General features: G+C 67.4%; 57 protein-coding genes (2 of these 57 cut by a window edge). 30 read left to right on the plus strand and 27 right to left on the minus strand.

The genetic code is table 11. From position 1 onward, the window contains the following. The 6 genes from ABD231_RS26890 to ABD231_RS26915 all read right to left on the minus strand — a co-directional run. Nucleotides 1–182: the 5' portion of a DUF2505 domain-containing protein gene (locus ABD231_RS26890; protein ID WP_344157751.1), read on the minus strand. Its footprint begins 307 nt before the window's first position; the window shows 182 of its 489 coding nt (coding positions 1–182); it begins with the start codon at nt 180–182; its stop codon lies off the left edge, out of view. Between the two features lie 48 nt (nt 183–230). Then, complete coding sequence (locus ABD231_RS26895) at nt 231–3,743, minus strand: DUF8189 domain-containing protein (RefSeq protein ID WP_344157754.1); 3,513 nt, start codon at nt 3,741–3,743, stop codon at nt 231–233. A gap of 71 nt (nt 3,744–3,814) precedes the next feature. Continuing rightward, a complete protein-coding gene (locus tag ABD231_RS26900) occupies nt 3,815–4,975 on the minus strand; it encodes an ROK family protein (RefSeq protein WP_344157758.1) in 1,161 nt (386 codons plus the stop codon). A gap of 31 nt (nt 4,976–5,006) precedes the next feature. Beyond that, the gene (locus tag ABD231_RS26905; RefSeq protein ID WP_344157761.1) at nt 5,007–5,420 is read right to left on the minus strand and encodes a hypothetical protein; all 414 of its coding nucleotides are present in this window, start codon (nt 5,418–5,420) and stop codon (nt 5,007–5,009) included. 13 nt (nt 5,421–5,433) lie between these two features. Further along, nucleotides 5,434–6,891, minus strand: coding sequence for a glycoside hydrolase family 76 protein (locus ABD231_RS26910; protein ID WP_344157764.1), 1,458 nt, complete (start codon nt 6,889–6,891; stop codon nt 5,434–5,436). Between the two features lie 65 nt (nt 6,892–6,956). Further along, the gene (locus ABD231_RS26915; protein ID WP_344157767.1) at nt 6,957–7,421 is read right to left on the minus strand and encodes a hypothetical protein; all 465 of its coding nucleotides are present in this window, start codon (nt 7,419–7,421) and stop codon (nt 6,957–6,959) included. A gap of 81 nt (nt 7,422–7,502) precedes the next feature. Here ABD231_RS26915 and ABD231_RS26920 point away from each other — a divergent pair, with 81 nt between their 5' ends. The 4 genes from ABD231_RS26920 (at nt 7,503) to ABD231_RS26935 (ending at nt 11,451) form a co-directional block, all read left to right on the plus strand. Beyond that, nucleotides 7,503–8,321, plus strand: a complete 819-nt coding sequence (locus ABD231_RS26920; RefSeq protein ID WP_344157770.1) for a tryptophan 2,3-dioxygenase — start codon at nt 7,503–7,505, stop codon at nt 8,319–8,321. A 10-nt stretch (nt 8,322–8,331) separates the two neighbouring features. Then, a complete protein-coding gene (locus tag ABD231_RS26925) occupies nt 8,332–8,940 on the plus strand; it encodes a hypothetical protein (protein WP_344157773.1) in 609 nt (202 codons plus the stop codon). Nucleotides 8,941–9,475: 535 nt separating this feature from the next. After that, nucleotides 9,476–10,159, plus strand: a complete 684-nt coding sequence (locus tag ABD231_RS26930) for a response regulator transcription factor (RefSeq protein ID WP_344157776.1) — start codon at nt 9,476–9,478, stop codon at nt 10,157–10,159. Further along, nucleotides 10,159–11,451 carry a sensor histidine kinase gene (locus ABD231_RS26935; protein WP_344157779.1) on the plus strand — a complete coding sequence of 431 codons (1,293 nt, stop codon included), beginning with the start codon at nt 10,159–10,161 and terminating at the stop codon, nt 11,449–11,451. Before ABD231_RS26930 ends, ABD231_RS26935 begins: the two co-directional genes overlap by 1 nt. Before the next feature lie 28 nt (nt 11,452–11,479). Here ABD231_RS26935 and ABD231_RS26940 read toward each other — a convergent pair whose 3' ends face one another. From ABD231_RS26940 to ABD231_RS26955, 4 genes are all read right to left on the minus strand, one after another. Beyond that, nucleotides 11,480–12,199, minus strand: a complete 720-nt coding sequence (locus tag ABD231_RS26940) for an anti-sigma factor (RefSeq protein ID WP_344157782.1) — start codon at nt 12,197–12,199, stop codon at nt 11,480–11,482. After that, the gene (locus ABD231_RS26945) at nt 12,196–12,801 is read right to left on the minus strand and encodes a sigma-70 family RNA polymerase sigma factor (protein ID WP_344157785.1); all 606 of its coding nucleotides are present in this window, start codon (nt 12,799–12,801) and stop codon (nt 12,196–12,198) included. The genes ABD231_RS26940 and ABD231_RS26945 overlap by 4 nt, the downstream gene beginning before the upstream one ends. A 36-nt stretch (nt 12,802–12,837) precedes the next feature. After that, nucleotides 12,838–13,500 carry a fasciclin domain-containing protein gene (locus ABD231_RS26950; protein WP_344157789.1) on the minus strand — a complete coding sequence of 221 codons (663 nt, stop codon included), beginning with the start codon at nt 13,498–13,500 and terminating at the stop codon, nt 12,838–12,840. 80 nt (nt 13,501–13,580) lie between these two features. Continuing rightward, a complete protein-coding gene (locus tag ABD231_RS26955; RefSeq protein ID WP_344157792.1) occupies nt 13,581–14,915 on the minus strand; it encodes an aminotransferase-like domain-containing protein in 1,335 nt (444 codons plus the stop codon). 62 nt (nt 14,916–14,977) lie between these two features. Here ABD231_RS26955 and ABD231_RS26960 point away from each other — a divergent pair, with 62 nt between their 5' ends. Then, on the plus strand, nt 14,978–15,574 hold the full coding sequence (locus ABD231_RS26960; RefSeq protein WP_344157795.1) for a DJ-1/PfpI family protein: 597 nt from the start codon (nt 14,978–14,980) through the stop codon (nt 15,572–15,574). A gap of 104 nt (nt 15,575–15,678) precedes the next feature. Then, nucleotides 15,679–18,156 (plus strand): X2-like carbohydrate binding domain-containing protein, encoded by a 2,478-nt coding sequence (locus tag ABD231_RS26965; RefSeq protein WP_344157798.1) that lies wholly within the window; start codon nt 15,679–15,681, stop codon nt 18,154–18,156. 1 nt (nt 18,157) lies between these two features. Here ABD231_RS26965 and ABD231_RS26970 read toward each other — a convergent pair whose 3' ends face one another. Genes ABD231_RS26970 through ABD231_RS26980 form a run of 3 tightly spaced genes read right to left on the minus strand, consistent with a single transcriptional unit; the run spans nt 18,158 to nt 22,020 of the window. Further along, a complete protein-coding gene (locus ABD231_RS26970) occupies nt 18,158–19,483 on the minus strand; it encodes an outer membrane protein assembly factor BamB family protein (protein WP_344157801.1) in 1,326 nt (441 codons plus the stop codon). Nucleotides 19,484–19,513: 30 nt separating this feature from the next. Then, nucleotides 19,514–20,152 (minus strand): response regulator transcription factor, encoded by a 639-nt coding sequence (locus tag ABD231_RS26975; protein WP_344157804.1) that lies wholly within the window; start codon nt 20,150–20,152, stop codon nt 19,514–19,516. Beyond that, nucleotides 20,140–22,020, minus strand: coding sequence for a sensor histidine kinase (locus ABD231_RS26980; protein ID WP_344157807.1), 1,881 nt, complete (start codon nt 22,018–22,020; stop codon nt 20,140–20,142). Before ABD231_RS26980 ends, ABD231_RS26975 begins: the two co-directional genes overlap by 13 nt. Before the next feature lie 137 nt (nt 22,021–22,157). Here ABD231_RS26980 and ABD231_RS26985 point away from each other — a divergent pair, with 137 nt between their 5' ends. Beyond that, nucleotides 22,158–22,475 (plus strand): hypothetical protein, encoded by a 318-nt coding sequence (locus tag ABD231_RS26985; protein ID WP_344157810.1) that lies wholly within the window; start codon nt 22,158–22,160, stop codon nt 22,473–22,475. Between the two features lie 4 nt (nt 22,476–22,479). Here the strand turns inward: ABD231_RS26985 and ABD231_RS26990 are convergent, their stop codons facing one another. Next, nucleotides 22,480–22,785 (minus strand): DUF6506 family protein, encoded by a 306-nt coding sequence (locus tag ABD231_RS26990; protein WP_344157813.1) that lies wholly within the window; start codon nt 22,783–22,785, stop codon nt 22,480–22,482. A gap of 70 nt (nt 22,786–22,855) precedes the next feature. On the opposite strand from ABD231_RS26990, the gene ABD231_RS26995 reads away from it, so the two are divergent. The 7 genes from ABD231_RS26995 (at nt 22,856) to ABD231_RS27025 (ending at nt 27,361) form a co-directional block, all read left to right on the plus strand. Further along, entirely contained in the window at nt 22,856–23,353 is a 498-nt protein-coding gene (locus ABD231_RS26995; RefSeq protein ID WP_344157816.1) for a MarR family winged helix-turn-helix transcriptional regulator, read from the plus strand. Between the two features lie 41 nt (nt 23,354–23,394). Next, entirely contained in the window at nt 23,395–23,910 is a 516-nt protein-coding gene (locus tag ABD231_RS27000; RefSeq protein WP_344157819.1) for an RNA polymerase sigma factor, read from the plus strand. Beyond that, nucleotides 23,907–24,488 carry a hypothetical protein gene (locus ABD231_RS27005; RefSeq protein WP_344157822.1) on the plus strand — a complete coding sequence of 194 codons (582 nt, stop codon included), beginning with the start codon at nt 23,907–23,909 and terminating at the stop codon, nt 24,486–24,488. The genes ABD231_RS27000 and ABD231_RS27005 overlap by 4 nt, the downstream gene beginning before the upstream one ends. Before the next feature lie 58 nt (nt 24,489–24,546). After that, nucleotides 24,547–25,260, plus strand: a complete 714-nt coding sequence (locus tag ABD231_RS27010) for a VOC family protein (RefSeq protein WP_344157825.1) — start codon at nt 24,547–24,549, stop codon at nt 25,258–25,260. A gap of 109 nt (nt 25,261–25,369) precedes the next feature. Further along, the gene (locus tag ABD231_RS27015) at nt 25,370–26,191 is read left to right on the plus strand and encodes an endonuclease/exonuclease/phosphatase family protein (RefSeq protein ID WP_344157828.1); all 822 of its coding nucleotides are present in this window, start codon (nt 25,370–25,372) and stop codon (nt 26,189–26,191) included. Continuing rightward, entirely contained in the window at nt 26,188–26,763 is a 576-nt protein-coding gene (locus tag ABD231_RS27020) for an alcohol dehydrogenase catalytic domain-containing protein (RefSeq protein ID WP_344157830.1), read from the plus strand. Before ABD231_RS27015 ends, ABD231_RS27020 begins: the two co-directional genes overlap by 4 nt. Continuing rightward, nucleotides 26,675–27,361 (plus strand): zinc-binding dehydrogenase, encoded by a 687-nt coding sequence (locus ABD231_RS27025; RefSeq protein WP_344157833.1) that lies wholly within the window; start codon nt 26,675–26,677, stop codon nt 27,359–27,361. The genes ABD231_RS27020 and ABD231_RS27025 overlap by 89 nt, the downstream gene beginning before the upstream one ends. Nucleotide 27,362: 1 nt before the next feature. On the opposite strand, the gene ABD231_RS27030 is transcribed toward ABD231_RS27025, so the two are convergent. From ABD231_RS27030 to ABD231_RS27040, 3 genes are all read right to left on the minus strand, one after another. Beyond that, nucleotides 27,363–28,058: a GAF and ANTAR domain-containing protein gene (locus ABD231_RS27030; RefSeq protein WP_344157836.1), complete on the minus strand. Its 696-nt coding sequence runs from the start codon at nt 28,056–28,058 to the stop codon at nt 27,363–27,365. A 70-nt stretch (nt 28,059–28,128) separates the two neighbouring features. Beyond that, entirely contained in the window at nt 28,129–29,682 is a 1,554-nt protein-coding gene (locus tag ABD231_RS27035; protein ID WP_344157840.1) for a phytoene desaturase family protein, read from the minus strand. Continuing rightward, nucleotides 29,679–31,160 (minus strand): FAD-dependent oxidoreductase, encoded by a 1,482-nt coding sequence (locus ABD231_RS27040; RefSeq protein WP_344157843.1) that lies wholly within the window; start codon nt 31,158–31,160, stop codon nt 29,679–29,681. Before ABD231_RS27040 ends, ABD231_RS27035 begins: the two co-directional genes overlap by 4 nt. Nucleotides 31,161–31,251: 91 nt before the next feature. On the opposite strand from ABD231_RS27040, the gene ABD231_RS27045 reads away from it, so the two are divergent. After that, entirely contained in the window at nt 31,252–31,704 is a 453-nt protein-coding gene (locus tag ABD231_RS27045) for an SRPBCC family protein (RefSeq protein ID WP_344157846.1), read from the plus strand. Nucleotides 31,705–31,761: 57 nt separating this feature from the next. Here ABD231_RS27045 and ABD231_RS27050 read toward each other — a convergent pair whose 3' ends face one another. Next, on the minus strand, nt 31,762–32,319 hold the full coding sequence (locus ABD231_RS27050; RefSeq protein WP_344157849.1) for a hemerythrin domain-containing protein: 558 nt from the start codon (nt 32,317–32,319) through the stop codon (nt 31,762–31,764). 157 nt (nt 32,320–32,476) lie between these two features. On the opposite strand from ABD231_RS27050, the gene ABD231_RS27055 reads away from it, so the two are divergent. The 3 genes from ABD231_RS27055 to ABD231_RS27065 are packed head-to-tail and all read left to right on the plus strand — an operon-like array spanning nt 32,477 to nt 34,966. Then, on the plus strand, nt 32,477–33,304 hold the full coding sequence (locus ABD231_RS27055) for a SigB/SigF/SigG family RNA polymerase sigma factor (protein ID WP_344157852.1): 828 nt from the start codon (nt 32,477–32,479) through the stop codon (nt 33,302–33,304). Nucleotides 33,305–33,324: 20 nt separating this feature from the next. Next, a complete protein-coding gene (locus ABD231_RS27060) occupies nt 33,325–34,095 on the plus strand; it encodes an endonuclease/exonuclease/phosphatase family protein (protein ID WP_344157856.1) in 771 nt (256 codons plus the stop codon). A gap of 10 nt (nt 34,096–34,105) precedes the next feature. Further along, nucleotides 34,106–34,966, plus strand: a complete 861-nt coding sequence (locus ABD231_RS27065) for an alpha/beta fold hydrolase (RefSeq protein WP_344157859.1) — start codon at nt 34,106–34,108, stop codon at nt 34,964–34,966. 21 nt (nt 34,967–34,987) lie between these two features. Here the strand turns inward: ABD231_RS27065 and ABD231_RS27070 are convergent, their stop codons facing one another. Further along, complete coding sequence (locus ABD231_RS27070) at nt 34,988–35,215, minus strand: hypothetical protein (protein WP_344157861.1); 228 nt, start codon at nt 35,213–35,215, stop codon at nt 34,988–34,990. 127 nt (nt 35,216–35,342) lie between these two features. Here ABD231_RS27070 and ABD231_RS27075 point away from each other — a divergent pair, with 127 nt between their 5' ends. The 3 genes from ABD231_RS27075 to ABD231_RS27085 all read left to right on the plus strand — a co-directional run bounded on the left by ABD231_RS27075 (nt 35,343) and on the right by ABD231_RS27085 (nt 37,494). Beyond that, nucleotides 35,343–35,654, plus strand: a complete 312-nt coding sequence (locus ABD231_RS27075) for an ArsR/SmtB family transcription factor (protein WP_344157864.1) — start codon at nt 35,343–35,345, stop codon at nt 35,652–35,654. Nucleotides 35,655–35,656: 2 nt separating this feature from the next. Then, complete coding sequence (locus ABD231_RS27080) at nt 35,657–36,388, plus strand: SRPBCC family protein (protein WP_344157867.1); 732 nt, start codon at nt 35,657–35,659, stop codon at nt 36,386–36,388. A 122-nt stretch (nt 36,389–36,510) separates the two neighbouring features. After that, nucleotides 36,511–37,494 carry a helix-turn-helix transcriptional regulator gene (locus ABD231_RS27085; protein WP_344157870.1) on the plus strand — a complete coding sequence of 328 codons (984 nt, stop codon included), beginning with the start codon at nt 36,511–36,513 and terminating at the stop codon, nt 37,492–37,494. Nucleotides 37,495–37,542: 48 nt separating this feature from the next. On the opposite strand, the gene ABD231_RS27090 is transcribed toward ABD231_RS27085, so the two are convergent. Further along, entirely contained in the window at nt 37,543–39,750 is a 2,208-nt protein-coding gene (locus tag ABD231_RS27090; protein WP_344157873.1) for a M4 family metallopeptidase, read from the minus strand. A gap of 304 nt (nt 39,751–40,054) precedes the next feature. Between ABD231_RS27090 and ABD231_RS27095 the strand changes: the two genes are divergently transcribed. Beyond that, the gene (locus ABD231_RS27095) at nt 40,055–40,801 is read left to right on the plus strand and encodes an SDR family NAD(P)-dependent oxidoreductase (RefSeq protein WP_344157876.1); all 747 of its coding nucleotides are present in this window, start codon (nt 40,055–40,057) and stop codon (nt 40,799–40,801) included. A 1-nt stretch (nt 40,802) separates the two neighbouring features. Here ABD231_RS27095 and ABD231_RS27100 read toward each other — a convergent pair whose 3' ends face one another. The 5 genes from ABD231_RS27100 to ABD231_RS27120 all read right to left on the minus strand — a co-directional run bounded on the left by ABD231_RS27100 (nt 40,803) and on the right by ABD231_RS27120 (nt 46,194). After that, on the minus strand, nt 40,803–41,720 hold the full coding sequence (locus ABD231_RS27100; RefSeq protein WP_344157879.1) for an NADP-dependent oxidoreductase: 918 nt from the start codon (nt 41,718–41,720) through the stop codon (nt 40,803–40,805). A gap of 91 nt (nt 41,721–41,811) precedes the next feature. Then, nucleotides 41,812–42,225: a cupin domain-containing protein gene (locus ABD231_RS27105; RefSeq protein WP_344157882.1), complete on the minus strand. Its 414-nt coding sequence runs from the start codon at nt 42,223–42,225 to the stop codon at nt 41,812–41,814. After that, complete coding sequence (locus ABD231_RS27110) at nt 42,222–42,434, minus strand: hypothetical protein (RefSeq protein ID WP_344157885.1); 213 nt, start codon at nt 42,432–42,434, stop codon at nt 42,222–42,224. Before ABD231_RS27110 ends, ABD231_RS27105 begins: the two co-directional genes overlap by 4 nt. Nucleotides 42,435–42,528: 94 nt before the next feature. Then, a complete protein-coding gene (pdxR, locus tag ABD231_RS27115; protein WP_344157887.1) occupies nt 42,529–43,920 on the minus strand; it encodes a MocR-like pyridoxine biosynthesis transcription factor PdxR in 1,392 nt (463 codons plus the stop codon). 81 nt (nt 43,921–44,001) lie between these two features. Next, entirely contained in the window at nt 44,002–46,194 is a 2,193-nt protein-coding gene (locus tag ABD231_RS27120; protein WP_344157890.1) for an RICIN domain-containing protein, read from the minus strand. 151 nt (nt 46,195–46,345) lie between these two features. Between ABD231_RS27120 and ABD231_RS27125 the strand changes: the two genes are divergently transcribed. Continuing rightward, on the plus strand, nt 46,346–47,341 hold the full coding sequence (locus tag ABD231_RS27125; RefSeq protein ID WP_344158234.1) for a LacI family DNA-binding transcriptional regulator: 996 nt from the start codon (nt 46,346–46,348) through the stop codon (nt 47,339–47,341). A gap of 4 nt (nt 47,342–47,345) precedes the next feature. Here the strand turns inward: ABD231_RS27125 and ABD231_RS27130 are convergent, their stop codons facing one another. Then, nucleotides 47,346–48,008, minus strand: coding sequence for an alpha/beta fold hydrolase (locus ABD231_RS27130; RefSeq protein WP_344157893.1), 663 nt, complete (start codon nt 48,006–48,008; stop codon nt 47,346–47,348). 79 nt (nt 48,009–48,087) lie between these two features. Then, nucleotides 48,088–49,065 (minus strand): NmrA/HSCARG family protein, encoded by a 978-nt coding sequence (locus ABD231_RS27135; protein WP_344157896.1) that lies wholly within the window; start codon nt 49,063–49,065, stop codon nt 48,088–48,090. A gap of 97 nt (nt 49,066–49,162) precedes the next feature. On the opposite strand from ABD231_RS27135, the gene ABD231_RS27140 reads away from it, so the two are divergent. From ABD231_RS27140 to ABD231_RS27170, 7 genes are all read left to right on the plus strand, one after another. Then, nucleotides 49,163–49,654: a MarR family winged helix-turn-helix transcriptional regulator gene (locus ABD231_RS27140; protein ID WP_344157899.1), complete on the plus strand. Its 492-nt coding sequence runs from the start codon at nt 49,163–49,165 to the stop codon at nt 49,652–49,654. A 98-nt stretch (nt 49,655–49,752) separates the two neighbouring features. Then, on the plus strand, nt 49,753–50,043 hold the full coding sequence (locus ABD231_RS27145; RefSeq protein WP_344157902.1) for a hypothetical protein: 291 nt from the start codon (nt 49,753–49,755) through the stop codon (nt 50,041–50,043). Further along, entirely contained in the window at nt 50,040–50,936 is an 897-nt protein-coding gene (locus ABD231_RS27150) for an FAD:protein FMN transferase (protein ID WP_344157905.1), read from the plus strand. Before ABD231_RS27145 ends, ABD231_RS27150 begins: the two co-directional genes overlap by 4 nt. Continuing rightward, nucleotides 50,936–51,484, plus strand: a complete 549-nt coding sequence (locus ABD231_RS27155; protein ID WP_344157908.1) for a ferric reductase-like transmembrane domain-containing protein — start codon at nt 50,936–50,938, stop codon at nt 51,482–51,484. The genes ABD231_RS27150 and ABD231_RS27155 overlap by 1 nt, the downstream gene beginning before the upstream one ends. Further along, complete coding sequence (locus ABD231_RS27160) at nt 51,481–52,668, plus strand: NADH-ubiquinone oxidoreductase-F iron-sulfur binding region domain-containing protein (protein WP_344157911.1); 1,188 nt, start codon at nt 51,481–51,483, stop codon at nt 52,666–52,668. The genes ABD231_RS27155 and ABD231_RS27160 overlap by 4 nt, the downstream gene beginning before the upstream one ends. After that, on the plus strand, nt 52,661–52,870 hold the full coding sequence (locus ABD231_RS27165; RefSeq protein ID WP_344157914.1) for a ferredoxin: 210 nt from the start codon (nt 52,661–52,663) through the stop codon (nt 52,868–52,870). Before ABD231_RS27160 ends, ABD231_RS27165 begins: the two co-directional genes overlap by 8 nt. A gap of 128 nt (nt 52,871–52,998) precedes the next feature. After that, nucleotides 52,999–55,438, plus strand: partial view of an NAD-glutamate dehydrogenase gene (locus tag ABD231_RS27170; RefSeq protein ID WP_344157916.1) — the 5' portion only. 2,420 nt of this gene lie beyond the right edge of the window; only the first 2,440 of its 4,860 coding nucleotides appear in the window; it begins with the start codon at nt 52,999–53,001; its stop codon lies beyond the right edge, outside the window.

A 55,438-nucleotide genomic window follows, 5' to 3' on the forward strand; every position in this document is an offset into this window, starting at 1 on the left:
TCGTCCGACGGCATCTCCCGGGTCACCTTGACGATCGTGTCACCGCCGGACTCGGTCACCTGCACGTCGTACGACAACGCGTTGGTCTTCTCGCAGGCCTGCTCACGGAACGTCTTGTCCGTGACGACTGCGAACACTTCCTCGGGCGTGGCGTCGTACGACGCGGACAGCTTCAGTTCCATCGGGCCATCATGGCATCACGCATCGGTCACCAACTAGCCGCAGGCATGTCACGCCCCCTGGATGTCAGCGCCGTGCCAGGGACCGATACCGGGAGCGTCCTGCCACCAGTGGCCGAGGCGGCCGGAGGTGAGGCGGGCGAAGTAGTGCAGACGGCCGTCGGCGGACTGCGTCGTGGTGCCGTCTGCTGCGATGCCAGCGGTATCGATCACCGTGCTGTCCCATGGACCGCTGGCCGGGTATCGCTGCCAGCCGTGGAAGGTGCGGTTGTCGGCGGTGCGGGCGAAGTACACCAGCTTGCCGGAGGCATCGAGCGCACTGACCGGATCCCCGGCGATGGTGGCGGTCACCGGCAGACCGTCGTACCGCCACGGGCCGTTGCCTGGTGTGGACTGCCAGCCGTGCAGGATGCCGCCTGATGCCGTCCGCGCGTGGAAGGTGAGCCGTCCGGAGATCTCTTGCGACACTGCGGGGCGTCCCTCGATGAGTGCGACAGCGCCGTTCCCACCCTGCCGGATGACGTCCACGCCCCACTGGTCGTTGCCAGGGGCTTGCTCCCAGCCGTGCAGGAGCTCACCGTTGTGGCCGCGCACGAAGTACGTCAGCTTGCCGGACGGATCCTGCACGCTGGCAGGGTCCCCGCTGACCACGGCCCTGTTGCCGCTCAGGTCCAGGACATAGGCCGACACCCACGTAGTTGCCCCGGGTGCGGTCTGACGGCCGCGGATCAGGTTCCCGGCAGTGGTGCGCGCGAAGTACGTCAGCTTGCCGGCAGCATCCAGTACGACGGCCGGCGTACCGGTCAGCGTTGTTCCGGCGTCCACCAGGGCGTGTGTCCACGAGCCGTCCAATCGACTCCACCGCAGTTGACCAGTCGGCGTCACGCCGAGCAGGTTCATCCGGGCGGCCGTGTCGACCGCACCGGCGACCACACCGGTGACTCCGGCCGCGACACTCGTGACATCCCAGCTGGTGCCGTTCTCCCGCGCGTAAGCGATCGCTCCGTCCGGGCGGACAGTCTGGACTGTCATTCGGCGGTCGGAGTCCTGCCGGGACCACGTACCCGGTGTCGGCAGGCCGGTCTTGCTGCGCAGGAACCGCACGTTGTCCAGGTACACCGTCAACGGCTCGTCCCCTCGACGATCCACGCGCAGATGAATGGAGGTGATGCGCGGGAGGTCGCTGATCAGTCCGGTCAGCGGTACGACGACCCGCTCCTGCTTACGTGGTGCCAGATAGAACGGGTTGCCGCTGTCCAGATTGACGGGGTCATGGAAGTCGCAGTACATGACGACGAGGTTGTCGGAGTCGTTGTAGATGTCGAAGGCAACAGCATCGAGCTGCGACCAGTCGTTGCGGCCGATCGACTGCTCGGGGTGCCCTTCGCGCTGCGTGTACAGGTAGACGCCGGACCACTGCGGATCGGCGGTCCGCGCGTTGAAGACCAGCTTGGCCGAATTGCCGCCGGTGGTCGGGTGCTGGTCGCTGAAGGTCGCGCTCGCCTCCTGAGTGACCAGGCGGGCCACGTCGGCCGGGCTCTCGAACGAGTTGATCACGATCTCGTGCGGAGTCGCCACCGGTGCGACCTGGAACGTGCGCGAGAAGTTGCTTCCAGCAACCGAAAGCTCGATCGTGGCTTCGCCGGCCGGCAGGTCGAGGACGACGCGATGGGTCGCCGACGGTCCCTGGACGGCGACCGGCGTGCTGCTGACGCCGCCGATCCGGACCGCGGCGTCCTTGAGCGTGATCAGCTCGACCACCACGTGACCGGCCGTCGGCTTGTCGACGCGGACCAGGGCGGGCGTCGTACCGAACAGCTGGGCGATCTCGGCCCCGACCTGCGCGCGGATCCTGTGGAACAGCGCCGGATCGTCCCGGTACGGCGTCAGGCCGCCGTGCAGGATGTCGTGGTAGGAACCCAGTCCACGCTGGGGTTTCGGCACACCCCAGCTCGCCGCGAGCGCATCGGCCTTCCGGTCGTACAGGGCGAGGTACTCGAGGTCCTCGAAGCCCTCGCGCAGCCACTCCAGCCGGACGGTCCCGACGGGCCCGTCGATGCCGACCGCGTTGCCCGGGTACATCAGGAAGCCGTCGCCGGGGGCGGTCTCCAACCCGTACGCGTTGGTCCAGCGATCGGCGGGCTCGTAACCCAGGGGGTGGATCCAGTGGCCGAACACCGTGCTCGACCAGTGCAGGTAGCCCTCAACGCCCAGATCGTGCTGGATCCACGGCAGCACCCGGTGCCCGACTCCGCTGTCGGCGATGAAGGTGCCCGGCAGTGGGTAGTGGTGACCGACGGCGTTGTACCACCAGACCAGATCGCCGCGTTCCTTGAGCTGGGCAACGATTCCGGGCAGCTCCGGTTTGGGGACGGTGATCACGAAACACCAGGCGCGGACGAAGTCGAGCAGCTTCTGCTCGGGCAGGTGTTCGAGGGTGAGGATGTGCGTCAGGTCGGGGGCGATCGCGCGGACGGTGTCGAACAGCTTGCGCACATTCGTGTACGCCGTCTCGTTCAGCGGCTCGTCCGCGTAGTAGCCGTAGGCGCGATCGAGGATGCCCTTGGCGCGCAGGCCGTCGACCACCTGCCGGAGTTTGTCCGCGTCGGTGTGGAAGCCGTTGTCGTTGTCGCCGGTCGTGTAGAGCGGGATGCGGTACCGGACGACGCGCGGGTCGTTCAGGTACTTGTCGGCGCCGGCCAGGAACTCGGCGGGCTCCGGGTCCTGCCCCGGGCCGGGCGTCAGCAGGTCAGGTCGGCCCCCGACCTTGGGCTTCATCGGCAGCGGGATGTCGCTGGACAGCAGCCGGTTCTTCAGCTGGAACTCGTAGTACTTGCGCATCAACGGCTCGTGGCGAGCGTCGCCGTACGGGACGTCGTGCGCGCGGGCGACCTGCTGGTACCAGATCGATACTGCGGTCGCGGTGCTCCACTTCTCGGGGAGCTCGAAGTTCCAGACCTCGAGATCGATCGGTACGACGACGGGTGCGGTCCCGCCGGTGATGGTGAGCTCGCCGGTGTAGTGGCCGGCGGGTGCGCCCTTCGGGATGTTCACCGTGAACCAGATGCCCAGGTTGGCGTTTGTGCTCGCCGTGATGAGGCGGGTGCGCGGTAGCGGGACGAGCGCGTCGGGGTAGGTGCCGGGGCCCCATCCGCCCGCGCCTGGTGTGAGTCGGTCGACGGTGATGTAGCGCTGCTCGAAGACCTCGATCCCGGTCAGCTTCGCGCCGCCCGGTCCGGTGAGCTCGCTCGCGCTGACGCTGACGTTGGTGGTGCCGCTGGTGGTCCGGATGATCACCTGGCCCGACTCGTACTCGTTCCGGGCGGCTTGAAGCCGGATGGTGTCCGTCGATGGTCCGAAGGGTCGGTCGCGCTTGATCTTGTCGGCGGGGGAGGGGAGCCAGATCGTGAGTGGTGCCGCGGTGGTGCCCAGGCCGGCCGCGGATGCGGTCTGCGAGAGGGGGAGGCCGGCGACGACTGCGCCTGCTCCCATCCAGCCGAGCAATTGCCGCCGACCAACCAGTTGGTTGGTAGCAGGGGAGCGACGCGGGGCGGTGTCGGACATCGGAGCTCCTTATTTATGACGGACTCCTTAGATATAAGGCCAGTCCGCCCTCCTGGCAACCAGCCTTCGACTCAGGTCGAAACCCTCGGCCGGGTGTGCACCGGGAGCGGGCCCGGTCCTGAGCCGACGAGTGCGTCATCGACAAGCTCAGCCGCCGCGCAGAGAGCGCCGAGCACGGCGCAGTCCGCGCCGAGGGTGGAGGCTTCGAGCCGCGGCATCCGCAGGCACAGCAGTTCGAGCTCCGAGGCGAGCAGCGGTAGTAGTAAGTCGCCGTACGCCGCAAGTGAGCCGCCGAGCACGAGCACCTCAGGATCGAGGATCGACACGACGGCACCCGCAGTGTTCGCGAGCATCCGGATATACCGCCGGACCGCGGCCAGCGCGGCGGGGGACCCCTCGATCGCGGCGTTGAGCGTGTCAGCCACCGGATCCGACGTCGCGCCGGACGCAGGTGCCACCCCGCTCAGCTGGAGGTACTCCATCGCGCCTTCCCACTTCAACGCAGGAAACCGACTGAGATCACCCGCAACCCCACCGAACCCAGCGTGCGGACGCCCATTAACCACCAACCCAAGTCCAGTCCGCCGCCCCGCCTGGAGTAGCATCAAACTCTCCGGCCGCCCCGCGCCGAGCTTTTGTTCGGCTAGGGCGGCTAGGCGGCTGTCGTTGTCTACGGCGACCAGGGCGTGCGGGAGGGATTGGCGGAGGTGGGCGGCTAGGTCTACGCCTGTCCAGTCTGGGATTGCGGCCGACAACAGCACTCGTCCGTTGCCTACTCGGCCGGTGCTGCCGGCTACTACGCCCCAGATGTCGTCGCGGGTGCGGTTGGTGTCGCGGAGGCAGTCGTTGATTGCTGCGTCGAGGAGCTTGAGGCGTTGTCGGGCCGGCACCTCGGGGGTGGTGAAGCGGCGGGAGTGGGCTAGTGGGCGACCGGTCAGGTCGGAGATCGCGACTCGGAGGTTGAAGGCACCGATGTCCGCGCCGATCAGCACACCCGCCCCGGCCCGGTACTCGTACCGAACGGCAGGCCGGCCACGCCCGCGCACCACTGGTGCCGCCTCGCTCAGCCAGCCGCTGGCGACGAGGTCACGCGTCACCTCACCGACCGACGCCCGCGCCAGACCGGTCTCGCGCACCACCTCGGTCAGTGTGTCGGCACCCGCGCGGACAGCGGTCAGGATCGCCAGCTCGTTGATCCGCCGCAGCCCGCCCAGATCCGTCCCACCACTCATGCCGCCGAATTATGCCGGAGACCAGCTCAAATCAATCCGAATTCATCCAGAACCACGTACTCAGCTTCGCCGGCACCCCAGCCGCCTGGAATCCGGCGAGCACCTTGGCCTGGTTGTCCTTCAAGGCCAGTCCGTCACCCAGCACACCCTCAGCGACCAGCGAGGCCAACCCAGCCGCCAGCCGCTCCCGCGCCGGCCCCGCGATCCCTGGTGAGTACGCATCGGCCAGTACGTCGAGTACGGCGTACGGCGCCTGCACGCTGTAGCCGTACTCCCGCCCAGGGTCGCTACCAAGCGGCCCATAGTCGTAGAACTCGGTGAACACGATCCCCTCGGCACCGCGATCCGGATCGACCAGCAGGGTCAGCCGGAAGATGCAGTCGGACTCCCGATGGACTCGCAGCAGCGTCGCGCGCCACTGCGAGCCGTACTCTTCGATCTCCACCGGGCGAATGTTGTCAGACCGGCGCATTGAGCAGGTCCACCGCCGACTGCTGCCGAGCCCCGTCCACCTTGTCGACTGGGCCGTACCAGCGCAGTCCGTACTGATCCATCGGCGTCCGATCCGCGGCGTACGCGCGATCCGCCTGCCGACGCAAGTACGTCGAGTAGGGGTGATCGGACAACGCGGTATTCAAAACAGTCAAAGACCGCGCATAGATCCCCTTGAACGACGGCCCGTCCCCACCGCAATCGCCACCCTCACACGGCTCCCGCAGAATGCCGTCGGATGTGTGCAGTCCGGAAGCGGTCGTCGACGCGTTGGCAAGCTGACGCGCAGTCGTCAAATAAGACGAGTTGTTAGTTGCCTTCGACAACTCGACCAGTGCCGCGATCGGAACCCCCTGGTTATAGGTCCAGGTGGTGTCCCCGTTGTTCTTGCAGGTAGACAGGTTGATTCCATCGTTGATCAGGTTCGAACTGTTGATCATCCCGGTCTGCTGGAACCACGTCCATCCATTCTGCGCCCGCTGCAGATACGTCGTGTCCCCGGCGATCCGATTGTGCAGAGCAGCGCTGAGCTGGATGTAGAGCGCGTTGGTGATCGCGTTCTTGTAGGTCTTCGCCTGACTCCACCAGACCCCGCCACCACAGACGTTGTCCCAGTACGCCGCCATGTGGTCGGCGTCGGCCCGAGCCGTCTGCAGATAGCGCGCTTCCCCAGTCAGGTCGTAGGCCGCGATCCAGGTCAGACCCCACCAACCGGTGTCGTCGATGTAGTCGTTGCGGAACTGCCCTTGCGCTGCGTTCAGGTTGAGGTCGTACGTGCGGCCGATCGCGTACTTGTAGCTGTTCATGCCACTCACGCGAATGTTGTCGATGACCGCGTTCAACGCGTTGGCCGAGTTCCACCAGCCTGTGGTCCGCCACAGTCCCGTGGACCGGTTGTAGTCCTGCATCAGCGCGGTCGCAGCCGCCGTACGGCGGTCCCAGGCGTTCCACGTCGTACGAGCCCAGGGAGAGCAGGTGATGTCGGGGCGGTCGCCGGCCTTGCCGCAGACGCGCAGTGCGCCGACGCCCTGGTTGGCCCAGTCATCGACGTTGTACATCAGCGTCCGCCAGCCGGTCTGGCCGCTGGGGATCGCGGTCGCGCCGAGCTTGCTGCCATCGCTCCAACTGCGGCCGCCGTCCATCGAGCGGTCCAGCCAGACCTCGTCACCAGGGCTGCCGCCCTCGATCGTCCCCCAACCCATCGCGTCGGCGTCGTCGAAGTGCAGGCGGAAGGTCCGGCCGAACAAAGTCGTCGAAACCGGCGAGCGGTCGCCGGGGGACAGCGCCGGGTCGCGGGCGTCGCAGTACTTGTTGCAGATCGTGGCTTGCGGCGCCAAGGGGACCTCCGGGGTCGCGGGCGCGGGCGCTGGGGCACCGAGTGGAGTGATGAGCAAGCTGAGACTGGAAACGATTCCACCGAACATCACGAAACTCCCTGGGGCGGTAGGGGGAGGCGGTGAACCGAAAGTAGGTGGCAGCTAACGCGACGTCAAGACATCAGCAGCAACGCGGCCAGCACGCAGGCGGTGAGCACCCCGGTACCGGCCAGCGCGACCCGGCGGCCGCGCCGGCACCGCCGTACGATCGCGGTCCGGTCGAGGTCGATCGCGCACGGGTCGAAGTTCGCCGGGTCCGCAGGGGCGAAGACACTGCCCAGCCGCTCGAGGACAGGCCGCTGAGCCGCCTGCCGGGCCGCCTCCTGGACGACCCGGCGGCGCAGGAACTCACGGGGCTCCCGGTCCGGCACCGGCAGCCCCGGAGGTACGGCGTACTGGACGACGCGGTGCGCGGTCGCGATCCGCCGGGAGCGGCTGATCGACGGCGGCAGGATCAGGTAGGCCAGGCGGGCCAGCGACCGGTAGTCGTCCAGCAGCAACGCCTCGACCAACGGCTCTTCCCGCGTCGGTCCCTGAACCGGGCCCGGGACCAGCGGGGCTTCAACCGTGGCTGACATGCAACTCCTTCATCGGCGTACCTCAGGTCCAACGAGCCAATGCCTGACCGGTCACGAACCGCCTGATATAGCCTCAGCCACATGGCAGAAGAGGTGGTTACGGGGCGTTGGGGCGGGGTCGAGGTCAACTTCGGTGAAGAAGGTGGCCGGCTGACGTACGGCAGCTACCTGCGGTTACCGCAACTGCTCGACCAGCAGCGGCTGGAGTCGAACCCGCCCGCGCACGACGAGTTGCTGTTCATCACGATCCACCAGGTCTACGAGCTGTGGTTCAAGCAGGTGCTGCACGAGCTGACCGCCTCCCGGGACGCGATGCTGAACGACGAGCTGTGGCTGGCCCAGCACCTGCTGCGCCGCGTGCACACCATCGAGCGCACCCTCACCCAGCAGGTCGACATCCTCGAGACGATGACCCCGCAGGACTTCGGCGAGTTCCGGCACCGGTTGTCACCGGCCAGCGGGTTCCAGTCCGTGCAGTTCCGCGAGATCGAGTTCCTGTCCGCCGCGAAGGACCCCTCCTTCGTACGGCGGTTCCGCGGGCTGACCGAGGCCGAAACCGCCCGCCTCGAGCGCCGGCTCGAAGAACCGAGCCTGTGGAACGCCTTCCTCGCCGTACTGGGGAAGGCCGGTTTCGAGACCGACTCCGACGATTCGATCAGCGACGCGCTCCGCAAGGTCGCCGGTGACCGCGCCCACTACGGTGCCGTCTGGGAGCTCGCCGAGGCACTCCTCCAACACGACGAGCTCGCCGCCGCCTGGCGCGCCCGCCACGTCGTCATGGTCGAGCGCATGATCGGCACCAAACCCGGCACCGGCGGCTCCTCCGGCGCCAACTACCTGCGCAGCCGGCTAGACCTTCGTTACTACCCGTTGCTGTGGGATCTGCGTTCTTCCCTCTAGCGTCTGGGCAATGAAGCTCTACTCGCAGGTCGGTCGGCAGCGGTTCTGGCAGCTCTTCGGCGACCTGCTGCTGGTCGGATGGATCTACGTGTGCGTGAAGGTCGGCCTGCTGGTCTTCCGCATCACCAACGCCCTCGGCGCCCCAGGCCGCAAAACCGCCGAGGCCGGCGACGGCCTGGCCGGCGACCTCCGCCGCCTGTCCGAACCCATCGGCAAGGTCCCCGCCGTCGGCGACGAACTCCGCTCACCCATCGACGGCGCCGCCGCAGCCGCCGCCCGCCTCGCCCAAGCCGGCCGCGACCAGGCCCACGCCGTCGAACAACTCGCCTACGTCCTGGCCGCCGTCACCATCACCCTCCCCATCCTCTTCGCCGTCCTCATCTGGCTCCCGCGCCGCATCCGCTTCATCCGCCGCGCCACCGCCGCCCAACGCTTCATCGACAACGCCGCCGACCTGGACCTCTTCGCCCTCCGCGCCATGGCCAACCAGCCCATGCACAAACTCGCCCGCATCTCCCCCGACCCCGTAACCGCCTGGCGAGAAGGCGACTCCACAGTCATCCGCCAACTAGCCACCCTCGAACTCCACACCACCGGCCTAAAACCCCCACCCGCCTAACCCCCACCCCACCCCATCCCAGCCCTCTCGTCCCCCACCTCAGCGGGCAACCCCCGACTTGAGTGGGCAACCCCCGATCCGAGCGGTCATCCCTCCATCTGGGGGGTTGCCCACCCAGATCCCCAACGGGCAACCCCCCACCTCAGCGGGCAACCCCCGACTTGAGTGGGCGACCCCCCATCTGAGCGGTTATCCCTTCAGTTGGGGGGTTGCCTCCCCGGAATCTGACGGGGCGACCCCCGATCCTGGGGGTTATCCCCTGGGTTGGGGGGTTGCCCATCGAGATTGGGGTGGGCGGGGTGGGGGTGGTGGATCGGGGTGAGGTGGTGGGCGGACCGCCGGCACTCACCAACTGCCCTCAGCGGCGCTCGCCACGCCTGAGCCGACCCCGCATTTGGGGGTTGGTGAGTGGCTCAGGTCCGCCGCGAGGCGTGAGGGCGCCCGTGCGGGTTCGGCGGATATCCGTTCAAATGTCGTCGGGTGGGGTGGGGGCGGTGGGGGGATCGGCGGGGGTGGGGTGGATACGCTCTGCGGTATGGCTCGGGTGTTGTTGGTGGAGGATGACGACGCTATTCGTACGTCGCTCTCGAAGGCTCTGACGGCGGTTGGGCATGTGGTGACGGCTGTTGGTGGGGGCGCGGAGGGGATTGCGGGGGTGGCGCGGGATCGGCCGGAGGTGGTTCTGCTGGATCTGGGGTTGCCGGATCTGGACGGGCGGGACGTGCTGGCGATGGTTCGTGCGGTGAGTGATGTGCCGGTGATCGTGGCGACTGCGCGGGATGATGACGCGAGTGTGGTGAAGCTGCTGGATGCCGGGGCTGACGACTATGTGATCAAGCCGTACAGCTCCGCTCAGATCGATGCCCGGATTCGCGCCGTACTGCGTCGTCTCGGGACCGATCAGCAGGACGTGACGGTGGATGTCGGGCCGCTGAAGATCGATCCGCGGAGTCGCGAGGTCACGCTGGACGGCAATCCGGTCGACCTGACGCGCAAGGAGTTCGACCTCCTGCTCGCCCTGTCCCGCAGACCGGGAGCCGTGGTCAGCAAGCGGGAGTTGCTCGCGGAGGTCTGGGGCCTGCCGTGGGGTGGCGGCGACCGGACGGTCGACGTGCATCTGTCGTGGCTCAGGCGCAAGCTCGGTGAGACGGCGGCCGCACCGCGTCTGCTGCACAGCGTCCGTGGGGTCGGCGTCAAGCTCGCGGTTCTGGAGAGCTGATGCGCCGCCGGATCCTCCTGCTCTCGGTCGGCCTGACGATGCTGGTCGTGATCGGGTTCGCCGTACCGCTGATCATTCTCCTTCGCTCAGCGACGGCCGACGAGTCCAAGGAGAATGCCCGGTACCGCGCCGAGTCGGTCGCGTACTACGTCGGCGACAAAGACCACACCAAGGACGACATCGCGGCGTACCTCCAAGGCATGAAGGACGGCCCCGGCACGCTGTCGGTGCGTCTCGCTGACGGTACGACGCTCGGTCAGGCCCCGCCCGGCGGTGTCTCCGCGCCGAAACCCACGCCGACCGACTACAACGACGACCACAAAGGCCCGCCGGAGATCGGCGACCCCGACTACCGCGACGTGAACGGCGGCCTCGCCGTCGAGATCGACGTCGGCACACCCCAAGGCCCAGCCTCGGTCTGCCTGTACCTCACCGGCGACGAGCTGTACGACGGCTTGACGCCCCGCATCCTCGTCGTGGCCGGAGCCGGGCTGCTCGTCCTGCTGCTCAGCATCGCCGGCGCCGAGCTCGTCTCCCGCCGCCTGGCCCGCCCGCTGGAAGAAACAGCCGGTACGGCGGAGCGCCTGGCCGGCGGTGATCTCGAAGCCCGCGCCCCGGTCACCGGACCGGTCGAGGTGGCGAAGGTCGGTGCGGCCCTGAACCGCCTTGCCGACCGCATCGACGAGGTCATCGCGGTCGAACGCGAGTCGGTGGCCGACCTATCCCACCGGTTGCGCACGCCGTTGACCGCGCTCAGACTCCAGGTCGAGGCGCTCCCGGATCGCGAACGTGCCGAGGAGCTCAACACCCAGGTCACCAGCCTGGAGCGCACCCTGACCGCCATCATCAGCGCGGCTCGCCGACCGCAGCGCGAGGGTCGGGTCCCGCATTGCGACGCTGTCCAGGTGACGCGCGACCGAGCAGCCTTCTGGGAACCGCTCTTCGAGGACCAAGGCCGCGAGCTCACCCTCGACCTGCCCGACCCGCCCGCGATGGTCCGCTCGGCCCCCGAAGACCTGGCCGCTGCCCTGGACGCCCTTGTCGAGAACGTCGTCGCCCACACCCCCGACGGCACCCCGGCCCGAATCACGTTGCTGCGCACAACCAACGCCGTACAAATCACCATCGCGGACGAAGGACCCGGCATCCCCCTGGGCGCGGGGGAGCGAGGCCGCAGCGACCGCGGCTCCTCCGGTCTAGGTCTAGACATAGCCCGCCGCTACGCCGAAACCACCGGCGGCCACCTCACCATCCGCCGCAACGAGGTAATCCTCACCCTCGCAACGCCCTAGGTCATCTGAACCTGGCACCTCGAGGCGCCTAGGTCATCTCGACGGCGGCGACCGGGGTCGTTGTGGGCTCAGGGGAGCCGCCGGTTGGCTCCTCGGTTAGACCGAACGTCGTCTGGCCGATGACGTTGCCTTGGACAACGGTTGCCAGGTCACCCGAGGTGAGGCCGATCGAACGAGCGTTCTGGGACGCGTCCATCAGCCACAGTTGCCAGACCTTCCCACTGGGCGGCTTCCGCAGATCATGCAGTACGACGACCACCGCATCCGCCCGCGCGGACATCACCACCGTCGCCTGCCCGCCACCGATGATCGCGCCATGTGACGTCTTCGCATCCGGCTGCGCAAGAACCGCCGCCATCTGCTCATTGGCCTCAACCGCCGCCCTCTTGTCGCGGTACTGATCCACGGCAACCCCACCGACACCAGCGATCACAAGAGCGGCCGCGGCCAAGGCGAACACCGACCGGCGGCTGAAACGACGCGCTGTCACGGCATCCGGCGTACCGGCAACGACCGGTGGCAGTTGGCGGACGTTCTCAATCGCCCGCAGCACATTAGTCTTCAAATGCAAGGGCGGTGTCGCCTCCACCTGCGTGGCGAGTTTGATCGCGGCCTCGCGGAGCTCGGCCACTTCCGCGGTGCAGAACTGACACTCGGCCAGGTGAGCCTCGAAGCGGGTGCGCTCGTCGGCAGGCAGCGCGTCCAGGACATAAGGCCCGGTGAGCGTGTGATCGTCTGGTTCGGTCATGGCGTACCCCCTTTGCTGGTTCCGAGGCAGTCGCGGAGCCTGATCAGGCCGTCGCGCATCCGTGCTTTCACAGTAGGCAGTTTGGCGTCGAGTTGGTGGGCCACTTCCAGGTACGTGTAGCCGTTGTAATAGGCAAGTGTGATCGATTCTCGCTGCAGCTCGGTCAGCGTGCCGAGGCAGCGCCGGACCTGCTCAGCCTCGAGCCGGGTGGTCACAGTGTCGGAGACCTGGTCGAAGTCGACCTCGGCGTTCCGAGCACCGACCATCTCCGTTCGATCACTCGCCGCCTGTTCGGAGCGAACCCGGTCGACCGCCCGCCGATGGGCGATGGTGAGGATCCACGAGTGCGCCGAGCCGCGGGCGGCGTCGAAGCGGCTGGCGGTTCGCCAGATGTCGATCATCACCTCCTGGGTCACCTCCTCCGACTGCGCCGGGTTGCGCAGAACCCGCCGTACGAGGCCGTAGACCCAGGGGCTGATCCGGTCGTAGAGCGTGCTGAACGCCGCGGTGTCGCCACCGGCGGTCCGCGCCAGCAAGTCGGCATCGGTGACCCCCGGCCGGGGTCCGTTGCCCGGCCAGGGGAGTGCGGTCGATTCGGTCACGCGTGGTTCCTCTGCTCAACCCTCATAGTGGCGTACTCAGGCGGCCGGGGGCATCAGGACGGTGTCGATCAGGTAGACGGTCGCGTTGGCCGTCTTCACACCACCGCAGATCACGTTGGCGTTGTTGACCTTCAGGTTCTGCCCCGAACCGGTGACGGTGACCTCCTGCTTCTCCGCCGTCGCGTGCTTGCCGACGACCGCGGTCGGGTCGAGCTGACCAGCCACCACGTGATAGGTCAGGATCTTGGTGAGCAGCGGCGCGTCGGCCTTGAGGGTGTTGATGGTCTTCGCGTCGATCTTCTTGAAGGCGTCGTCGACCGGGGCGAACACGGTGAACTCGCCGCCGTTGAGGGTCGAGACCAGGTTGACCTTCGGGTTCAGCTTGCCGGAGACGGCGGCCACGAGAGTGGTCAGCAACGGGTTGCCGGAGGCAGCGGTGGCGACCGGTACGGCGGCCATCCCGTCGACCGAACCGGCGCCGGTCGGGTTCGCCTTGGCGTAGGCCGCGCAGCCCGGGCCGACGAGGCCGGCGGCGTTGTCCATCGACGGCTCGCTGGAGGGCGCGCTGGTCGGCGCCGAGGTCGGCTGGGAGGCGGCCGGTGCGTCCGCCTTCTTGTCGTCACTGCCACACGCGGCGGTCGCCAGGACAAGGGCCAGAGCAGTCGCAGCGAGGCCGGCGCGAACGGTCGTACGAGACATGACGATCTCCTGAGGTGAGGGGTGTGAACGGGCTCGCTCACACCCAGCACTTCGGCGCCACCCCGAACCCGGATGGGTGGTCATCTCAAACCGTCTTGCTCGACCTCCTCCCGAACAGCCCGTACGGCGTGCGCGAGCTCCGCGAGCGATACCGAACCGATCGCCAACCGCAGTGCGTGCGGTACGGCGGCAGTCGTGGCGAAGGGAGCCGCCGTGGAAACCGCAACCCGGCGCGCGGCCAGCGCAGCCACGATGCGATCCGGCCGCGTATCCGGCGGCAACGGCAACCAGCGCACGTACGACGAGGGGTGCCCGATCGACCGCAGTTCGCCCAACGCGGCCAGCGTGATGTCCTGCCGCTCGCGCGCATCCGCCCGCTTCTGCACCTCGAGCCGATCGACCGTGCCGTCCTCGAGCCAGCGGCAGGCGATGGCCGCGGTCACGCCCGGCGTCTGCCAGGTCGTGGCCATGATGACGCGCTCGATCGCCGGGACCACCGCCTCCGGCGCAACGACGTACCCGATCCGCAGTCCAGTCGCGACGCTCTTCGACAACCCCGACACATAGACCGTCAACTCCGGTGCCAGCGTCGCCAGCGGCGGTGGCGCATCCTCGGCGAGATACGCGTACGACGCGTCTTCCACGACCGTTAGTTCGTATCGCCGAGCGGTCGCGATCAACCGATCGCGCGCTGATCGATCGATCACCCAGCCGAGCGGATTGTGCACCGTGGGTATCGCATAGAGACCGCGCACCCGTCGACGCCGACACAACTGCTCAAGCGCATCGAGGTCGACACCATCAGCCTTAGCCGGGAGTGGAGCCAGCTCCAGACCGAGCGTGCGGGCCAGCACGATGAACCCTGGATAGGTGATCGCATCGACCGCGATCACGTCGCCCGGCTGGAACATCGCCATCGCCGCAACGGCCAGCCCGTGCTGAGCGCCGTTCACCATCAGCACCCGCTCCCGGCCGACCTGCAGACCGCGCTGCCGCAGGTACCGCGCCACCGCCTCCCGATCCTGCGGTCGACCTCGATGCGGCTGATAGCGCAAGAGGGACTCGAGATCTCCGGCCGCGGCCAGGTCCCGCAACGCCTGCCGCAGCAGGTCGGCCTGCCCAGGCACGGACGGCGAATTGAAGCTCAGATCGATCGCATCGACAGCCACGGTTCGCTGGTCGAAGTGATCGATATCCATCGCGAGATCGCGGACGAACGTGCCGCGCCCCTGCTCGCTGCTCACCAACCTCATCGCGGCCAGTTCGGCGTACACGCGCGACGCGGTCACCAGCGCGATCCCCTCGGACGCAGCCAGCTCTCGATGCGTGGGCAGCCGCATCCCCGCGGGCCGGCGTCCGGTGCGGATCTCATCCGCCAGTACGTCGACGACTCCCTTGTACTTCGGTGTCCGCATCACCGCATTGTATGCATGACAATTCTTGGATCGTCATGGATCAGTCGGCGTACCGTCCGAGCATGCATACCGCGATCCTGACCTTCGACGGCTACAACGAACTCGACTCCCTGATCGCGCTGGGGATCCTGAACCGCGTCCCCGGAGCGCGCGTATCGATCGCCAGCCCGACGCCCCGGGTGACGTCGATGAACGGCGTCACCATCGACGCCGCGATCGACCTCGAAGAAGCCTGTACGGCGGATGCCGTCATCGTCGGCAGTGGCAGCAAGACGCGCGAGGTGGTCGAGAACCCGGAGATCATGGCCGTCCTCAAGGGGCTCGATCCCGAACGCCATCTCCTGGCCGCGCAGTGCTCCGGTGCTCTCGTGCTGGCCAAGCTCGGCCTGCTCGAAGACGTTCCTGCCTGTACCGACCTGACCTCCAAGCCCTGGGTGATCGCCGCCGGTGTCGAGGTCCTCAATCAGCCGTTCTTTGCTCGCGGCAACCTGGCCACAGCCGGCGGTTGCCTGGCCTCCACCTACCTCGCGACCTGGACGATCGCCCGGCTGCATGGTCTCGAGGCTGCCGAGGCCGCGATGCACTACGTCGCCCCGGTCGGCGAGAAGGACGAGTACGTGACCAGAGCGCTGCGCAACGTCACGCCGTACCTGGCCTGAGAAAGTCAAGGCCATCGGATTTCCTATCGGATCTTGACGGACTTACTTAACCCGATCAAGATTCCCATATCCTATCCGATCCGCCAGGCAGAAGGTCGCCGCTGATGACCAGATCCAAGGCACTCCGAGGCGTCCTCGCGACGCTCGTGATCGCCGCACTCCTTCCCGTCGGCTCGGCGGCGGTGTCGTCCGCGGCGCCACGCCCGGGCCCCGGCGCCGTTCCCGAGGCCGCTTCGCAACAGGGCGCCGTACCGCAGGCTCCCCTCCCGTCCAACGTCTCCGCGGCTCCTGGTGGACCGGCGGGTGCGCAGGCGGACAAGCCGTACATGGGCTGGAGCAGCTACAGCATGCAGGTGTACGCCGGGAACGGCGGTACCTGGATCAACGAAAAGCAGATCACGGCGCAGTCCGACGCGATGCACGCCAAGCTGCAGCCGTACGGCTACAACCGGATCAACATTGACGCCGCGTGGAACGACGGGATCGACGGCTACGGCCGGCCGACCCCGAGCGCGAAGAACTACCCCAGCGGCTTCCAGACGCTGATCGACCACATCCACGGCAACGGCCAGAAGATCGGGATCTACGCGATCCCGGGTATCGGCCAGCAGGTGATCGACGCGAACCTGCCGGTGTACGGCGCTCCGGAGTGCAAGACCGGTGATCTGCCGGTGCGGCCGCTGGTGAAGGCCGACTACTGGGGCATCGGCTACAAGATCGACTTCTCCAAGCCCTGTGGGCAGAAGTACATCGACTCGATCGCGGATCTGTTCGCCTCCTGGGGGATCGACCTGGTCAAGTTCGACAGCGTCACGCCGGGTTCGGGCGTCAGCAACCTCACGCTCGACGCGCGCGACGACGTGAAGGCCTGGTCGACCGCGCTCGCCAAGCACAAGATCTGGCTCGAGCTGTCGTGGGCGCTCGACATCAACTACGCCGACTACTGGAAGCAGTACGCCAACGGCTGGCGGATCGACTGGGATGTCGAGTGCTACTGCGAGGGTGTCGCGCTGACCGCCTGGCCGAACATCAGCCGGCTCTTCCCGAAGCTCGCCGACTGGTGGCGGCACGCGGGTCCCGGCGGCTGGAACGACCTCGACTCGCTGAACGTCGGCAACGGCCAGATGGACGGCATGACCAAGGACGAGCGCCGTACGGCGGCAACGTTGTGGGCCGTGTCGGCCGCCCCGATGTACACGGGTAACGACATGACGCGGCTCGACCAGTACGGTCTCGATCTGCTGACGAACCGCGAGGTCATCGCGGTCAACCAGGCCGGCCGGCCCGCGCACCCGGTGTCCACCACGTCGAACCGCCAGGTCTGGTACTCGCTCAACGCCGACAGCAGTTACACCGTTGCCCTGTTCAACCTCGGTCAGACTGACGCGAACATGACCGCGACTTTCGCCGACCTCGGTCTGACCGGTTCCGCGAAGGTTCGCGACCTGTGGGCCAAGAAGGACCTTGGCACGTTCAACGGCAGTTTCACGGCGAACGACGTACCGATTCATGGTGCTCGGTTGTTCAAGGTGACACCGCAGTCGAACTCCACGATCAAGGTCAACGACGACGACCTGCGGGTCTCGTACGACGGTGACTGGAAGCGGAACGGCAATTACGAGGTCCCGGCGACCTCCGAGCCGCTGAACGTCACGATCTCCGACTCGGCCGGCGCGAGCGCCCCGGGCGCGGCCAACGTCGGTACCCGGACTCTCGAGATCAACAACGACAACGCGCAGATCGTCTACACGGGTTCGTGGAGCCGCAGTACCGGCCGTGGTCTTGGCGACTACCAGGACGACGTCCAGTACTCCGAGCAGAACGGTGACTCGTTCTCGTACAGCTTCGTCGGGAACGGCGTTGACTACGTGACCGAGACACACAACTCGCAAGGCGAGGTGGACATCTACATCGACGGCCAGCTCAAGCAGACCGTCAACACCTACCAGGCCGACGGTCGTGGAGCCCAGCAGGTCGTCTACAGCATCTCGGACCTGCCGAACGGCGCCCACACGATCCGAGGGGTGAAGAAGAGCGGCCAGTTCATGCTGGTCGACAAGCTCAACGTCCGCCAGGAGAGCCTGCTCAACCCGGACAAGGCGACGTTCAACAAGGCGCAGCCGGCCGACGTCAGCATCGAGATCAGCCGTGACCCGGGCGAGCTCGCCGCCATCGCCGGTCTGGTCAAGGGCACCGACTACACCGTCACCGGCCGCACGGTCACCATCAAGAAGGAGTACCTCGCCAAGCAGCCGGTCGGGACCGTAGCCCTCGACTTCCGCTTCCGCGGCGACTACCGCGACGACGTCCACGCCACCACGGCGAACGGCGCCTCGGCCTCCTTCACCTTCACTGGTTCTTCGGTCAACTGGTCAACCGCCCTGGCCCCGGACCAGGGTGAGGCCGACGTCTACCTCGACGGCAAGGTCATCCGCCGGGTGAACCTGCACGGCGACGCCCGCGTCACCGCTCGCCAGGTCTTCACCGCCACCGGCCTGAGAAATGCCCAGCACACCCTGAAGATCGTGAAGGTCTCCGGCGACGCCCTCCGCCACGACACCTTCGGCTACACGATCAAGTGACTCACTTGAAGAACTGAATGCGGTCGTCGGCCCCGGCGGACTGAGTGATCAGCCAGTCGGGGCCGAGCCCGAGCAGGCCGGCCGAGCCTTCGGCCGTCCACAGGGCGTTTCCGGTGCGTACGTCGTTCACCCGGACGGCCGGCCCGGCGATCTCGTGGGCGACCCGATCGCCGACGACCGCAACTGCCTGATCCCGGCCGGCCAGCATGGTCCGTGGGAGCTCGATTTGCCAGCGCTGGTTGCCGTTCGCCGTGTCCAGCCCGACCAAGTCGATCTCGTTCGAGAACTCGCCGACCTGGATCAGGAGCGTCCGGTCAGTCAGTCCGACGGGGATGCCTTTCACCCTGCTCGTCCAGCGGACCTCGCCGGTCGTCAGGTCGATCAGCGCCGGTGTCTTCTCCTTGGTCGGTACGGCGAGCAGTCGGCTCGTCAACGCCGGATAGCCTGCCTGCCCACCGTTGTCCCACCGCCAGCCGCGCTGTTGCCAGAGGTAGCGACCGGTCAGCACGTCATGCCCGCTGATTCGGATCGCGCCGCCCGAGTACCGCTCGTCCCACATGAGCCCGAGCCGTCCGGTCGTGAGCGTCAGGTACTGGTCCCAGGCGTCGAAGGTCTTACCCGGCCTGCCGGTGGCAGTGGCCAGTGCAGTCATCAGTCGTTCTTTGCCCGTGTCCCGGCCGAAGACGACGTACGGTGCGGGCCGGACGAGGTTCGGCTCGCCAAGGTTGTAGTAGTGGGCGGTGACGTCCGAGCCCGGGGCGTCGACGTTCGGCGTGGTTCCGATCGGGAAGTCGGCGTGCCAGCGCTCCTTGAAACTCGGCAACTGCAGACCCCGCACCCGGCAGGTCCTGCCTGCACAATCCGGTACGACGACCCAGTCCGCAGTGATCCCGGCGTTCTGGCGGCCGGCGGCGTGCTTCTTGCGGTACTTGACTTTGCCGGACCGGATATCGACACCCTGGAACAGACTGACCTGCTCGATCAGCACGACCGCTTTGGTCACCGAGACCCGGACCTCACCGTTCACCGGGACCTTCCACAGCACCTTCCCGTCGGCGCGGTTCAGCCCCGCAACCAACTGCCTGCCGTGGACGACCACTGTCTCGCCGAGGACGGTCGCATTCTCGAACTCACCGGCCCCGGGAAGCGCCGCGGTCCACGCGGCCGGCCGCTGCGGCTCGGACGGCGTACTCGGGACGCTGGGCGTGGGCGTGGGCGTCGGCGTCGCAGACGGGGTCGGCGGACCGGCGACCGGCTTCTCGGCCGCGCAACTGGCCAGAGCCAATGCCGTCACCAGACATCCGAGCGTCGCTGTCAGCCTGTTCACCCGGAGGATGCTAGACCGGAATGAGGGTCGTCAGGCCTGGGCCCGCAGGTAGGCCAGAACCGCCAGGACCCGGCGGTGGGCGTCGGCGGTGTCGGCCAGTTGGAGTCGTTGGAAGATCGACCGCATATGAGTTTCGACCGTGCGATCGGTGACCACGAGCTTGGCCGCGATGGATTTGTTGGAGTGGCCCTCGGCAACCAACGCGAGGACTTCCTGCTCGCGCGCGGACAGGTCGGCGAGGAAGGGGCGGCGGGTGGTGAGCAGGGCGGCGACGATCTCGGGATCGAGGGCTGATCCGCCGGCGGCGACCCGGTCGAGGGCGTCGAGGAAATCGTCGACGCGCAGGACCCGGTCCTTCAGCAGATAGCCGAACGCGCCGGTCGAGACGAGCTTGACCGAGTGCGTGGTCTCGATGTGCTGGGACAGGACGAGGATCGGCTGCCGCGGCCGTCGTCCGCGGATCTCCTGGGCCGCGCGGGCGCCGTCATCGGTCATCGTCGGCGGCATCCGGACGTCGATGATCGCCAGGTCCGGGGTGTGTTCGTCGACGGCCGCCGGAAGCGCGACCGCGTCCCCGACACTCGCCACCACCTCGTGACCGGATTCGGTGAGCAACCGGACCAGGCCTTCCCGGAACAGGACCGAGTCCTCGGCGATCAGGATCCGCACGGCAGCACCGCCACGATCGTCGTACCGGTCCCGCGTTCGCTCGTCACGGTGAACTGACCTCCGATGGATCCGACCCGGTCGCGCAAGGTGGTGAGCCCGGAAGCACCGCCGCGGCCGTCGTCGCTGACCCGGATCTCCAGCCGGCCATCGACCTGTTGTGCGGTGACCTCGATCGCGGTGGCATCCGCGTGCTTCAGGACATTGGCCATCGCCTCGGCGACGACGAAGTACGCCGTACTGGCGACCAGCTCGCCGGGGTCGTCGTCGGCCAGCGCGATCTCGAACCGGACCGGGATCGGTGCGTCGGCGCCGAGTCTGGTCAAGGCAGCGCCCAGTCCGTCGTGCAGGCTTGCGGGGCGGACGCCGTGGGCGAGCCGGCGCAGTTCGGCGACCGTGTTCTCGATCCGCTCGACGGCCTGATCCAGTTCGGCGCCGACTGGATGTCCATCCGGCAACCGGCGTTGGGCCAGCCGGAGTTGCATGCCGAGGGCAACCAGTTGCTGCTGGGCGCCGTCGTGCAGGTCACGCTCGAGTCGGCGACGTTCCTGAGCTGCTGCGGTGACCAGCCGGAGCCGGCTCTCGTCGATCTCGTGCACCGCCCGGCGCAACCCGAGCCGCAACCGGCTCACCTCGATCGGCAGCCGGGCAGCCGAGGCGGCCAGCTTGCCTTGCCGGACTCGGCGGGCGGATCCGGGAGTCAGCACGAGTACGCCGAGATCCGTGTCGCTGCTGCGCAATGTCACGAGCTCGCCTGATGGCGGGTCGGCGGGGGCGCCGGTGCGATCGACGTACCCGCTGCCGTCGAGATCGGTCAGCAGTAGCACCAACTGTGGATCGCCGACGGTCGTTCGCAGCACGTCCTGGACGTCTTCGGGCTCTGCGGAACCATCGCGGACCTGCTCGACGAAGCGTTGGATCCGATCGAGGACGACCGCTCGATCACGATCGATCACGCGCGCCACGGCCCGGTGGATGACTCCGTGCAACGGCAGTACGCCGAGCGCCACCAGGAACACCGACCCGGTCAGGCCGACGCGGTCGTCGTCGATCAGGTAGTCGAGGCTGCCGGCGATCCCGGCCAAGGCGACCGCCGCGATCGCGGTCGTCAGCACCCAGGCGAGTGAATCGCTGAGCAGCCGGTCGATCTCGAACAGGTCATACCGCAGTACGGCGATCGTCACCGCGGCCGGGACCAGGATCACGATGCCGAGCAGGAAACCGCCGTACACCTCGGGCCCGAGCCAGCCGAAGGCCGCGATGACCCAACTGGCAACCATCAGCGTCAACACCAGCACAGCCGCGAGGATGAGCCACTTCAGTTGCTCGCGGACCCGATCGTCACCGGTTCGGTAGCGAACCACGACGGCTGCCACGCACAGTACGGAGACGACGAGCAGCACGAACAGCGCACCGAACATCACCGGGTACCAGATCGACCGCGGTACCGAGATGGGTGAATGCATCGGCGGGTCGTCGTGGTAGTTCATGGTCAGCACGAAGGCCACGTTCACGAGCAACGCAGCCCCCGGTACGGCGAACGCCACCGCCCGCCAGCGCCGGCCGGGCAATAGCCCGTCCGGGAACACCAGCAGCAGCGCCAGGAACCCGACGAGTTGCCACGGCCAAACCCCTGGCCCGCTCCACGCCTCGACCGCCGGGACCACCGCGAGCGAGGCGGCCAGCCACGTCAGCACCGGCCCGACCACGTTGCCCGGGGCACGGACGACCAGCAACCAGCCGAGCCCGAGCGGTACGGCGTCCAGCACGAAGACCGGCGTGAGTTCGGCGCTGCGGCCCAGGGCCAGCGCCACCACCGCGGCCAGGCAGACGCAGGTGGCCGCGATCGCGGACCACCGTGCTCGGCTCATGCCGTCATTGTGCAGCCCCGGACCGCTCGGTGGGATCAGTGACAGCACTGGCCCGGAGTCCAGCGGTGACCTCGATGCGCCCGGCCGCCCTCGGCCGGGATCGTCGGTGTCATCACCACTACTCCACGGAGGTCACCATGATTGCCATCCTCACCATCCTCGTCGCGCTGCCACTCGGGCTGCTGGTCCGCAACCGCCTCGCGGCGTACCTGATCTTCGCCATCGCGTTCGCGCAGATCTACACCTTCCAGTCGATCAACCTCGTGATGGAGTGGGTCAACGGCTCCACCGAGGCCTTCCCGCGCGACGGCAAGACCGAACTCCTCGGCGGCACGCTCGGGTACCTCGAGTTCACCAGCGCGATCTACGCCGTCGGCTTCGGCCTGATCACCCTCGGCCACTGGCTTCGCAACCGTCGCCGGACCGCCAAGAACCACGAAGTGGCCCTCGGCTGATCGCTCACTGTGGGAAGAGGGCGGCGAGCCCGTGGATCGACTCGACGCCGTAGTTGGTCCCGCCGACCGGAACCTTGCCCTCGGTCGCGGCGAGGACCTCGGTCACCACGGATGGGCCGAGGCCGCCGCAGACCTCGATGAGCTGAGCGCCGTCGGCGACCAATTGCTTGGCGACTTCGGCGGCCAAGGCCCGGTCCGGTACCGGCACGATCGTGGTGGTCAGACCGCCGACGCTGATCACCGCGCGGTCGCGGATCGGGTCCTCCGTGCCGAGACCCAGATAGATGAAGGCCCAGTTATTGAACGCCATGTGAACTCTCCTCGGTACAGGTAGCTTGATGCCAAGCTAATTGACTTGATGCCAAGCTAAACTGCGGAGGGTGCAGAAAGATTCCGTGGACCGGATGATCGACGCGTGGGCCGGCACGCAACCCGACCTCGACGTGAGCCCGCTGGAGGTCGCCGGCCGCCTCCTGCTGTGCGCTTACCACCTCCAGCAGTCCCTGACCGAGGCACTCCAGCCACTCGGCCTGACCTTCCCCGACTTCGACGTCCTGAACACGCTCCGCCGCCACGCCGACCCCACCGGAACCAACCCGACCGATCTCGCCGATTCGGCGCTCATCACCACCGGCGCCATGACGTCACGCCTCCACCGCCTCGAGCAGGCCGGCCTCATCCGCCGCGTCCCCGACCCCGCCGACGGCCGCGCGGTCCGCGTCAACCTGACGCCCCGAGGCCGCGCCCTCGCCAAACGAGCCCTCACCAAGGTCCTAGCCGCCGACGAAACCTTCCTCGCCCCGCTCACCTCGTCTCAGCGTGGCGAAGTCGCAGGAACCCTCCGCCAGCTCCTGCTCGCCGTCGAGGCCCGCTCCTGAAAGGATCGAGGTCGTGCCGGACAGGTGGGAGTGTGACTTCCATGCGTGAGCATCGCTTCGAGGCCCTGGTGCGGGCGGTTGGCGAGCCGCTGCATCGCTACCTGGTACGCCGAACCGACCCGGCCGCGGTCGACGACGTACTGGCCGAGACGATGCTCGTGCTCTGGCGGCGGATCGACGACGTACCGCACCTGGATGACGTACTGCCGTGGTGCTACGGCGTAGCTCGTGGGTGCCTGGCCAACGCCCGCCGTGCCGAACGACGCAGGCTGCGGCTGGTCGATCGGTTGGCGCGGACGCCTGCGGTGTCGGAGCCTGCAGAGCACATCGAGCTGTACGACGCGTTGCGGACGCTCGGGGAGCTTGATCGCGAGGTGGTCATGCTCTGGGCGTGGGAGGGCCTTGCGCCCCAGGCGATCGCGGAGGTCACCGGGCTGACGCCGAACGCGGTGAGTATTCGGTTGCACAGGGCAAAGAAAAAGCTCGCCGTACAGCTCGACCGAAAGAACGGCGCGACGGCCGGACAGGAACAGGTCAAGAGAGGGAGTGAACTGTGAACGACGACGAACTGCTGGCCCAGCTGAAGGCCGCCGACCCGGCGTCACGACGGGGTGCTCCCCAACCGGACCTAGACCGCCTCCTGGAGATCCCCATGAGCACAGACAGCCAGACCCGCCCCGCCCGTCGCCGCCTGATTCCCGCCGTAGCCGCCGGCCTCCTGATCGCCGCCGGCGGCCTCATCTGGGGCGTCACCGCTGGCAACGACGAGCCACCCATCGCCACTCCGCCGGTCCCGACCGTCAAACTGACCGTTGGCAGCGGGGTCGCCGGCAAGTGCCGCGCACTCGAGGTGGCCGATCTCCAGCGACTGCCGGTCGCCTTCGAAGGCAAGGTCACTGCCGTCACCGGCGACCTGATCTCCCTCAAGGTCGCGCACTGGTACCGCGGCGGTCCCGGCGACAACGTCGAGGTCCAAGCGATGCCGGAAGACGTTCTCACCCTGTTGGGGGTCGACTTCAAGGTCGGCGAAAGTTACCTGGTCTCCGCCGCGAACGGCCAAGTCAGCATCTGCGGCGCCAGCGGTCCCACCACCCCCGAACTCCGCCAACTCTACGAACAGGCCTACGCCGGCTGAGCCACTGTCGTACACTGTACGGTACAGTGGACGGTTCATGGGTGAAGGAGGCGTTGGGATGGCTGGTGAGGTGACGGTGCCGTTGTTGCCGTGTGCGTCGATCGACGAGGTGGTGGCGTTCTACGAGGTGCTGGGATTCCGGCGGACCTACCAGCAGCTGCGGCCGAATCCGTACGTCATCGTGCAGCGTGAGGACCTGCGGCTGGACTTCTTCGGGATGCCGGGCTTCGATCCCGCGAACTCGTACGGCACCTGTGTCGTGATGGTGCCGGACACCGGGGAGATCTTCCGGGCCTTCGCGGAGGGGATGCGGGCGGCGTACGGGAAGATCCTGGTCACCGGCATTCCGCGGATGACGCGCCCGCGGAAGCGGAAGAACGTGGCGAACCATTCCGGGTTCTGCGTGATCGATCCCGGCGGGAACTGGATCAGGTTCTTCGCGACCAAGCCGGCGGCCGACGAACCGGACGATGCGGCGCTGAGCAGACTGGGCGCTTCCCTGAAGAGCGCGGTGGTGATGGGCGATTCCAAGGGCGTCGAAGAGCAGGCGATCCGCATCCTCGACTCAGCCCTCAAACGCTACCGAGACACAGCAACAGTCGAGGACCTGATCAACGTCCTCGCCTACCGAGCCGAACTGGCAATCCGAGTCGACGACACAGCGGCGGCCCGGGACTACGTCGCGCAGATCCACGACATCCCGTTGACAGACGAGCAACGCACCGCCCTCGCAGAAGTCCTGTCCAGCCTGGCCGAGCTCCAAGCTGGTTGATCGTCAGGCGTGGTCGCCGTCGAGGAGTTCGTGGAGTTCGGCGGCGGCCTGTTCTCCGGTACCCGGGGGCATCCGTGCGACCTGTTTTGTGGCGGGTACCGGGCGGACCGTGCGGGTCGCCACTTTGAATGTCTTTGGACTGCGGGCGAACTGGCCTGGGCGCCGCGCGTTGATGAGTGCGGGGTTTGCGCGGTTCAGGCCGGATCTTGTGGCGCTGCAGGAGGTGGTTGCGAACGATCAGGCTCGACAGGTGCTCGGTGACGGGTACGAGTTCGCGCACCACAGCGAGCGGGAGAGCAACGGGGAGGGGATCTCGCTTGCGTCGCGTTGGCCGATCTCGGCGGTTCATGAGGTTGATCTGCATCTAGGGCCTCGTGCGGCTGGGTTTGCGTGTTCGGCGATGGTGGCTGAGATCGACGCGCCTGGTCCGGTCGGGCGGATGTTGTTCGTCAATCACATGCCGGACTGGCAGCTCACCCATGAGGCGGAACGCGAACGCCAGGCCGTTGCGGTCGCCAAGTTCATCGAGGAGCTGGTGGGCACGACCCGCCGACATGTGGTCGTGGCCGGCGATTTCAATGCGGCTCCCGATGCCGCCAGCGTTCGGTTCTGGACCGGGAAACAGTCGCTGGACAACGTGAGTGTCTGCTATCGCGACGCCTGGGCAGCGATCCACGGCAGCGATCCCGGCCACACGTTCACCCCGGAGAACACGCTCACCACAACCGCCGAGTACGGCGAGTGGGCCACCGAGCTCGGTCGGCGGATCGACTACATCCTCGTCCGATCGACCGGCCACGGGCCGTCTCTCCACATCACCGAATGCCGGCGACTGTTCGACCACCCCACAGAAGGCGTTTGGCCGAGTGACCACTTCGGGGTCGGAGCTGTCCTGGCAATCCCCGCGCGGAGCAAAGGAGCAGACGCATGAAGGCACTGACCTGGCAAGGGAAACGGAAGATCGAGTACGGCGAGGTGCCGGATCCGCGGATCGAGGATCCGACCGATGCGGTGATCAAGGTGACGTCGACCGGGATCTGCGGTTCGGATCTGCATCTGTACGAGGTGATGAGCCCGTTCCTGGATGCCGGTGATGTCCTCGGTCATGAGTCGATCGGGATTGTCGAGGAGGTCGGATCCGCGGTGACCAGCCTCAGTGTCGGCGATCGCGTCGTCGTACCGTTCCAGATCGCGTGCGGGTCGTGCTTCATGTGCAACCGGAATCTGCAGACCCAGTGCGAGACCACGCAGGTGCGCGAGCAGGGGATGGGCGCGGCGCTGTTCGGTTACACGAAGCTGTATGGGGCAGGTCCCCGGCGGCCAGGCCGAATACCTTCGCGTTCCCCAGGCGCAGTACGGGCCGATCAAGGTGCCGCACGGTCCGCCGGACGATCGTTTCGTCTACCTGTCCGACGTGCTGCCGACCGCTTGGCAGGCGGTCCAGTACGCCGGGATCCCGGACGGCGGCACGGTCGTCGTACTGGGGCTTGGTCCGATCGGTGACATGTCCTGCCGGGTCGCGTTGCATCACGGGTATCGCGTGATCGGGGTCGATCTGGTCGCCGAGCGGTTGGAGCGGGCGCGGCGCTACGGCGTCGAGATCCTCGAGTACGGCGACGATGTCGCGGACGCGATCCGGGACCTGACTGATGGTCGTGGACCGGATTCGGTGATCGATGCCGTCGGCATGGAAGCGCATGGTTCGCCGGGAGCCAAGTTCGCGCAGCAGGCGGCCGGGTTGCTGCCCGATGCGATCCAGGGTCCGCTCATGCAGAAGGCCGGCGTGGATCGTCTCGCGGCGCTGCTGCTCGCGGTCGAGGTCGTCCGGCGGGGCGGGACCATCTCGTTGATCGGTGTGTACGGCGGTATGGCCGACCCGCTGCCGATGTTGACGATGTTCGACAAGCAGATCCAGCTTCGGATGGGTCAGGCCAACGTCCGGCGCTGGAGCGACGACATCCTGCCCCTGCTCGGCGACGACGATCCGCTGCGCGTCGACACCTTCGCCACCCACCGGCTCCCGCTCTCCGACGGCCCCGACGCCTACGAGATGTTCCAGCAGAAGCGCGACGGCGCCGTCAAGATCCTCCTCACACCCTGATTCAGTGGGGGAGGTTGCGGGTGTTGATGAGTTCTTGGGCGACGTCGCGGAGTTTGCGGTTGGTGTCCTGGGAGTAGCGTCGCAGTATTTCGAAGGCGCGGTCGGCGTCGAGGTCGTAGCGCTCCATCAGGATGCCCATCGCCTGTCCGACCAACTTGCGGGCGTCGACCGCGTGGGCCAGTTGCTGCTCGTGCCGGGTGGTGGCGACCGCGACCGACGCGTGGCGGGCCAGGATGTGCGCTACCGCGAGGTCGTCCTGGCCGAAGGCGTCCGCGTGCGTGCTGTACAGGCCGAGCACTCCGAGCGTGCCGGAGGCGGTGGTCAGCGGTACGTCGAGGACGCTGCGGACGCCCAGTTCGAGGACCTTGCCCGCCCACTCCGGCCAGCGGCCGTCGGTCGCGGTGTCCGCCACGAGAACGGTCGAGTGGTCCCGCATCGACTCTGCCAGCGGGCCCTTGCCGCCGTCCATCTGCAGTTGGTAGATCTCGGCGACGACCGGGTCGGTGACGGCGGGGATCTCCAGCCTGCCCCCAGCCAGTGACAGCGCGACTCCCGCGTGTGAACAGTCCAGCGCCTGCAGGGCGAACTCGACGACCGCCTGGACGGTCTCCTCGACGTCAGCACTGGCATGAAGCTCGAGGGCAAGCTGGGCAAACCGCTCAGCCGCGTTGGCCGAGAGGTCGAAGTCGTGATCCATGTCCCCAATCCTCCCTCACCGCGAGGAATGTAATCGGGTACCGGCAGGTAGGCGAGTCCGGCGAAGCCGGCTATCCGGCGTGGAACAGGGCGGCTCGGGCGGCGTTGGAGCCGCAGGCGCCGTGGACTCCGCCGCCGGGGTGGGCCGAGGCGGAGGCCAGGTAGAGGGACTTGATGGCGGTCTCGGCGCGGCCGAGGCCCGGCATCGGGCGAAGGAACAGTTCCTGGCGCAGGCCCGACGTACCGCCGTTGACGGCGCCGCCGACGAGGTTGGCGTCGCGGCGTTCGAGCTCGACCGGGCTGAGGATGCGGCGCGCGGTGATGTGCTCGGCGAACCCTGGCGCGAACTGCTCGACCCGGGCCTCGATCCGATCGGCCATTGCTTCGGCTTCGGCGTCGTCCCAGCGGCCGGTCAGGTCTCCGCCGGCGTCGCCGCGCACCTGCTGTGGGACGTGGGTGTAGGCCCACGCGGACTCCGTACCGGCTGGGGACCGCGAGGGATCGGCGGCCGTCATCTGTCCCATCAGCAGGAACGGCCGATCCGGGATCCACCCGTCCGCCAACTGCTTGGACCACCTCCGCAGGTCCGGTACCGAGTCCGCGAGATGGGCCGTTCCGGGCGTCAACTCCGGCTTGTCGCGCCACGGGATCGGTGCGTTCAGCGCCCAGTCGACCTTGATCGTGCCCGGATCCCAGCGGAACGCCTTGAGCCGCTGATCCACATGCCGCGGCAGGTCCTCCTCGGCGATGAGTTCCCGGTACAACGCCGGCGCCGAGACATCCGCGAGGATGGCCCGGCGCGCGCCGTACTGGGTCCCGTCATCAGTCCGTACGGCGACCGCGCGGCCGCCGCGGATGATGATCCGGTCGACCCGTGCCTGGCAGACGGTCTTGCCGCCACGAGCCGCGAACCGGTCGGCCAACGCGCGCGACAACTCGCCAGCACCACCGCGCGGTACGGGATAACCGTGCTGTTGCGCGATCATCACCAGCAGCCATCCCATCAACCCCGATCCCGGCGCGTTCGGCGCGATGTCCGCGTGCTGCGAGTTCGTTGCCATCAGCATCTTTGCGGCCTCACCCGCGAACCGCCGGTTGCCGACCCACTGGACCGGCCCGAGCAGTACCTGCAGGCGCTTGAATCCCCTTGCCCCCAACAGCTCCCGCAGTACGCCGAGACCTGCGCGCACGGGCGGAAACGGGCTCAGCAGCGCGTCGATCACCGCGGGGCCGACGCGTTCCCAGTCGCCGTACAGGTCGAGCCAGGCCTGACCGTCACCGGGGTGCAACGCATCGAGCGCCGCCGCCGTATAGGCCGGCTCGGGGTGCACAAGAGCCCAGCCGCCGGTCGACAACGGGTTGCCGACCGGAGACGGAGCATTCGACCACTCCAGCCCATACTCGTCGAGCCTCAGACCCCTGATCGTCGGCGAAACCGCAGCCAAGGGATAGAACGAACTGAACGTGTCGTGCACAAAGGCCGGATCAACATCCCGCGAACTCCGCACCGCGCCACCGACCGCGTCGTTCGCCTCCAGCAGTACGACGTCCCACCCAGCATCAACCAGCAAATTCGCCGCCACCAGCCCGTTCGGCCCAGCCCCGACGACAACAGCATCACTCATGGTGTGGCCAGGGGGTTGGTGGCGGGGCCGTCGAGGACCTTGCCGTCGGGGGTGAAGCGGGAGCCGTGGCAGTTGCAGTCCCAGGTGGTGTCGCCTTGGTTCCAGCGCAACGGGCAGCCGAGGTGCGTGCAGACCGGTACCACGGTGTGCAGCCGGCCGTCGTGATCGCAGGAGGCCCCGACGGTCTTGCCATCGAGGTCGTACAGACCGCCTTCGCCGACCTCGACGTGGTCCAGCCCGCCGCCGACCAGTCGGCGTACGTGGCCGGCGACGAGTTCCTTGCCGACCTTGAGGTTGTCCTTCACCAGCGTGGCAACGGAATGGGCGTCGCCGATCCGGCCTGCGTCGTACAGGGCGCCGAACTCGTTGTCTCGCTTGAGGATCAGATCACGAAGGATGCCTGCGGCAATGGTTCCGTTGCTCAGTCCCCATTTGTGCATGCCGGTGGCAACGAGGAGCGGCGAGCCGGGTGCCTTGCCGACGTACGGAAGGTGGTCCGGGGTGCTGTAGTCGTGGGCCGACCATCGGTACTCCGGTTCGAGTCGCGCGTTCCACAGCGAACCGGCCCAGTCGGCGAGGCTGCGGTAGGCGGCATCGGTGTCGGACTGGTCGCCGACCTCGTGACCACTGCCGACGACGATCAGCCCGTTCGGACCACCGCCCGGCCAAGGTCTGGTCGATCGGGTTGGCCCGTCGGCCGAGATCGCCGTCCCGGTCGGCGCCGCAACCGGAAGCCGGACGGCAATGCCGTGGGACTGTTGCGGGCGGGTCCGGGCGAAGTAGCCACCGAGAGTCCCGAACGGGAGCAGCGTCGCGACCACCGCATGGTCCGCGCGGATGACCGCGCCGGGCTCGGTCTTGGCCTCGATCCCATCGTCGAGTTCCGTCACCCGGGTGTGCTCGAAGATCCGCCCGCCGGCCGCGATGAACGCCTCCGCCAGTCCAGCGAGATAGCGAGCGGGATGGAGCTGGACCTGGTTGTCGAAGCGGACGACCCCGGTCGTCTTCACCGGTAGCTCCAGCTCGGCCGCGAAGCTCGCCGGCAACCCGAGCTCGGCTGCGACCTCAGCCTCTCGCCGGAGATCTGTGTCCTCGGTGGCGTAGACGAAAGCAGGAGCGCGGATGAACTCGCAGTCGATACCGAACCTGTCGACCAGTGCCGCGACCCGTTCCACTCCAGCCTGATTCGCCATCGCATACTGCCGAGCCACCTCGACACCGTGCCGGTCAACCAGCTGGGCGTAGATCGCGCCGTGCTGCGAGGTGACCTTCCCGGTCGTGTTCCCGCTGGTCCGCGCGCCGATCCGATTGGATTCGACAAGCACGACGTCGGCGCCCTCCAGTTGGAGTTCCAACGCCGTGGTCAGGCCGATCACCCCACCGCCCACCACCAGTACGTCGGTACGGCGGTCGGCGCCGATGCCGTCGTACCGGGGCATGTTCGCAGTGGCGAGCCAAACGGATGCGGAGGTCGTCATACCCGTTCGGTACCCACGCGGGAATCAACCAGCCGATGACGGGCACCGGGGTCGGCGATCACAGAGTCCATCACAGCTTGGAGGAATGGCGATGAGCACGATCACGCAGTCCATCGATGTCGAGGTGCCGGTGACGACGGCGTACAACCAATGGACGCAGTTCGAGTCGTTCCCGCAGTTCATGGAAGGCGTGGAGGAGATCCGGCAACTGGATGCGACGCACAACCACTGGGTGGTGAAGGTCGGTGGGGCGACGCGCGAGTTCGACGCGACCGTGACCGAGCAGCATGCCGATGAGCGGGTGGCGTGGAAGTCGGACTCGGGTCCGCAGCACGCCGGGGTCGTGACGTTCCACAAGCTGTCCGACACCACCAGCCGGGTGACCGCGCAGATGGACATCGATCCGGAGGGCTTCCTGGAGAAGGTTGGCGACAAACTCGGGGTGGTCGAAGGTCGCGTGAAGGGCGATCTCCAACGGTTCAAGGAATTCATCGAGGAGCGCGGCGGCGAGACCGGTGGCTGGCGCGGCGACGTACCGCGGTAGTTGCTCCAATCAACGGATCCCCCACCTGCTGAGGTGGGGGATCCGTTGCGGAGTGGCTCAGCTTTCGCCTGCGCTCTCGACCTTCTTCTTCAGCTCGTCCTTGGACAGACCCGAGGTGCCGGAGATGTCGGCGTTGGCGGCCTGCTGGGCGAGCTGGTCGCGGGTCATGTCGCCGGGCTGTTCGCCGAGGTGTTCCTTGCGGCTGGCGGCGAACGCGTCGCCGAGTTCGGCTCGGCGCTGATCGGACAGGTTCGACCGCATTCCGGGCAGAACCTTGGTCTCTTCCTCTTCGACGTGGTGGGTGACCGCGTCGACCAGGTTCTGCAGGACGGTGTCGAAGTTGGCCGATGCCGGGTCGGTCGCGGCGAGCTTGGCCAGCAGTTGGTCGGCCTCGATGTGCTCCTGCTGGCTGTGCGACACCTCTTCCTTCTCGCCGGCCTCCGCGGCGGCCACCGGGTAGACCTCGGCCTCCTCGGCTCGGCTGTGTGCGGTCAGCAACGTCGTCAGTACCGGCAGTAGGTTCGGGCGCTTCTCCGGGCTGTTCTTGAGTTCTTCGAACAGCCGCTCGACCTCACGGTGGTCCTGCAGGATCAGGTCCACGACGTCAGCGGACATCGTTGCCTCCTTCGCTCGATGAGATGACGGCGCCCCGGTACCCAGCCGAAACCCGCCGGTTCGCGCATGAGATCGGAGCAGGTGGGTAATTGAGAGCCATTCTTTGACCGCGGTCCAGATGCGTGCCGCGCCGTGACGTGAGTGTCGCGAGGTCAAAATGACTGTTTCTGTGAGTAGTTCTCAGCAATTGGCGCCGATGGAGTGTTCGTCGGCAGCGGATCGGGCCGCCCGGGAGGCGGCGACGGTCGAGTTGTTCGAGCAGCGGGGCCGGACGACGGATCCGGCGGAGCAGCAGCTGTTGCTCGAGCGGATCGTGGAGCTGAATCTGGAGATCGCCCGGGGGATCGCGCAGCGGTTCCGGGGGCGCGGCGTCGAGCAGGAGGATCTCGAGCAGGTGGCGTTCGTCGGCCTGATGAAGGCGGCAACGAACTACCGGCTGGACGCCGATACACCGTTCATCGGATACGCCGTACCGACGATCAGAGGCGAGGTACGGCGGTACTTCCGCGACTCGGCGTGGACCGTCCGGATCCCGCGGCGGTTGCAGGAGTTGCAAGGGCTCGTGTCGGCGAAACTGCCCGACTTGGAGCAGGAGCTGGTCCGCGAGCCGACAACCGAGGAACTGGCCGCGTATCTCGAGGTCGACGTCGCCGAGATCGAGCAGGCGCTGGCAGCCAAGGGCTGTTTCAACACGCTGTCGCTGGATCGGTCGGCCGAGGACAACGGGTTGAGTCTGGCCGACCTGGTGCCGGATCAGGAGGACACCGCGGTCAGCCAGTTGGAGGCAGTGGACATGCTGCAGCCGATCCTGGAGGACCTCGGCCCGCGCGAACGCCGAATCCTCGAACTGCGGTTCATCGAAGGCTGGACCCAGTCCGACATCGGCGCCGAGATCGGCGTCAGCCAGATGCAGGTATCCCGCCTGCTGCGCCGAACCCTCACCACCTTGCGCGAACGCCTGACTCCCTTGCAGGCAGCGGCTTGACGGTGAATCAAGTCCGGGTGATGACGTGGAATATCTGGTGGCGCTTCGGCCCTCGCTGGCAGGAGCGCCAACCAGGCATTCTCGCGACGATTCGCCGCTTCACGCCCGACATCGTTGGACTGCAGGAGGTGTGGGGTACGGAGGATGGAACGCAGGCTGATGAGCTGGCCGATGCCTTGGGCATGTATGCCGCGTTCGCCGCGCCCTCGTACCCCGCGCCGCCGGACGAATCCGAGGTCGAACTGGGAGTCGCGCTGCTCAGTCGCTGGCCGATCACTCAGTACGACGCCATCGCGATGCCGTCTCGTCATCGGGCGTGGGATCCCGTCGTACTGAAGGCTGTGGTGGAGCATCCGGCCGGGCCGTTGCCGATTCTGGTGGCCTGTCTGGAGCACGCGACCACCTACAGCGACGATCGCTTGGCTCAGGCCGCGCTATTGGCCGATCTTGCGACCGACCCCTCGAGCGACGGACCGTGCCCGTCGCTGGCGATCGGCGACCTCAACGCCGCGCCCGACAGCGCCGTACTGCGGCCGATGCGCGACGTACTGATTGATGCCTGGACGGGGGCTTCGGATGCGATCACCTTGCCGTCCAGCCATCCGTCGGCTCCGCTCGAAGCTGGGCCAGAACTGGTTGATCAGCGCATCGATCACATCTTCTACCGACCGGGCCACGAGGATCAGCTGGTCAACGTCGAGTCGGCGACGATCTGCGGGGATGCGTACGACGGTGTCTATCCGTCCGATCACCGGCCGGTCATCTGCGACTTCCGCTGGCGCGATCGATAGGAGACGGCTCGTGTTCGAGGGCTTTCAGCTGGATCGGATCGGCGGACTGCGCGTGCGGCATGGCGGCTCCGGGCTGCCGGTCGTGTTGCTGCACGGACATCCCAGGACACACACGACGTGGTGGCAGGTCGCGCCCGAACTCGCTCGGGAGTTCACCGTGGTCTGCCCGGATCTCCGCGGGTACGGCGAGTCGCACAAACCGCCTTCGGATGCGACCCACACGCCGTACTCGAAGCGATCGATGGCCCGCGACATCACTTCGCTGATGTCTGAACTGGGCCATGAACGCTTTGCCGTGGTCGGTCATGACAGAGGCTCGTACGTCGCCTATCGGACCGCACTGGATTGGCCGGACCGGGTCACCAAGCTCGTCGTGATCGACGGGGTCCCGGTGGTCGAGGCGTTGGAACGGTGTGACGCCAAGTTCGCCGCGGACTGGTGGCATTGGTGGTTCTTCGGTCAACTAGCGAAGCCGGCGGAACGGGTGATCTGCGCCGATCCCGAAACCTGGTACAACGCCTGGACCTCGAACGGCCCCGACCAGCTGGGACCCGAGAACCACGCCGACTTCCTCGCGGCGATCCGCAACCCGGCCACCGTGCACGCGATGATCGAGGACTACCGCGCCGGCCTCGGCGTCGACCGCCAAGCCGACGAAGACGATCGCGCAGCCGGCCGCCAGCTCACCTGTCCGACCATGATGTTGTGGTCGACGCGGGACGACATCGAAGACATCTACGGAGATCCCTTGCAGGTATGGCGTTCCTGGTGTCCGCAGATCGTTGGCCACGGCATCGACTCGACCCACCACGTCGCGGAGAACGCGCCCGCCGAGCTGGTTCGCAGCCTGCAAACCTTCTTACGAACCTAGCCCGACGGGCGCCCGTGCGGATCAGTTCCACCAGTAGAAGTGATAGCCGCCGCCCTTGTAGTAGATCTCGCCGACGATGTAGTTCTTCACGAACCCGTAGTCGTACCACTGCGCCCAGCACGCGTCATAGTCGTAGCCGCAGGCAACCTCGCCTTCGGCCTGCACTCCCGCCTGCGCCACGGTGGCCCCACCGCAAGCCACCGCCACAGCCATGGCCGCCACCGCGATCATCCGTCTGCCCGTTCTCATCACTCCGCCCTCCAGCCGTTGGTCACGCCTTGCATCTCAACCGGTACCCACGGTGATAGCCGCGAAGCATGCAGTAGACGGGTACATGCTCTTGCGGTTATATAGCTAACTGGGTATGTTGGCGTGCGTGAGCGTTCCCTTCGCGGTCCTGGCCGAGCCGAGACGGCAGCAGATCCTCGAGTTGCTGCGGCAGCGGCCGCGCCTGGTCGGTGAGCTGACCGACGAACTCGGTCTCAGCCAGCCCGGTGTCTCGAAACACCTGCGCGTACTGCGTGAGGCAGGGCTGGTTGGTGTGCGGCACGACGCGCAGCGCCGGTGGTACGAACTGAGGCTGGAGCCGCTGCGCGAACTGGATACCTGGCTGCATCCCTACCGCGTCCTGTGGAACCGCGCTCTGGACGACCTCGAAGAGCACCTCGACACCATGCCGGAAGGATGACGATGGCGAACGAAAACCTGCGGAAGATCGAGGGCCGCTCAGTACTGCGCATGGAGCGGCAACTGCGGCATCCACCCGAGAAGGTCTGGCGCGCACTGACCGATCCGGCTGAGCTGATCCACTGGTTCCCCGCGTCTGTGCAGCTCGAGCCGCGGATCGGTAGCCGCGTCGAGTACCAGATGGACGGCGAGCCGGGCGGCGACGGGCAAGTGCTCGAGTTCGATCCGGCCCGAGTGTTCGCCATCACCTGGAGCGGCGAGGTTCTCCGCTGGGAGTTGCTACCCACCGACGACGGCTGCCTACTGGTCCTCACCCACACCTTCGACGACCACTTCGGCGCCGCAAGCTTCGCCTCCGGCTGGACCCTCTGCCTGGATGCCCTGGACCAACGCCTCCTCGGCAAACCAACCGACATCGCCCCAGACACCGGCGAACTCCACGACCGCTTCCTGGAACTGCTCAACCTCAACCAAGGCACGGCCGAACAAACCCCAGACGGCTGGACCATCCGCTTCGAACGCCAACTCACCCGCCCCGCCGACACAGTCCGCCCCCTGCTGGCGTCGTACCAGGATCCCGACGTCCACTACGAACTCACCCAGGGCACCGGCCACGGCGCCCGCCTGGTCCTCACCCAAACCGGCCTACCCACCCCAGACAAAGCCCTGGCCACCTGGCGCGAACGCCTGAACGCCCTCGCCACCAACCTACTGAAGACCCCGCCGGCCGAGTAGGGAATCGACGACGCGACAGACAGTGACGGTCCAGGCGGCCTTCGTGACGCGGGAGCTTATCGTTTAAGTTCTTGCCGCCCCGGCCCTCGCGCAGAGGCCGGAGAAGGTGGTAGGACGGCCGCATGCAGTTGTCATCAGCACCATTCCTCTCGGCCGCCGCGGAGCCGCTTTACCGGGCCGCCGTCGCGGGTGGGAGGACGTGTCTGGAGGACCTGGCCGAGCGTGCCGGTATCGACTGCGTCACTGCTGAGCACGAGGTGCAGGTGCTGGCTGCCATCGGTCTGCTCGAGGTGAGTGACGGGGTGATCGAGGCGATCGCTCCGCGGATGCCGCTGGAGCAGGTGGCGGTCGAGCATGCGAAGGCCGCTGACGCCGCTCGGCGGCTCGCCTCGGTCTTCGCGGACATCTGGAGCGAAGCCGGCGGTCGGCCGAACTTCGTGGAGGTCATCGCCGACGAGACCCGGATCAATGCGGTCGAGGCCAAGCTGATGGATGACACGGCCGCTACCGTTGACGGTTTGTGCATCGGCCCCGTGTCACCGCGGAAGGTACAACCCGGGATGAAGATCCCGCGGCCCGAGGTGGCGGTCGGGTTTCTCGACGCCTTGGCGCGCGGCGTCCGGGCGCGCGGCTTGTACGGCGTCACGGTTCTCGAGGACTTCGAGGGGCTGGCCGCGGTTCACCAGTGCATCGCGGCCGGGGAGCAGGCGCGGGTCTTCGCGCAGGTGCCACTCAACCTGATGGTGTTCGACGACAAGCGTGCGTTGATCACGGTGCCCGGCCAGGAAGGCGCACGGCGTTCGGCCATCGTCGTCCACGAGTCCGGCCTGCTCGACTGCTTGGTCGGCCTCTTCGACATCTTCTGGCAGATGGGCGTGCCGCTGTCGGCGGAGTCTCAGGTGGTCGACGCGCTGGGTGGTCCCGGTCCGGAAGAACAGCAGCTGCTGTCCTATCTCGCTGCGGGGCTCACCGACGAGGCGATCGCCCGCGACCTCGGGGTGAGTGCTCGAACGGTCGGCCGGCGGATCGCTCGGCTCGAAGAGGTGCTCGGCGCCCACAGCCGATTCCAGCTGGCCGTCCAGGCGAGTCGCCGGGATTGGATCTGACCTACGGAACGGCTCCGGCGCACTACGCCGGAGCCGTCCGTTCAAGGGTTACTCGGACACGGTTGCGGTGAACGCGCCGGATCCGGAGTCGGCCTTCACCACGATGCGGTAGGTACCCGCCGTGTTGTTGTAGGTGAACGACTCGTCCGGGTTCGGGGTGATGCCCTGGGCAACTGTCGTCCAGGACCCGAACCGCTGCTTCTGCAGGTAGACGTCGAAGTCGGCGCCGGTCGGCCCGTCCAGGCAGACCTTGAGCTGACCCGCGTCACTGTCGGTGAAGGCGGGGAACGTCTTGCTGCCGCCCGAGGCGAGGGTGCCGGTGTACTTGAGCTGGCCGGTGCACGTCCCGCCACCGCCGCTGGTGGAGACGACCCAGGAGAACGACACGCTGGCCGTCTTGCCGGCGGCGTCAGTGACCTTCGCCGTCACCGACGAGGTGGCCGCGGTGGTCGGCGTACCGGAGATGAGGCCGGTCGACGCGTTGACCGTAAGGCCGGCTGGGAGACCCGTCGCCGACCACGAGTACGGCGTCGTACCGCCGGTCGCGGCGAGCTGCAGCGTGTCAGCGGTCCCGACCGTGCTGGTCTGCGAACCGGGGTTGGTGACCGCAGGGGCGCCGGGCTCGGGGTTGCCGGTGCCACAGGTCTCGGTCGTCGCCGCGACGGCGATGGCCGTGTACGCCTTCTCGACCGCCAGGCACTCGGCCGAACCCTGGCCGTACAGGTCCTTGGCGGACTTGATCGAGCCGGTGCGGGCGTCGGAGTACTTGCTCGACGACGTCAGGTAGGTCGCCAGCGTGCGGTACCAGATCTTCTCGGCCTTCGCGTGACCGATGCCGGTCACGGCCGCGGCACCGGAGCAGGTGGGGGAGTCGTAGTTCTTCCCGTTGATCGTCTTGGCGCCCGAGCCCTCGGACAGCATGTAGTACCAGTGGTTCAGCGGGCCCGACGAGAAGTGCGGGTCGAGGCTGCCGAGCGTCGACGACCAGCAGTCCTTCGACCGGCCGTCCTTGCTGGGCTTGTCCATGTAGCGCAGCGGCGTGCCGTTGCCGTTGATGTCGATCTCTTCGCCGATGAAGTAGTCCGGTACGTCGTTGGGGTTGTTCACGTAGAACTCGACCGCGGTACCGAAGATGTCGGAGTTCGCCTCGTTCAGGCCGCCGGCCTCACCGCTGTACACGAGTCCGGCGGTGTTCTCGGTGACACCGTGGCTCATCTCGTGCGCGGCGACATCCAGCTCGGTGAGCGGGGCGGCGTTACCCGCACCGTCGCCGTACGACATCTGGGTGCCGTCCCAGAACGCGTTGACCATCGCGTTGGCGAAGTGAACGCGCGAGCGGGCGCCGCGGCCGTCGTTCCAGATGCCGTTCCGGCCGAGCTGTGTCTTGTAGTACTCGAAGGTCTTCTGCGCGCCGTAGAGCGCGTCGACGGCAGCGGACGCACGGTCGGACTGCGCCCCGGTGCCCCACTTGTCGTCGGCGTCGGTGAAGAGGTCACCGTCGGGGCCTTCACCCGTGTTGGGGTCGCCCTGGTTGTGTACGTCGGTGGCCGTGTTGCCGGCCGCGTCGCGCATCTCGAAGCCGCCGCCGGACTTGGCAGTGGTGTCGATGGTGACGTTGCCGACGAAGATGCCGTTGCCGGTACCGGTCTTGATCTCGTCGTCGCTCAACAGCACGGCGCCGCTGTTGGCGTCCACGTACGTGTGCAGCCGGGTCGGAACCTGGTTGGCGCGAATACCGGTCGTCAGTACGTCGTACGCCAGCTTCGGGCCCTGGTCGGTCACCAGGACGACCAGCTCGTTCGCGGCGGCCTTCTCGTCCTTGGTGGCCTGCGAGGCGGCAAGACCCTTGGCCTGTGCCGTCTTCTTGGAGACCTTCGGGGTCCGCGACGCGGGCGCAATGCTCTTGCGGCCGAGGTTGTACGTGACCTGTTCGACCGAGCCCTTCGCGTCCTTGTGGGCGACCAGGTCACCACCGATGACACGGAGCCCGTCGAGGGTGCGCTCGTACCGCACATGCTTGCCGCCGTCGGCATCCTCGAGGACAGCCTTGACGGTCAGCTTCTCACCTGATGCCAAGCCCAGGGCGGACGCACTCGCCGAAGCACGCGCCTGCTCGTCGGCAGTCAAGGACTTCGGCTCCTGGGCGACAGCGCCGGGGGGAGTCTGGTCGGCGTTGGCCGAGAACACCGGCACCATCACCAGCCCAGCAGCGAGGAGGCCGCTGACAGCGGCCACCCTGGTCTTGGTTCGATTCACAACTGCTCCTTAGGCGGAGGCCGACGATCAGCCGACCTGACACGCGCCGGCCGCGGAGGGGCAACGGCAGGCGCTTGGGGTGCTCCGAGTTTGGGCACCCCGCCTGAGCAGTGGAAGACGTCACGTTGTCGGAGATCGGCACCGCCGATTTACGACATCACCTCGAACTCCGGACATCGTTGCCAACGGCACCCGCCCGGACGATTGGTTCCCGTTCTGGGGGCACAAGTGGCCCCAGAACGCCGGGGAGATCCGGGTTAGCGTCCAGCGGTCGGAGAGACAACGACCAAAGGGAGTGATCGACATGTCGGGACCAACAGCGCTGATCACCGGCGGTACCAGTGGGATCGGGAAGGCGACCGCCGTGCTGCTGCACGAGCGCGGGTACCGGGTTGCTGTTACGGGGCAACGTGCGGAGGGTGCTGCCCGGGCGCGCGAGGAGCTGCCGGGAGATGTCCTGGTGCTGCAGGCCGACGTACGCCGGCTCGCTGCGATCGACCAGGCTGTTGCCGAAGTCGGCGCACGATTCGGGAGGCTGACGACGCTGTTTCTGAATGCTGGTGTCAGCCGTCCGATGACACTGGAGACTTTTGACGAAGCTGACTATGACGAGGTGTTCGCCGTCAATACCAAGGGACAGTTCTACACGCTGGCCAAGGCATTGCCGTTGTTGTCCGACGGAGCCTCGGTCATTGTCACTGTGGGGATCGGGGCGACCCGCAGCCTGACCGGCAACAGTGTCACGGCCGGGTCGCATGGAGCGTTCCTCGGCATGATCCCGACACTTGCCCACGAGCTCGCGCCGCGCCGGATCCGAATCAACGCGGTCAGTCCCGGGTTCACCGACACCCCGATGACGCGAGCCTCACTCCGTCGAATGTCCGATGATGCGGCCGCAGCGATGACGGCTATCGCGGCGCAGAATCCCTTCGGTCGGCTAGCTGAGCCTGAAGACATCGCCAAGACCGTTGCCTACCTGGCATCGGACGACGCCGCCTACGTCACCGGCCAGGAGATTCTGGTAGCCGGTGGCGCAGGACTGGCCGTCTGACTCAGCCGCGGACGAGGATGATGGTTTTGCCCTTGACCCGTTCGGTCGGGTTGAAGGCGGCGACGGCGTCGTCGATGGACGCGACGTTGCCGATGATTGTGCGGAGCCGCCCGTCTCGCACCCGCTGGGCGATCTCGCCGAGTTGGGCGCGATCGGCCTCGACAACGAAATCGATCGCCAGACCATCAGCCGGCCGCGTCTCGGCGGGACCGGCGATGGTCACCAGCGTTCCGCCCGCACGAACCAAGCTCGCGGACTGCTTCTGCAACTCCCCGCCGAAGATGTCGAACACCAGGTCGACCTCACCGACGTCCGCCAGCGAGTCCTGCTGCGGGTCGACGAACTCGTGCGCACCGAGATCCAGCGCGGTCTGCCGATCACCGGCACGCCCGGTACCGATCACATACGCACCTGCCTCGCGAGCGAGTTGCGTCACGATCGAGCCGACCCCACCTGCGGCGCCGTGCACCAGCACGGTCTGTCCCACCTGAATCCGGCCGTACACGAACAGCCCCTGCCAGGCGGTCAAACCCGAGATCGGCAGACTCGCACCCACCGTGAAGTCGATGTCACCCGGCAACGGAGCGAGATTACGTGCCTCCACTGCGACGTACTCCGCCAGTGTCCCGTCACGAGTCCAGTCCGTCAGGCCGAACACCCGCTGGCCTACGGACAAACCCCTCGTGCCGTACCCGAGAGCGCTGACCACGCCGGCGACCTCATGCCCCGGAACCGACGGCGTACGATCCCGGCCGAGCCGGTCGGTCCACGTCCCGTCCCAATCCAATTCGCCCGTAGTGAACCCCGATGCGTGAACCTCGACCAGCACATCGTTACCCGCTGCCTCCGGCAACGGATGGTCCACCAACTTCATCCCGGCCGTCCCCGCGGCCTGATCCGACACCACGATCGCCTTCATTGCGTACCTTCCTGTCTCCAGCCAGTGCTTGAACGCTACTCGCTCGCACCGCCGAAGCTGGGTCCACTTCGGGTCCCCGAACAGGAACCAATCAGTGCGGATCGTTGGTCTGCAACGAGTCACCGGTCGTGGAGACGTAGACGACCAGCAGCTTGGCCGGGTCGCTCTTGCTGGCATTGGCCGCAACGACGTGATGGGCTCCCGGATCCTCGAACCAGTTCTCGCCCTGGCGGTAGGTGATCCCGGGATTGGCGTCGACCTGGCTGCGCACACTGCCTTTCAGCACGTACGCGTACACGAAGGCCTGCCCGTGCCGATGTGCCGGTGCCGCCGCGCCCGGCGCGAAGTCGACGATCTGCGACGTGAACGTCTTACCTTCGACAGTGGGCAACGCTTGCTGCAAAAGAACATTCACCGCCGGTGGCGACGGTTCCGCCGTACCGGAACTGCAGGCTGTTGTGCTGATCAATGCGGCGACGATCAGTAGCTGTCCAAGGGGTTTCATGCCGACTGCCTCCGCTCGAAGATGCTCTCGATGCTGAGGGCAAAGGAATCCACAGGCGCAAGCGCCAGCAGCAGGGCCGTCGACGCGGCGCCGAACACGGAAGCGCTGAGCGGCGCCTCCCAACCCAGGAACAGCCCCATCGACAAGCCGAACGTGAGCAGCAGGCCGGTGGCCAGGGCAAAGCGCGCGAACACGGTCGCGACGACCATCAGATCTCCTTGCAGACAATGGATTATCAGTTCCGAGGCTAGCCAGCTCCTGGCGCCGTACCTGAACCATTTGAGACCTGCGAACGGGAACCAATCAGCGCAGCGCCCGCACCAACGCGTCCAGTGCCCCCGACCAGCCGCTGGCCGAAGGCGCGGCGAACCCGACGACCACACCGTCACGACCCGAGGTGCAGCCAGGGTTGCGGAACAGATCGAGGGGTTCGATCGCGACCTGCTCCCGGGCGGCACGGCGTACGAGTTCTGCCCCGCTCACACCGGGTTGCTCGAGCAGGACGTGGAGTCCCGCCGCCATCCCGGTCACGCGGGTCGTGGGACAGTGCCGGCTGATTGCCTCCAGCAACTGCTCGCGCCGGCGCCGGTACTGCGTCCGCATCGCCCGAATGTGCCGGTCGTAGGCCCCCGACTCGATGAAGTCGGTCATCGCCAACTGGCTGACGAACCCGACGGATTCCTCCGCCCACCCCTTCTCCGCGACGATCGAACCGACCAGCCGATCCGGTACGACGAGCCACCCCAGCCGCAACCCCGGAGCCAGGGACTTGCTCGCGGTCCCCAGGTACACCACACGATCGTGGTCCAACCCCTGCAACGCGCCCACCGGCGACCGGTCGTACCGGAACTCGCCGTCGTAGTCGTCCTCGATCACCAACGTGCCCCGCCGACGCGCCCAGTCCACGACCGCCGCCCGCCGGTCGGACTGCAACGCCACTCCGAGCGGGAACTGGTGCGACGGCGTGAGTAACACCGCTCCCAGATCCGGTATCTCATCCAACGCGGACAGGTCGGCACCGTCGCCGTCAACAGGAAGCAGAACAGGTTCGATCCCGGCCTTCAGCAAGGCCGGCCGCTGGGTGTGCAGACAGAACTCCTCGATCGCCACCCTGGTGACTCCGGCCTTCACGAGCACCGCAGCGATGAGCCGCAGGGCCTCTGCGGCCCCACTGCAGACGACGACGTTGTCCGCAGCTGCCCGCAGCCCCCGGGCCCGCGCAAGGTAGCGCGCAACGGCGTCGCGCAGTTCGCTCCGGCCGTGTGGATCGAGGTATCCGAACGCCTCGAACGGTGCGTTCGTCACCGTCCGCTTCACCGCCCGAATCCACTCCTCCCGTGGAAACGACGAGAGGTCGGGCCACCCAGGTCGCAGATCGTGCACCAGCCGCGGCCGCGGCGGCGGAACCCGCGGCCGCGCCCGCCTCCCCGCAAGTTCCTCCGATCGCTGCGACACTTCGGTCCCCGACCCGTGCAGCGCCGTCAGCCAACCTTCGTTGATCAGCTCCGAGTACACCCGAACGACAGTGCTGCGCCCGAGCCCAAGATCGGCGGCCAGTACGCGGCTAGGCGGCAACCGAGTCCCCGGCGCCAACCGCCCGCTACGAATCGCCTCCCGAAACGAGGCCATCAGCCCCGCACGAACGTTGCGCCCAGGTTGGCCGACAGACCCCAGATGCAGGTCAAGACCCGACACCCGGGGACCGTGGGCTGCCGACTCAGTCACAGCGAACAACAATACGGCCTGGTCTACGATCGCCCCGGCTGGGCGTTCCCGCTATGTGATGGTCCAGTGCTGGAGGTCGGAGTTGGTGTCGGCTTGCTGGGTCACCTTGGCGCCGTTTGTTCCGGCAGCGGTGGTGAGCAGAAGGCCGGTGTGCACGGACTTCAGGGTGTAGTTGCCGTTGGCAAGTTTTGTCGCGATCCAGCGCTGGTTGGCGCCGTTGGTGCAGCTCCATTGGATGACGGCCGTACCTGCGCTGGTCGCGCCGCCGGCCACGTCTGCGCACAGACCGGAGAAGTTGTTCTTCAGGGTGTAGGAGCCGTCGGCCTGCTGGGTGAAGGTCCACTGCTGGTTGGTGTCACCGTGGGTGGTCCAGGTGATCAGCTGAGTTCCGGTCGCCGTACTGCGGTCGGGATCGTCGAGCGCCTGCCCACCGGTCGAAACAGTATGTACGCCGTTGAGATTCTGCGGCGCGGTTCCGACTGCGGTGAGCGCGAGGGTCTGCTCGCCCTTGGTGCGGGTGCCGCCGACGGTGTTACCGGTGGCGTTGGTCCAGTCCCGGGTCGGCGTGGTCTCGGCGAGACGTCCGGACTCGGCCGACAGCGCGAGGACCAGGCCACTGTGTCGGTTGACGAAGCGGAAGGTCCCGTCGGTGTTCTTGATCAGCCACCACTGCTGACCCACGGTCGCGCCGGCCACGGTGGCGGTCGGCTGGGCACCCCAGGCGCGACTGGTCGTCGTACCGGAGTCGACGCCCAGGGCGTTGCCCGTCGATGCGTTGCGGACCTGGTACGAACCGTCGCCGACGGCAACGAAGTACCAGCTTTCGAGGGCCGACCCGGACGCCGTACCGGCCGAGGTGGTGGCCGTGCTTCCGGATTTCTGCGCGAGGACCCGGCCGTCGCTGTTGGCGATGCGATAGGTCTTGGTCAGGTCGACCGGTGCCGCCGCGGGGGCGGTCGAGGTGATCGTCAGGTTGACGTACTCGCCGGACTTGCCGCCGGAGCAACCGAAGGAGCAGTACGAGCGGAAGTCCTTGCCGATGATGGTCGAGCTGGTCTTGTTCGCACTGTCGAGGAACCAGCGGTACCACGAGGCGGTGGTGTAGCTGCCGGTGTCACCGATCTCGTGCCATTTCTGGCTGGTCAGGTCGTCGGTGACGTAGAAGTGCTGCGGCTCGCTACCGTCCTGGTTCACTGCCTGCGGTTCGCCGATGTAGAGGCCGAGGTAGGCGTTGTAGGCGATGTCCAGCACGAACAGCGGCGAGGTCGGCGACAACTTGCCGGCAGCAACCTGTTGGGCGGCGGTGCCGGTGTTGTCCGGGTTGTACTCCTTCGCGAGCGGCGTGTAGCCGGTGGGGTTGGCGGCATCCACCGGCACCAGGTTGCTCTCTCGCCCGCCGACGCCCGGTTGCGACCAGGCGCCGTCGTACCACTTCTGCCAGGAGCTGGGCGCCATCTTGGCCGACATCTTGGCCCGGGCGACATGCTGCCGGAAGTTCTTCCAGCTGCCGCCTTTGTCGACGATCCGCGAGCCGTAGTACACGTAGAAGTAGCCCGACGCCGTGTCGACGAACAGTCGCTGATCGCCGTCGCCGTACGAGTAGGTCTGGTTCGGGAAGGCCGTGGTGTCGTTGCGCTTGGTGCTGTACGGCGACGTGATCACGTGGCTCTTGATCGTCCAGGTCTTGCCCTGGTCGGCCGAAACGGCGTAGTCGATCGCGTCGTAGTGCAGGCCGTCCCCGAACGGCTGCGGAGTGAACTCGTTGTGCACCAGCCCGTACCAGTCGCCGGTGTCCGGGTCGACCCACACCCCGGCCAGATCGCAGTAGTTCTTCTGCGAGTAGCTCGAACCGCTCGGGGCGAACGTCGACTCCAGGCCGGTGGGGCTGTTGTTGCACCGCCACGTGGTGTCGTTGTTCTTGTCGTTGGCGTTGGCCGGGTTCACCGCGTTGCTGAGCGCGCTCGACTTGGTCGCGGTGTCGAGGTTCGTGCCGGTGTAGAAGTCCCATTTGCGCGGATCCGAGGCGCCGTACAGGGCCGCGGACTGCTGGAAGTAGAAGGTCCCGTCCTTGTCGATGTACGTGCCGGCTGGGGTGTCGGTGGGCGTCGTCCAGTTGCCCTTGGCGCCCACGGTGATCGTGTACGACGCGCTCGGCGGCGCCGCGGAGGCAGCCGGGCCGAGACCGCCGGCAGCAAGGGTCACGGCCACCATGGCCGGTACGGCAATCTTCCGGAAACGCGACATCGGAACTCCTCGGGGGCGATGGGTTGCCGGAACCCTAGGGTTCATTTGACCGGTAAACAAGACCCGGTGCACCTTGACTCCATCCCACGACGGTCAGATACTCGACAATTCAGTTGACCGGTCCAACAGATGAGGGTCGCCCGTGGTGACGATGCAGGACGTGGCCACCCGTGCGGGTGTCACCAAGCAGACCGTGTCGAACGTGGTCAACGGCCGGGCCGCCGTCCGCCCGGACACCGCAGCCCGTGTCCGGGCCGCGATCGCCGAGCTGGGCTACCAGCCGAACCTGGTCGCCCGCTCCCTGGCGACCGGTACGACGATGACTGTCGGGCTGATCGTGCCGACCGTCGCCAGCCCGTTCTACTCGGAGATCGTCGAGGAGGTCGAGAATGTCCTCGACGAGCACGGCTACCACCTGGTGCTCTCGACGACACGGGCCGACGGCGATCGCGCGAAGCGGCAACTGGCCGGGTTGTCCAGCCGGCTCGTCGATGCGCTGCTGATCGCCGGCGACCGCGACCTGACCGACCCGCTCGCACTGCTGCCGGACTCGCGGTTCCCGATCGCCTTGTGTGCCTGGGAAACCGAGATCCCGGATTCGCTGCCGGTCGTGACCATCGACTACGAGCACGCCGGTTTGCTGGCCGGCAAGCATCTCCGCAGCCTCGGCCACCAGCGGGTCGCCGCCGTGGTGGAGCTGCCGACCCATGAACGGCGGCTGAGTGGTCTGCGCGCGGCCTTCGCGCGGCACCGGCTGCGGATCAGGGACGACATGGTGTTCGCGCCGACGGAGGCCACCCCGGCCGGAGGGTTCGCCGCGGCACAGGCAGCGCTGGCCGCCGATCCGGGGCTGACGGCAATCTTCGCATCGCATGACCTGCTGGCGCTGGGAGTGCTCGAGGCGGTGAAGGAGTCCGGCCGATCAGTGCCCGGCGATGTCTCGGTGATCGGGTTCGACGACACCGCACCCGTTGCGCTGACACACCCGGCACTGACCGCGATCGCCGTACCGGCGCGGCAGATGGCCCAGCAGGCAACCTCCCTGTTGCTGCGGGCCATCACCGACGGCACGCCCCCGGTCAACTCTGCTCAGCTCCTGCGCACCTCACTCGTGATCCGGGACAGCACCGGACCAGCCCGCCGATGAACCGCTACTTGGTCAGGATCGCGAGCAGATCCTCCGGTGCTTCGAGCATGACGTTGTGCGCCGTCGGCAGCTCGTGGACCTCCCACGCCGGGTCGACGCGCAGACGTTCGTACTGGCTGCGGAACGGCGTTGCCTCCCACGCCGACGCGTAGATCAGTGTGCGCCGCTCGACCCGATCCAGGCCATCCCCCAACTCCAGCCGCTGGAGGAACGACGCGACCGGATGCGGCCTGGTCCGCGGATCCGCTCCGATCCGCGGCGCGACTGTCCGTCCATCGGCTTCGGCTCCGGTGATGATCCGCTGCCGGTACTGCTCGTTCGCCAGCGCCCACCACGAGTCGCCGTCGGCCGGCACGAACGCATCGCAGAAGACCAGCCGCTCGATCGACCGCACCGACCTGTCTGCAGCCCCCGCGACGACGAACCCCGCGTAGCTGTGACCGCACAACGTGATCGGGCCGGGTCCACACGCCTCCAGCGCCGCCAGCGCCCGATCGATGTGGGTGTCCAGGTTGGCGGACGCACTGCCCGGTGCCGGCTCTTCCTCGAGACCATCCAACGTCACCGCCACCGCCTCGTGCCCATGAACGCGAAGGCCCTCGGCGATCTCGTCCCACACCCACCCGCCGTGCCAACCACCCGGCAGCAACACATAAGTCATCGTCATGCGGACCACTCTCGTCGGAGTGCCCACTGTCCGGCTATCGACAGAATGCCAACTTGTGCCCACTCGCCGCCAAGCTCGGCTACTTCACTGCAGCCCGCAGCTCACCTTTGTGCAGGTCAAGCCAGGTGTCGAAGGACTGCAGCTCCGGGTGGAGCTTACGGACGTCGTCGAGGTTGCGGTTGCCGGTGAACTCTTCGTGGTTCTCGGCGTAGAACTGGAACATGTTGCTCATCTCGATGGCCATCGGGAAGGGGTAGGCGCGGAACTCGTCCCAGGTGGCGGGTTGGTAGGTGACGGGCTCGTCCAGTACGGCGGTCAGGTGGTCGGCGTACTGGTGGCCGGTGAGGTGGTCGCCGGCGATGCTGATGGTTTGGTTGATGAGGTCGGGGCGCTTGAGGATTTCCAGGGCGGTGCGGCCGATGTCGGCGGAGGCTACGCCGGAGAGGGGCTTGTCGGACATGGGGAAGGTGAGGGTGAGAGTGCCTTCGGCGTTGCGTTGGGGCTTGAGGTCCTGGAGGAAGGCGTCGAAGTAGAAGGTGGTGCGGAGGTAGGTGGTGGGGACGCCGGTACGGCGGAAGATGTCGTCGGCCTCGCCCTTGGCGTCGAAGTGGGGGACCTTGTAGCGGCCGTCGTCGAGGCTGGGGACGTCGGTGCGGTCGCCGAAGAACGGGCGGGTGTCTTCGAGGGTTGACCAGACGACGTGTTGCACGCCGGCGGCCTTGGCGGCGCGGGCGGCGTTGGTTGCCTGGTCCAGTTCCATCTCGGCGCGGGTGCGGGCGGCTTCCTCGGCGGAGGTGCGGTCGACCCAGTAGTTCGTGACGACGAAGGCGCCGTACACGCCGTCGAAGGCGGCTCGGAGGCTGGCCTCGTCGTCCAGGTCGGCCTCGACGACCTCGGCGCCGGCGGCGGCGAGCTTTTGCGACGACGGGGACTGCGCGTTGCGGGTCAGCGCGCGGACGGCGAACGCCCCGGAGGCGTCGTCGAGGATGGCGCGGACCAGGCCGCCGCCCTGGGTGCCGGTGGCTCCGACGACGGCGATGAGCTTGCGCTCGGTCATATCTGCTCCTCGGGAAGAGTTAGGTTGATGTGTCAACTCGAAACCGATGATAGCTCGTTAGGTTGATGTGTCAACCGGGTCGGGTACGATGGTGGCTGTGGGAACAGGACCGTGGCTCGACGACGACGAGCAGAAGGCGTGGCGCAGCTATCTGCTGATGCACAAAACGCTCGAGACGCACATGGAGCGGCACCTCCAGCGCGAGTTCGGGTTGTCCAAGTCCGACTTCGAGATCCTGGTGAATCTGTCCGAGGCGGAGACCGGGCGGATGCGCGCGTTCGAGCTCGGGCAGGCGACGCAGTGGGAGAAGAGCCGGATGTCCCACCACCTGACCCGGATGGAGAAGCGCGGGTTGGTACGGCGGGAGTCGTGCGACGCGCGGTATCCCGAGGTCGCGATCACCGACGAGGGCCGAGCGGCGATCGAGGCGTGTGCGCCGGAGCACGCGGCCCGGATCCGGAAATTCTTCGTCGATGTCTTCGGCCCGGAGCGGTTGACCACGCTGGGGGAGGCGTCCGACGAGGTCGTCGACACCATCCGCAAGCATGAGGTGTCCGACTGCCCGCCGGAGGTCCGGGGGCACTGCTGACCTGAGAGGCCGTGCTCAGGGAGTTCTCAGCAGAACTTGATGCTCGCTTGAGGGTCTCTTGGAGTGCGGCTGAGGCGCGCGCGACCAGGCTGTCGGTCATGGTCACCACAGCAGCGTTCGACGATTTCTCCGACCGGCGGCGGCGCTGGTTGCGCCGGGCCTCCGTGGCCGCCGCGGCCACCGCCGTACTCGGCCTCGGCACAGCAGGTCTGTCCGTAGCCGTAGTCTCCGCCCGGCACGCCACCCCGTCCGCCAGCTCCACAGACTCCGGTACGTCGACGTCCAGCGACTCGACCGGCAGCTCCTCGAGCGGCAGCACGTCAAGCGACAGCGGTCTGGGCAGCGCGTCCTCCGGCTCCACCTCTCAGGGTGGGAGCAACGGGTCATGAGCGCGTCCCGGACCTGGACCGCGTGGAGCTGCACGGTCCGCCTCACTGTCGACGACCCTGCTGTGCTCGGTGCGGCCTGCGGTGAGCTCAAGGCGCTGATGGATCGCGTCGACAAGGCGGCGAGCCGCTTCCGGCCGGACTCCGAGCTGTCGATCGTCAACCAGCGCGGTGGCGCGATGGTCCCGGTCTCGCGGCTGCTCGTCGACCTGGTCGACGTCAGTCTGATGGCGGCCTCGATCAGCGGAGGCGCGGTCGACCCGACCGTCGGTGCTGCGGTGATCGCCGCCGGCTACGACGACGACATCGAGGCCGTACGGCGTCGCCTCGCGACACCGGCCCCAGTGGCGGCAACCGTGCCCGGCTGGCAGCAGGTGCAGCTCAATCGCAAGCTCGCACTGCTCGGCGTACCGGAAGGTGCCGCACTCGACCTGGGTGCGACGGCCAAGGCCTGGACGGCCGACCGTGCAGCACTGGTGCTGAGCAAGCGCTATGGCTGCGCAGTCCTGGTCGAGATCGGTGGCGACCTCTGCGCAGCCGGACAGCCGGCCGAGCCGTGGGTCATCACCGTGGCCGAGCGGGCGGGTGAAGCCGGTGTCCTGGTCACGCTCGCCCACGGCGGCCTGACCACCTCTACCCGCACCTCCCGCTGCTGGGAGAACGGGCACCACATCATCGACCCGCGCACCGGACAACCCGCTGACGGTCCCTGGCGCACCGCCTCGGTCTGGGCGCCGACCGCCGTACGGGCGAACACCTTCAGTACGGCGCTCATCGCCACCGGCGAGGCGGCAGTCGGGCGACTGACCCTGGCCGGGCACCCGGCCCGGATGGTCGCCAACGACGGTGAGGTCACCGAACTGGCCGGCTGGCCCGCATCAACGCAGGCCGCCTGATGACACTCTGGTACGTCGCCCGCGCGGCCGGCGTGGTCGCCATGATCATGTTCACGCTGTCAGCGGCTTTCGGAATCGTCACCTCGGGCAGTCGGAACCCAGAGCGTCGTTTCTGGTTCCAGTACGTGCACCGCTCCGCAGCCGTCACCGGACTGGTGCTCCTCGGCGCCCACGTCATCGCAGTGATCGCCGACAGCAATGTGGCGATCAGTCCGACCGTTCTGCTCTGGCCCTTCGGTTCCGGCTACCGCCCGTTCGCCATGGCACTCGGAACGCTCGCCCTGTACGGCGTCGTACTCGCCGCGGTCGCCGGAGCCGCCCGTGGTCGGCTGGCGCACTCTCGAACCTTCAGCAAGTACTGGCGCACGATCCACATCGCTGCCTCGGTCGGCTGGGCCCTGTCCATCGGGCACGCCCTCCTCGCCGGAACCGACCGCAGTACGCCGTGGATGCTCGCTATCACCCTCAGCTGTCTGGTGGCCGTGGTCGGCGCCAGCTTCTACCGCGCGCACACCTATGCGCCATCCAACCTAGTGAGGACCCGATGAAGACCTTGCTAGCAACCAGTGTGATCGGAGACGCCCGCCTCCTCGCCGGACTCGACCGTGGTCGGCTGGATCGGCAGACGCATCTGTGGACCCATGGTGCGCAGCCCCAGCTCACCCGAGCGGCGTACGCCGAGCTGTGTGAAGCGGTCGGCCTCAAGGGTCGCGGCGGCGCTGCTTTCCCGGTCGCCCGCAAGCTGGCCGGCCTACCGGAGCGTGGGATCGAGGCAGTGGTCGTCAACGGCTCCGAGAGCGAACCAGTGAGTCGCAAGGACCGATTGCTGCTCACCCTCGCACCGCATCTCGTTCTGGACGGCGCTACCGGTCTGGCCCATGCACTAGGCGCTCCGCACGTGTTGATCGCCGTCCACGACGCCGAAGCCGCGCTGTCCGTCCGGGAGGCGATCCTGGAACGCGACGACCGGCTGGCGATCGAGGTGACCGAAACGCCGGGTCAGTTCGTGGCAGGGGAGGCCCGGGCAGTCCTGAGTGCTCTCGAAGGTGGACGGGCGGTACCGCCCGGGCGGAAGGTGCTGCCCACCCGGCAGGGCTACCACCGGCGCCCCACCTTCCTGTCGAATGTCGAGACGTTCGCCCAGCTCGCCGTACTGGCTCGACTCGGTGCCAGGCGCTTCAGCAGCACCGGACTGAGCAGCGAGCCCGGCACCCAGCTGTTGACCGTCGCCGGCGCAGTGCAGCGACCAGGGGTGATCGAGACGCCAGTCGGCGTGCCGCTGGAGACCGTCCTCCAATACACCGGTGCTGACCGAGGTCCGGTGCTGCTCGGTGGGTACCACGGCCGCTGGGTCCCTCAAACGACCGGAGTGACGCTGCAAAGCGTGGGCATCGTCGTCGCGCTCGGAACCGAGACCTGCCCGCTCGGTGAGGTCCACCGGGTCGCCCAGTGGCTGGCGAGCCAGTCCGCCGGGCAGTGCGGCCCGTGCGTCTTCGGCCTCGCCGGACTGGTCGACGACTTCGACCGCATCGTCCGTGGCGACGCCTCCGGCTGGTACGACGCTCAGCGGCACCTCGGCCTGGTCCCGGGCCGGGGCGCCTGCGCCCACCCGGATGGCGCCGCCCGGTTCCTCGCCTCGGCCCTCGAGGCATTCGACGACGACATCAGACGGCACCAAGCCGGTGGTTGCGGCCGACCGGTGCTCGGCGTACTGGAGGTCACCCATGGCTAGGCTGGAAATCGACTGGACCCGGTGCGACGGGCACGGCCTCTGCGCGACCCTGCTGGGAGGTGACGTAGCTCTCGACGAGTGGGGTTTTCCGGTCCTGAAAGGGCGTGAAATCACCGCCGGTGAGGTACCGGATGCACGCCGTGCGGTTCTGGCCTGTCCGGCCCTCGCACTGCGCCTCGACAAGACTGTTAAGGGTTACTGACCAGTGCCCGGACAGGGCCGTCCCGACATCACACCAGTGACCAAGGTGGACTAATCTCTGAGTGACCGCACAACGGCGTGCGGCCCGGCGCCGGCCAGCGTCGAGAGGTCACGTGGAGACGGTGGGGAATGCAGAGCAAGCTGGACGTCCAGAAGGCGGATGTGCTCGCCAAGGCGGTGGCGGCGGGGACACATGGTCACGACAAGTCGGTTGATCCCGGCAAGCTGAAGACCTTCCTGGAGCGCTACTACCGGCACGTCGCTGCCGAGGACGTGGCCGAGCGCCAGCCGGCCGACTGCCTGGGGGCGGCCCGGCACCACTACAAGAGCGCGATCTCCCGCCCGCAGGGCACGGCGAAGGTGCACGTCTTCACCCCGACCCTGGAGGAGCACGGCTGGACCGCGAACGGGCGGACCGTCGTGGAGATCGTCATCGACGACATGCCGTTCCTGGTCGACAGCGCCTCGATGGTGATCACCGCCCGCGACCTCGAGATCCAGCTGCTGATCCACCCGCAGTTCGTGGTCCGCCGCGACGTCACCGGCACTCTCGAGGAGGTGCTGGACGACACCGCCGCCTCGGACGCGCACGACCTGGTCCGCGAGAGCTGGATGCACCTGGAGATCGAGCGGATCGCCGACGTGGCCCAGCACCGGGCCCTGGAGGAGGCGCTGCAGCGGGCGCTGCACGACGTCCGGGAAGCGGTCGAGGACTGGCCGAAGATGCACGAGAAGGCGACTACCATCGCCGCCTCGCTGGACCCGGCCACTCTGCCCGTCAGTGCGAACGAGGTGGAGGAGGCCAAGGAGCTGCTGGAGTGGCTCGCCGACGAGCACTTCACCTTCCTCGGCTACCGCGAGTACGACTTCACCATGGAGGGCGACCAGGGCATCCTGCGTGGCCGTCCGGGGACCGGCCTGGGCATCCTGCGGCCGGACCCGAAGCCGGGAACCGGCAAGCTCCCGCCCGAGGTGAGCGCCAAGGCCCGTGAGCGCAAGCTGCTGATCCTGACCAAGGCGAACTCGCGGTCCACCGTGCACCGCTCGACGTACCTGGACTATGTCGGTATCAAGCAGTTCGACGAGAACGGCGACCCGGTCCGGGAGTGCCGCTTCATCGGCCTGCTGTCGTCGACGGCATACACCGAGAGCGTCATGCAGGTGCCGGTGCTGCGGCGCAAGGCGCTGGAGCTGTTCCGGCTGACCGGGTTCGATCCGAGCAGCCACAGTGGCAAGGGACTGCTCGACGCACTCGAGACCTATCCGCGTGATGAGCTGCTGCAAGCACCTGTCGAGGACCTGCTGCCGATCGTGCAGTCGGTGCTGCACCTGCAGGAGCGCCGCGCGGTCAAGCTGTTCGTACGGCGGGATGTGTACAACCGGTACCTGTCGTGCCTGGTGTACCTGCCGCGTGACCGCTACACCACTGCGGTCCGGCTGAAGATGCAGGAGATCCTCAAGAACGCCATCGGTGCCGAGTCGGTCACCTACGCGGCGTACGTGACGGAGTCGGTGCTCGCACGCGTCCACTTCGTCGTTCGGATGGCACACGGTACGACGGTCGGCGACTACGACCAGGAGCTGCTCGAGCAGCGCATCATCGAGGCCACTCGGGCGTGGGAGGACGACTTCACCGCAGCCCTGCACGCCAAGGGCGGCGACGGTGCGGTCACCCAGCTGGCCCGCCGGTACGCTGATGCGTTCCCGGAGTCGTACAAGGAGGACTTCGACGCCCGCGTCGCGGTGAACGACGTCGCGGTGCTGGAGGGACTGCCGGCCGACAACGGTCTGGCCATGTCGCTGTACAGCCCGATCGACGAGGAGTGGGTGGGGGAGCGCCGGTTCAAGGTGTTCCGGACCGGCTCAGCGCTGTCGTTGTCCCAGGTGCTGCCGCTGCTGACCCACATGGGCGTCGAGGTGATCGACGAGCGGCCGTACGAGATCCGCCGCGACGACGGCATGGTCTACATCTACGATTTCGGGCTCAAGGCGCCGCCGAAGTCCGAGGAGCGTGAGGAGCTCCGGCAGCTCTTCTCCGACACGTTCCAGGCGGTCTGGCAGGGCAAGGCCGAGTCCGACAAGCTCAACGCGCTCGTACTGCGTGGTGGCCTGAGCTGGCGGCAGGTGTCGATCCTGCGTGCGTACCAGCGCTACATCCGCCAGGGCGGGACACCGTTCAGCCAGGACTACATCGAGAACACCTTCCTCGCCCACGTGGACGTGGCCGGGCTCCTGGTCCAGCTGTTCGAGACCAGCTTCGACCCGACCCGTGGAGACGCCGACGACCCGGACCGGGTCGCGCAGTGCGATCTGCTGGAGAAGGAGATCCTCGCGGCGCTGGACACCGTGCAGTCGCTGGACGAAGACCGGATCCTGCGGTCGTACCTGACTGTCATGAAGGCGACGCTTCGGACGAACTACTTCCAGCCGGGCGCCGACGGGCAGCCGCGGACCTACATCTCGCTGAAGCTCGAGCCGAAGGCGATCCCCGAGCTGCCGCAGCCGCGGCCGGCGTACGAGATCTTCGTGTACTCACCGCAGGTCGAAGGTGTGCACCTGCGCTTCGGCG

Source organism: Kribbella yunnanensis, assembly GCF_039529655.1.
In the GTDB taxonomy this organism is placed as follows: Bacteria; Actinomycetota; Actinomycetes; order Propionibacteriales; family Kribbellaceae; genus Kribbella; species Kribbella yunnanensis.

What these genes read in the sequence shown, in the direction of transcription:
- ABD231_RS26895 (WP_344157754.1), bottom strand. Translation starts at nt 3,743, where the DNA reads ATGTCCGACACCGCCCCGCGTCGCTCCCCTGCTACCAACCAACTGGTT.
- ABD231_RS26900 (WP_344157758.1), bottom strand. Translation starts at nt 4,975, where the DNA reads ATGAGTGGTGGGACGGATCTGGGCGGGCTGCGGCGGATCAACGAGCTG.
- ABD231_RS26910 (WP_344157764.1), bottom strand. Translation starts at nt 6,891, where the DNA reads ATGTTCGGTGGAATCGTTTCCAGTCTCAGCTTGCTCATCACTCCACTC.
- ABD231_RS26915 (WP_344157767.1), bottom strand. Translation starts at nt 7,421, where the DNA reads ATGTCAGCCACGGTTGAAGCCCCGCTGGTCCCGGGCCCGGTTCAGGGA.
- ABD231_RS26920 (WP_344157770.1), top strand. Translation starts at nt 7,503, where the DNA reads ATGGCAGAAGAGGTGGTTACGGGGCGTTGGGGCGGGGTCGAGGTCAAC.
- ABD231_RS26925 (WP_344157773.1), top strand. Translation starts at nt 8,332, where the DNA reads ATGAAGCTCTACTCGCAGGTCGGTCGGCAGCGGTTCTGGCAGCTCTTC.
- ABD231_RS26930 (WP_344157776.1), top strand. Translation starts at nt 9,476, where the DNA reads ATGGCTCGGGTGTTGTTGGTGGAGGATGACGACGCTATTCGTACGTCG.
- ABD231_RS26935 (WP_344157779.1), top strand. Translation starts at nt 10,159, where the DNA reads ATGCGCCGCCGGATCCTCCTGCTCTCGGTCGGCCTGACGATGCTGGTC.
- ABD231_RS26940 (WP_344157782.1), bottom strand. Translation starts at nt 12,199, where the DNA reads ATGACCGAACCAGACGATCACACGCTCACCGGGCCTTATGTCCTGGAC.
- ABD231_RS26950 (WP_344157789.1), bottom strand. Translation starts at nt 13,500, where the DNA reads ATGTCTCGTACGACCGTTCGCGCCGGCCTCGCTGCGACTGCTCTGGCC.
- ABD231_RS26955 (WP_344157792.1), bottom strand. Translation starts at nt 14,915, where the DNA reads ATGCGGACACCGAAGTACAAGGGAGTCGTCGACGTACTGGCGGATGAG.
- ABD231_RS26960 (WP_344157795.1), top strand. Translation starts at nt 14,978, where the DNA reads ATGCATACCGCGATCCTGACCTTCGACGGCTACAACGAACTCGACTCC.
- ABD231_RS26965 (WP_344157798.1), top strand. Translation starts at nt 15,679, where the DNA reads ATGACCAGATCCAAGGCACTCCGAGGCGTCCTCGCGACGCTCGTGATC.
- ABD231_RS26980 (WP_344157807.1), bottom strand. Translation starts at nt 22,020, where the DNA reads ATGAGCCGAGCACGGTGGTCCGCGATCGCGGCCACCTGCGTCTGCCTG.
- ABD231_RS26985 (WP_344157810.1), top strand. Translation starts at nt 22,158, where the DNA reads ATGATTGCCATCCTCACCATCCTCGTCGCGCTGCCACTCGGGCTGCTG.
- ABD231_RS26990 (WP_344157813.1), bottom strand. Translation starts at nt 22,785, where the DNA reads ATGGCGTTCAATAACTGGGCCTTCATCTATCTGGGTCTCGGCACGGAG.
- ABD231_RS27000 (WP_344157819.1), top strand. Translation starts at nt 23,395, where the DNA reads ATGCGTGAGCATCGCTTCGAGGCCCTGGTGCGGGCGGTTGGCGAGCCG.
- ABD231_RS27010 (WP_344157825.1), top strand. Translation starts at nt 24,547, where the DNA reads ATGGCTGGTGAGGTGACGGTGCCGTTGTTGCCGTGTGCGTCGATCGAC.
- ABD231_RS27020 (WP_344157830.1), top strand. Translation starts at nt 26,188, where the DNA reads ATGAAGGCACTGACCTGGCAAGGGAAACGGAAGATCGAGTACGGCGAG.
- ABD231_RS27030 (WP_344157836.1), bottom strand. Translation starts at nt 28,058, where the DNA reads ATGGATCACGACTTCGACCTCTCGGCCAACGCGGCTGAGCGGTTTGCC.
- ABD231_RS27035 (WP_344157840.1), bottom strand. Translation starts at nt 29,682, where the DNA reads ATGAGTGATGCTGTTGTCGTCGGGGCTGGGCCGAACGGGCTGGTGGCG.
- ABD231_RS27040 (WP_344157843.1), bottom strand. Translation starts at nt 31,160, where the DNA reads ATGACGACCTCCGCATCCGTTTGGCTCGCCACTGCGAACATGCCCCGG.
- ABD231_RS27045 (WP_344157846.1), top strand. Translation starts at nt 31,252, where the DNA reads ATGAGCACGATCACGCAGTCCATCGATGTCGAGGTGCCGGTGACGACG.
- ABD231_RS27050 (WP_344157849.1), bottom strand. Translation starts at nt 32,319, where the DNA reads ATGTCCGCTGACGTCGTGGACCTGATCCTGCAGGACCACCGTGAGGTC.
- ABD231_RS27055 (WP_344157852.1), top strand. Translation starts at nt 32,477, where the DNA reads ATGACTGTTTCTGTGAGTAGTTCTCAGCAATTGGCGCCGATGGAGTGT.
- ABD231_RS27060 (WP_344157856.1), top strand. Translation starts at nt 33,325, where the DNA reads ATGACGTGGAATATCTGGTGGCGCTTCGGCCCTCGCTGGCAGGAGCGC.
- ABD231_RS27070 (WP_344157861.1), bottom strand. Translation starts at nt 35,215, where the DNA reads ATGAGAACGGGCAGACGGATGATCGCGGTGGCGGCCATGGCTGTGGCG.
- ABD231_RS27080 (WP_344157867.1), top strand. Translation starts at nt 35,657, where the DNA reads ATGGCGAACGAAAACCTGCGGAAGATCGAGGGCCGCTCAGTACTGCGC.
- ABD231_RS27085 (WP_344157870.1), top strand. Translation starts at nt 36,511, where the DNA reads ATGCAGTTGTCATCAGCACCATTCCTCTCGGCCGCCGCGGAGCCGCTT.
- ABD231_RS27095 (WP_344157876.1), top strand. Translation starts at nt 40,055, where the DNA reads ATGTCGGGACCAACAGCGCTGATCACCGGCGGTACCAGTGGGATCGGG.
- ABD231_RS27100 (WP_344157879.1), bottom strand. Translation starts at nt 41,720, where the DNA reads ATGAAGGCGATCGTGGTGTCGGATCAGGCCGCGGGGACGGCCGGGATG.
- ABD231_RS27105 (WP_344157882.1), bottom strand. Translation starts at nt 42,225, where the DNA reads ATGAAACCCCTTGGACAGCTACTGATCGTCGCCGCATTGATCAGCACA.
- ABD231_RS27110 (WP_344157885.1), bottom strand. Translation starts at nt 42,434, where the DNA reads ATGGTCGTCGCGACCGTGTTCGCGCGCTTTGCCCTGGCCACCGGCCTG.
- ABD231_RS27120 (WP_344157890.1), bottom strand. Translation starts at nt 46,194, where the DNA reads ATGTCGCGTTTCCGGAAGATTGCCGTACCGGCCATGGTGGCCGTGACC.
- ABD231_RS27125 (WP_344158234.1), top strand. Translation starts at nt 46,346, where the DNA reads ATGCAGGACGTGGCCACCCGTGCGGGTGTCACCAAGCAGACCGTGTCG.
- ABD231_RS27130 (WP_344157893.1), bottom strand. Translation starts at nt 48,008, where the DNA reads ATGACGATGACTTATGTGTTGCTGCCGGGTGGTTGGCACGGCGGGTGG.
- ABD231_RS27135 (WP_344157896.1), bottom strand. Translation starts at nt 49,065, where the DNA reads ATGACCGAGCGCAAGCTCATCGCCGTCGTCGGAGCCACCGGCACCCAG.
- ABD231_RS27145 (WP_344157902.1), top strand. Translation starts at nt 49,753, where the DNA reads ATGGTCACCACAGCAGCGTTCGACGATTTCTCCGACCGGCGGCGGCGC.
- ABD231_RS27150 (WP_344157905.1), top strand. Translation starts at nt 50,040, where the DNA reads ATGAGCGCGTCCCGGACCTGGACCGCGTGGAGCTGCACGGTCCGCCTC.
- ABD231_RS27155 (WP_344157908.1), top strand. Translation starts at nt 50,936, where the DNA reads ATGACACTCTGGTACGTCGCCCGCGCGGCCGGCGTGGTCGCCATGATC.
- ABD231_RS27160 (WP_344157911.1), top strand. Translation starts at nt 51,481, where the DNA reads ATGAAGACCTTGCTAGCAACCAGTGTGATCGGAGACGCCCGCCTCCTC.
- ABD231_RS27165 (WP_344157914.1), top strand. Translation starts at nt 52,661, where the DNA reads ATGGCTAGGCTGGAAATCGACTGGACCCGGTGCGACGGGCACGGCCTC.